General features: G+C 61.7%; 56 protein-coding genes, 1 other RNA gene and 1 pseudogene (1 of these 58 only partly in view). 21 read left to right on the top strand and 37 right to left on the bottom strand.

The features are described from left to right. The coding region (locus NF876_RS04515; protein WP_262267658.1) for an IS630 family transposase at window positions 1–773 on the top strand (773 nt) is incomplete at its 5' end. 100 nt (window positions 774–873) lie between these two features. Here the strand turns inward: NF876_RS04515 and NF876_RS04520 are convergent. From NF876_RS04520 to NF876_RS04580, 13 genes are all read right to left on the bottom strand, one after another. Then, window positions 874–1,260, bottom strand: a complete 387-nt coding sequence (locus tag NF876_RS04520; RefSeq protein WP_262267659.1) for an acyl-CoA thioesterase — start codon at window positions 1,258–1,260, stop codon at window positions 874–876. Window positions 1,261–1,270: 10 nt separating this feature from the next. Then, window positions 1,271–1,924, bottom strand: a complete 654-nt coding sequence (locus NF876_RS04525) for a TerC family protein (RefSeq protein WP_262267660.1) — start codon at window positions 1,922–1,924, stop codon at window positions 1,271–1,273. Between the two features lie 46 nt (window positions 1,925–1,970). After that, a complete protein-coding gene (locus tag NF876_RS04530; RefSeq protein ID WP_262267661.1) occupies window positions 1,971–2,921 on the bottom strand; it encodes an alpha/beta fold hydrolase in 951 nt (316 codons plus the stop codon). Beyond that, window positions 2,918–4,867: an acyl CoA:acetate/3-ketoacid CoA transferase gene (locus NF876_RS04535; protein ID WP_262267662.1), complete on the bottom strand. Its 1,950-nt coding sequence runs from the start codon at window positions 4,865–4,867 to the stop codon at window positions 2,918–2,920. Before NF876_RS04535 ends, NF876_RS04530 begins: the two co-directional genes overlap by 4 nt. Window positions 4,868–4,879: 12 nt before the next feature. Then, on the bottom strand, window positions 4,880–5,998 hold the full coding sequence (gene phaC, locus NF876_RS04540; protein WP_262267663.1) for a class III poly(R)-hydroxyalkanoic acid synthase subunit PhaC: 1,119 nt from the start codon (window positions 5,996–5,998) through the stop codon (window positions 4,880–4,882). Next, a complete protein-coding gene (locus tag NF876_RS04545; RefSeq protein WP_262267664.1) occupies window positions 5,995–6,909 on the bottom strand; it encodes a poly(R)-hydroxyalkanoic acid synthase subunit PhaE in 915 nt (304 codons plus the stop codon). The genes phaC and NF876_RS04545 overlap by 4 nt, the downstream gene beginning before the upstream one ends. 39 nt (window positions 6,910–6,948) lie before the next feature. Beyond that, window positions 6,949–8,130 (bottom strand): iron-containing alcohol dehydrogenase, encoded by a 1,182-nt coding sequence (locus NF876_RS04550; RefSeq protein ID WP_262267665.1) that lies wholly within the window; start codon window positions 8,128–8,130, stop codon window positions 6,949–6,951. 16 nt (window positions 8,131–8,146) lie between these two features. Continuing rightward, the gene (locus NF876_RS04555; protein WP_262267666.1) at window positions 8,147–9,805 is read right to left on the bottom strand and encodes an acetolactate synthase large subunit; all 1,659 of its coding nucleotides are present in this window, start codon (window positions 9,803–9,805) and stop codon (window positions 8,147–8,149) included. Between the two features lie 34 nt (window positions 9,806–9,839). Next, window positions 9,840–10,886: an isocitrate/isopropylmalate dehydrogenase family protein gene (locus NF876_RS04560; protein ID WP_262267667.1), complete on the bottom strand. Its 1,047-nt coding sequence runs from the start codon at window positions 10,884–10,886 to the stop codon at window positions 9,840–9,842. 124 nt (window positions 10,887–11,010) lie between these two features. Then, complete coding sequence (locus NF876_RS04565; RefSeq protein WP_262267668.1) at window positions 11,011–12,516, bottom strand: tripartite tricarboxylate transporter permease; 1,506 nt, start codon at window positions 12,514–12,516, stop codon at window positions 11,011–11,013. Then, window positions 12,516–13,184 (bottom strand): tripartite tricarboxylate transporter TctB family protein, encoded by a 669-nt coding sequence (locus tag NF876_RS04570; protein ID WP_262267669.1) that lies wholly within the window; start codon window positions 13,182–13,184, stop codon window positions 12,516–12,518. The genes NF876_RS04565 and NF876_RS04570 overlap by 1 nt, the downstream gene beginning before the upstream one ends. Window positions 13,185–13,709: 525 nt before the next feature. Further along, a complete protein-coding gene (locus tag NF876_RS04575; protein ID WP_262267670.1) occupies window positions 13,710–14,705 on the bottom strand; it encodes a Bug family tripartite tricarboxylate transporter substrate binding protein in 996 nt (331 codons plus the stop codon). Continuing rightward, window positions 14,698–15,828: a 4-oxalomesaconate tautomerase gene (locus tag NF876_RS04580; protein ID WP_262267796.1), complete on the bottom strand. Its 1,131-nt coding sequence runs from the start codon at window positions 15,826–15,828 to the stop codon at window positions 14,698–14,700. The genes NF876_RS04575 and NF876_RS04580 overlap by 8 nt, the downstream gene beginning before the upstream one ends. Before the next feature lie 98 nt (window positions 15,829–15,926). Here NF876_RS04580 and NF876_RS04585 point away from each other — a divergent pair, with 98 nt between their 5' ends. The 3 genes from NF876_RS04585 to NF876_RS04595 all read left to right on the top strand — a co-directional run bounded on the left by NF876_RS04585 (window position 15,927) and on the right by NF876_RS04595 (window position 19,840). Continuing rightward, entirely contained in the window at window positions 15,927–16,871 is a 945-nt protein-coding gene (locus NF876_RS04585) for a LysR family transcriptional regulator (RefSeq protein WP_262267671.1), read from the top strand. Between the two features lie 204 nt (window positions 16,872–17,075). Then, entirely contained in the window at window positions 17,076–18,134 is a 1,059-nt protein-coding gene (locus NF876_RS04590; RefSeq protein WP_262267797.1) for a serine hydrolase domain-containing protein, read from the top strand. Window positions 18,135–18,178: 44 nt separating this feature from the next. After that, complete coding sequence (locus NF876_RS04595) at window positions 18,179–19,840, top strand: tannase/feruloyl esterase family alpha/beta hydrolase (protein ID WP_262267672.1); 1,662 nt, start codon at window positions 18,179–18,181, stop codon at window positions 19,838–19,840. Window positions 19,841–20,189: 349 nt separating this feature from the next. Here the strand turns inward: NF876_RS04595 and NF876_RS04600 are convergent, their stop codons facing one another. The 7 genes from NF876_RS04600 to NF876_RS04630 are packed head-to-tail and all read right to left on the bottom strand — an operon-like array spanning window position 20,190 to window position 26,819. Next, window positions 20,190–21,242, bottom strand: coding sequence for an ABC transporter substrate-binding protein (locus NF876_RS04600; protein WP_262267673.1), 1,053 nt, complete (start codon window positions 21,240–21,242; stop codon window positions 20,190–20,192). Continuing rightward, window positions 21,239–22,414: an NAD(P)/FAD-dependent oxidoreductase gene (locus NF876_RS04605; RefSeq protein WP_262267674.1), complete on the bottom strand. Its 1,176-nt coding sequence runs from the start codon at window positions 22,412–22,414 to the stop codon at window positions 21,239–21,241. Before NF876_RS04605 ends, NF876_RS04600 begins: the two co-directional genes overlap by 4 nt. After that, window positions 22,411–23,787 carry an FAD/NAD(P)-dependent oxidoreductase gene (locus NF876_RS04610; RefSeq protein ID WP_262267675.1) on the bottom strand — a complete coding sequence of 459 codons (1,377 nt, stop codon included), beginning with the start codon at window positions 23,785–23,787 and terminating at the stop codon, window positions 22,411–22,413. The genes NF876_RS04605 and NF876_RS04610 overlap by 4 nt, the downstream gene beginning before the upstream one ends. After that, a complete protein-coding gene (locus NF876_RS04615; RefSeq protein ID WP_262267676.1) occupies window positions 23,784–24,074 on the bottom strand; it encodes a (2Fe-2S)-binding protein in 291 nt (96 codons plus the stop codon). The genes NF876_RS04610 and NF876_RS04615 overlap by 4 nt, the downstream gene beginning before the upstream one ends. Before the next feature lie 10 nt (window positions 24,075–24,084). After that, the gene (locus NF876_RS04620) at window positions 24,085–24,879 is read right to left on the bottom strand and encodes an ABC transporter permease (protein WP_262267677.1); all 795 of its coding nucleotides are present in this window, start codon (window positions 24,877–24,879) and stop codon (window positions 24,085–24,087) included. 4 nt (window positions 24,880–24,883) lie between these two features. Then, window positions 24,884–25,744: an ABC transporter permease gene (locus NF876_RS04625; protein ID WP_262267678.1), complete on the bottom strand. Its 861-nt coding sequence runs from the start codon at window positions 25,742–25,744 to the stop codon at window positions 24,884–24,886. 10 nt (window positions 25,745–25,754) lie between these two features. Next, on the bottom strand, window positions 25,755–26,819 hold the full coding sequence (locus tag NF876_RS04630; RefSeq protein ID WP_262267679.1) for an ABC transporter ATP-binding protein: 1,065 nt from the start codon (window positions 26,817–26,819) through the stop codon (window positions 25,755–25,757). A 179-nt stretch (window positions 26,820–26,998) separates the two neighbouring features. On the opposite strand from NF876_RS04630, the gene NF876_RS04635 reads away from it, so the two are divergent. Beyond that, entirely contained in the window at window positions 26,999–27,811 is an 813-nt protein-coding gene (locus NF876_RS04635; RefSeq protein ID WP_262267680.1) for an IclR family transcriptional regulator, read from the top strand. Window positions 27,812–28,168: 357 nt separating this feature from the next. Here NF876_RS04635 and NF876_RS04640 read toward each other — a convergent pair whose 3' ends face one another. From NF876_RS04640 to NF876_RS04670, 7 genes are all read right to left on the bottom strand, one after another. Beyond that, window positions 28,169–29,218 carry an ABC transporter ATP-binding protein gene (locus NF876_RS04640; protein WP_262267681.1) on the bottom strand — a complete coding sequence of 350 codons (1,050 nt, stop codon included), beginning with the start codon at window positions 29,216–29,218 and terminating at the stop codon, window positions 28,169–28,171. A 39-nt stretch (window positions 29,219–29,257) separates the two neighbouring features. After that, window positions 29,258–30,454 carry an ADP-ribosylglycohydrolase family protein gene (locus NF876_RS04645; protein ID WP_262267682.1) on the bottom strand — a complete coding sequence of 399 codons (1,197 nt, stop codon included), beginning with the start codon at window positions 30,452–30,454 and terminating at the stop codon, window positions 29,258–29,260. Then, window positions 30,451–31,872 carry an extracellular solute-binding protein gene (locus NF876_RS04650; RefSeq protein ID WP_262267683.1) on the bottom strand — a complete coding sequence of 474 codons (1,422 nt, stop codon included), beginning with the start codon at window positions 31,870–31,872 and terminating at the stop codon, window positions 30,451–30,453. The genes NF876_RS04645 and NF876_RS04650 overlap by 4 nt, the downstream gene beginning before the upstream one ends. A gap of 28 nt (window positions 31,873–31,900) precedes the next feature. Next, complete coding sequence (locus tag NF876_RS04655; protein ID WP_262267684.1) at window positions 31,901–32,599, bottom strand: carbohydrate ABC transporter permease; 699 nt, start codon at window positions 32,597–32,599, stop codon at window positions 31,901–31,903. Continuing rightward, complete coding sequence (locus NF876_RS04660; protein WP_262267685.1) at window positions 32,596–32,802, bottom strand: hypothetical protein; 207 nt, start codon at window positions 32,800–32,802, stop codon at window positions 32,596–32,598. The genes NF876_RS04655 and NF876_RS04660 overlap by 4 nt, the downstream gene beginning before the upstream one ends. Next, window positions 32,802–33,683: an ABC transporter permease gene (locus NF876_RS04665; RefSeq protein WP_262267686.1), complete on the bottom strand. Its 882-nt coding sequence runs from the start codon at window positions 33,681–33,683 to the stop codon at window positions 32,802–32,804. The genes NF876_RS04660 and NF876_RS04665 overlap by 1 nt, the downstream gene beginning before the upstream one ends. Before the next feature lie 84 nt (window positions 33,684–33,767). Continuing rightward, complete coding sequence (locus NF876_RS04670) at window positions 33,768–34,811, bottom strand: LacI family DNA-binding transcriptional regulator (RefSeq protein ID WP_262267798.1); 1,044 nt, start codon at window positions 34,809–34,811, stop codon at window positions 33,768–33,770. A gap of 139 nt (window positions 34,812–34,950) precedes the next feature. Here NF876_RS04670 and NF876_RS04675 point away from each other — a divergent pair, with 139 nt between their 5' ends. Next, window positions 34,951–35,853: a ribokinase gene (locus NF876_RS04675; protein WP_262267687.1), complete on the top strand. Its 903-nt coding sequence runs from the start codon at window positions 34,951–34,953 to the stop codon at window positions 35,851–35,853. 98 nt (window positions 35,854–35,951) lie between these two features. After that, the gene (locus NF876_RS04680; RefSeq protein ID WP_262267688.1) at window positions 35,952–36,806 is read left to right on the top strand and encodes a class I SAM-dependent methyltransferase; all 855 of its coding nucleotides are present in this window, start codon (window positions 35,952–35,954) and stop codon (window positions 36,804–36,806) included. 165 nt (window positions 36,807–36,971) lie between these two features. Here NF876_RS04680 and pcm read toward each other — a convergent pair. Then, window positions 36,972–37,467: pseudogene (pcm, locus tag NF876_RS43095) on the bottom strand (protein-L-isoaspartate O-methyltransferase); the annotation flags it as partial. Window positions 37,468–37,543: 76 nt separating this feature from the next. Between pcm and NF876_RS04695 the strand changes: the two are divergent. The 6 genes from NF876_RS04695 to NF876_RS04720 all read left to right on the top strand — a co-directional run bounded on the left by NF876_RS04695 (window position 37,544) and on the right by NF876_RS04720 (window position 43,385). Beyond that, the gene (locus NF876_RS04695) at window positions 37,544–37,654 is read left to right on the top strand and encodes a hypothetical protein (protein WP_262267799.1); all 111 of its coding nucleotides are present in this window, start codon (window positions 37,544–37,546) and stop codon (window positions 37,652–37,654) included. A gap of 498 nt (window positions 37,655–38,152) precedes the next feature. Then, a complete protein-coding gene (locus NF876_RS04700; RefSeq protein WP_262267691.1) occupies window positions 38,153–38,998 on the top strand; it encodes an ABC transporter substrate-binding protein in 846 nt (281 codons plus the stop codon). Next, on the top strand, window positions 38,995–39,579 hold the full coding sequence (locus tag NF876_RS04705) for an SCO family protein (protein ID WP_262267692.1): 585 nt from the start codon (window positions 38,995–38,997) through the stop codon (window positions 39,577–39,579). The genes NF876_RS04700 and NF876_RS04705 overlap by 4 nt, the downstream gene beginning before the upstream one ends. After that, on the top strand, window positions 39,545–41,059 hold the full coding sequence (locus NF876_RS04710; RefSeq protein WP_262267693.1) for a GAF domain-containing protein: 1,515 nt from the start codon (window positions 39,545–39,547) through the stop codon (window positions 41,057–41,059). Before NF876_RS04705 ends, NF876_RS04710 begins: the two co-directional genes overlap by 35 nt. A gap of 429 nt (window positions 41,060–41,488) precedes the next feature. Continuing rightward, on the top strand, window positions 41,489–42,811 hold the full coding sequence (gene ltrA, locus NF876_RS04715) for a group II intron reverse transcriptase/maturase (RefSeq protein WP_262267694.1): 1,323 nt from the start codon (window positions 41,489–41,491) through the stop codon (window positions 42,809–42,811). A 433-nt stretch (window positions 42,812–43,244) separates the two neighbouring features. Next, window positions 43,245–43,385, top strand: coding sequence for a hypothetical protein (locus tag NF876_RS04720; RefSeq protein ID WP_262267695.1), 141 nt, complete (start codon window positions 43,245–43,247; stop codon window positions 43,383–43,385). 1,022 nt (window positions 43,386–44,407) lie between these two features. On the opposite strand, the gene NF876_RS04725 is transcribed toward NF876_RS04720, so the two are convergent. Continuing rightward, window positions 44,408–44,968, bottom strand: coding sequence for a transglutaminase-like cysteine peptidase (locus NF876_RS04725; protein ID WP_262267696.1), 561 nt, complete (start codon window positions 44,966–44,968; stop codon window positions 44,408–44,410). 185 nt (window positions 44,969–45,153) lie between these two features. Between NF876_RS04725 and NF876_RS04730 the strand changes: the two genes are divergently transcribed. After that, window positions 45,154–45,717: a response regulator gene (locus NF876_RS04730; protein ID WP_262267697.1), complete on the top strand. Its 564-nt coding sequence runs from the start codon at window positions 45,154–45,156 to the stop codon at window positions 45,715–45,717. 277 nt (window positions 45,718–45,994) lie between these two features. Here the strand turns inward: NF876_RS04730 and NF876_RS04735 are convergent, their stop codons facing one another. Further along, window positions 45,995–47,164: a sensor histidine kinase gene (locus NF876_RS04735; protein ID WP_262267698.1), complete on the bottom strand. Its 1,170-nt coding sequence runs from the start codon at window positions 47,162–47,164 to the stop codon at window positions 45,995–45,997. Between the two features lie 234 nt (window positions 47,165–47,398). Between NF876_RS04735 and NF876_RS04740 the strand changes: the two genes are divergently transcribed. Next, a complete protein-coding gene (locus NF876_RS04740; protein ID WP_262267699.1) occupies window positions 47,399–47,806 on the top strand; it encodes a response regulator in 408 nt (135 codons plus the stop codon). Window positions 47,807–47,820: 14 nt separating this feature from the next. Here the strand turns inward: NF876_RS04740 and NF876_RS04745 are convergent, their stop codons facing one another. Beyond that, window positions 47,821–48,081 carry a DUF6894 family protein gene (locus NF876_RS04745; RefSeq protein WP_262267700.1) on the bottom strand — a complete coding sequence of 87 codons (261 nt, stop codon included), beginning with the start codon at window positions 48,079–48,081 and terminating at the stop codon, window positions 47,821–47,823. Window positions 48,082–48,523: 442 nt separating this feature from the next. Between NF876_RS04745 and NF876_RS04750 the strand changes: the two genes are divergently transcribed. Then, a complete protein-coding gene (locus NF876_RS04750) occupies window positions 48,524–49,270 on the top strand; it encodes a Crp/Fnr family transcriptional regulator (protein ID WP_262267701.1) in 747 nt (248 codons plus the stop codon). On the opposite strand, the gene NF876_RS04755 is transcribed toward NF876_RS04750, so the two are convergent. The 6 genes from NF876_RS04755 to NF876_RS04780 form a co-directional block, all read right to left on the bottom strand. Beyond that, window positions 49,255–49,392 carry a hypothetical protein gene (locus NF876_RS04755; RefSeq protein WP_262267702.1) on the bottom strand — a complete coding sequence of 46 codons (138 nt, stop codon included), beginning with the start codon at window positions 49,390–49,392 and terminating at the stop codon, window positions 49,255–49,257. The genes NF876_RS04750 and NF876_RS04755 overlap by 16 nt on opposite strands. Window positions 49,393–49,527: 135 nt before the next feature. Beyond that, on the bottom strand, window positions 49,528–49,674 hold the full coding sequence (locus NF876_RS04760) for a hypothetical protein (RefSeq protein ID WP_262267703.1): 147 nt from the start codon (window positions 49,672–49,674) through the stop codon (window positions 49,528–49,530). Between the two features lie 40 nt (window positions 49,675–49,714). Continuing rightward, the gene (locus NF876_RS04765) at window positions 49,715–50,020 is read right to left on the bottom strand and encodes a hypothetical protein (protein WP_262267704.1); all 306 of its coding nucleotides are present in this window, start codon (window positions 50,018–50,020) and stop codon (window positions 49,715–49,717) included. Between the two features lie 381 nt (window positions 50,021–50,401). Then, a complete protein-coding gene (locus NF876_RS04770; RefSeq protein ID WP_262267705.1) occupies window positions 50,402–50,602 on the bottom strand; it encodes a hypothetical protein in 201 nt (66 codons plus the stop codon). 156 nt (window positions 50,603–50,758) lie between these two features. Further along, window positions 50,759–50,968 (bottom strand): cold-shock protein, encoded by a 210-nt coding sequence (locus tag NF876_RS04775; RefSeq protein WP_262267706.1) that lies wholly within the window; start codon window positions 50,966–50,968, stop codon window positions 50,759–50,761. A gap of 531 nt (window positions 50,969–51,499) precedes the next feature. Beyond that, the gene (locus NF876_RS04780) at window positions 51,500–52,630 is read right to left on the bottom strand and encodes a sensor histidine kinase (protein ID WP_262267707.1); all 1,131 of its coding nucleotides are present in this window, start codon (window positions 52,628–52,630) and stop codon (window positions 51,500–51,502) included. A gap of 942 nt (window positions 52,631–53,572) precedes the next feature. Between NF876_RS04780 and NF876_RS04785 the strand changes: the two genes are divergently transcribed. From NF876_RS04785 to NF876_RS04805, 5 genes are all read left to right on the top strand, one after another. Then, window positions 53,573–53,797: a hypothetical protein gene (locus tag NF876_RS04785; RefSeq protein ID WP_262267708.1), complete on the top strand. Its 225-nt coding sequence runs from the start codon at window positions 53,573–53,575 to the stop codon at window positions 53,795–53,797. A gap of 71 nt (window positions 53,798–53,868) precedes the next feature. Further along, window positions 53,869–53,991, top strand: a complete 123-nt coding sequence (locus NF876_RS43100; RefSeq protein ID WP_315974425.1) for a hypothetical protein — start codon at window positions 53,869–53,871, stop codon at window positions 53,989–53,991. A 709-nt stretch (window positions 53,992–54,700) separates the two neighbouring features. Beyond that, window positions 54,701–55,273, top strand: a complete 573-nt coding sequence (locus NF876_RS04795) for a CarD family transcriptional regulator (protein ID WP_262267709.1) — start codon at window positions 54,701–54,703, stop codon at window positions 55,271–55,273. A 469-nt stretch (window positions 55,274–55,742) separates the two neighbouring features. Then, window positions 55,743–56,126: a transfer-messenger RNA gene (gene ssrA / locus NF876_RS04800) on the top strand. 76 nt (window positions 56,127–56,202) lie between these two features. After that, a protein-coding gene (locus tag NF876_RS04805) for a hypothetical protein (protein ID WP_262267710.1) crosses the window boundary here: on the top strand, window positions 56,203–56,640 show its 5' portion. The gene runs 312 nt beyond the window's last position; 438 of the gene's 750 nt are visible here — the first part of the coding sequence; the start codon lies at window positions 56,203–56,205; its stop codon lies off the right edge, out of view.

Here is a 56,640-nt window from a genome sequence, read left to right on the forward strand (position 1 = left end):
GGCGGCACACACCTGACGAACTCGGTCTGCCCTTTGCCCTGTGGAGCCGGGCAGCGGTGCGGATGCTGATCGAGCGGCAGTGTGGGGTCCGGCTGGCGGTGCGTACGATGAGCACCTACCTGGCGCGTTGGGGCTTCACGGCCCAAAAGCCGCTCCGCCGGGCCTACGAGCAGTCGCCAAAAGCCGTACGGCGCTGGCTGCGGCAGGACTATCCGGCCATCGTGGCGCAAGCCAGAGGGCAGAAGGGCACGATCTTCTGGGAGGATGAGACCGGCTTGCGCTCCGACGACGTGCGCGGCCGCAGCTTCGCCCCCAGAGGCCGGACGCCGGTGGTGCGCCCCAACCACAAGCGCGCGGGACTGGGGCTGATCTCGGCTGTGACCAACAAGGGCGAGCTGCGCTGGATGGTGCTCGATGGCGCGCTCAAGGCCCCGAGCCTGATCCGCTTTCTCGGGCGGCTCATTCAGGAGGCCCGCGGCAAGGTGTTTCTGATCTGGGACAACCTGCCGGTCCATCGGGCCCGGGCCGTGCAGGACTGGTTGACCGAGCACCAAGAGCAGATCGAGGTCTTCCACTTGCCCTCCTATAGCCCGGAGCTGAACCCGGACGAGGGGCTGAACGCGGACCTGAAGCACGCCGTGACGCACAAACCACCCGCCCGCAGCAAGCCCGCCCTCAAGCGCGCCGTCATCAGCCACATGCGCCGGCTCGCCAGGTCGCCCGGCCGAATCCGCAGCTACTTTGGGCATCCGTTATTCCGTTATGCCGCATAGTTCAAGTTCACCCAAACCGGATCAGTAAATGCAATTATCGGGCCTATTCATTCGATATAGGCATCAATTGATCGGCTCGGGGAGCCGGAAGCCCCACGACTCAACTGGGCGGCAGAGGACGCGGCCGGGAGCCACTGTCGATGGCCACGAACGTGAAGATGGCTTCGGTCACCTTGATCTGCTCGTCACCATCGCGGGAGCGGAGCCAGGCCTCGACCCGGAACTTCATCGACGTGCGGCCGGTGGAGATCAGGTCGGCACAGACCAAGACCTCGTCCCCGACATGGACCGGGGTGTGAGATACCATCCCGTCGACTGCAACGGTTGCGCAGCGTTCCCGGGCCGGCCGGGCAGTCGCGTTGCCGGCCGCCAAATCCATTTGCGCCATCAGCCAGCCGCCGAAGATATCGCCGGCTGGGTTGGTGTCCGACGGCACTGCGATCGTCCTGATGACCGCCTCGCGCACCTCGATCCTGTCGGTTTCCATGGCTGCTCGCTCACGACATCAACGGCCAGACTTCCAACGCGCCACGGTAGATCATCTCGAATGCTACGTAGAGGATGACGGCAAGACCCACGTAGGCGATCCAGTGGTGTTTCTGGAGCAGGCGGGCGATGAAGCTGGCGGCAACACCCATCAAGGCGATCGATAGGCCCAGGCCGAAGACAAGGATGACTGGATGCTCCTGCGCGGCGCCCGCCACCGCCAGCACGTTGTCGAGCGACATGGACACGTCGGCGACCACGATCTGCCAGGCCGCCTGGGCGAAGGTCTTGCGTGGGGCGTGCTCGGCGATTAGGCCGTCCTGGTCGAGGTCGCGATCCTCCAGCGCCTCCTCGGCCTCGAGGTCCTTCTCGGCATGTCCCGCACGCAGTTCTCGCCACATCTTCCAGCACACCCACAGCAGCAGGATGCCACCGGCGAGGAGCAGGCCGACGATCTGGAGAAGCTGGGTGGTGAGAAGCGCGAACACGATGCGTAGGACCGTGGCAGCGGCGATGCCGATCAGGATGGCCTTGTTGCGCTGCTCCTTGGGCAGGCCAGCCGCCGCCAGTCCGATCACGACGGCGTTGTCCCCGGCCAGCACCAGGTCGATCATGATCACCTGGAGGAAGGCCGACAGGGCCTCGGCGGTCAGCAGTTCTCCCATAACAATGCTCCGTTTTCCTTGGCTCGGGAGGAGCCACACTGTTGCATCAGGGCTGGGGTGTGGGGCCGGAAGGCCGCGTGTTCCGTTCGGGCATCAGGAACCCCACGACCGCCTCGATCTGGTCGCGTGGCATGAGTGTCGGAGCGTGTCCGCAGCCCGGCACATCATGCACGATGGCATTGCGATTTCGACGTGCCATCTCGTTGGACAGGTAGGACGGCAGGAAATCGGACTCGCGGCCGCGCACGACCAGGATGGGATGACCGATGGCATCCCAGTAGGCCCAGAGGTGGGCGCCCGGGTTAGCCGGTGCCCTGAGCGCCTGGAGGATCGCCGGATCACACAAGGTCAGGTAACGGTCCTGCTCCGGATCCCATCGGACGCTGTATTGGGTCAGGTGCCGCCAATGCTCGTCCGCGACATTGCCAAAGGGTGCAAGCACCTCGCGCAGGTATTGCTCTGCATCATCGAACGTATCGAACGTCTCCGGCATGTCGGCCACGTAACGGCCAATGCGATGAAGGGCGTTCGTCGGCACGACCGGGCCGATGTCGTTGATGACGAGGCGCCGGATGGGACTGTCGGGAAGGCCCGCCAGCACGATCCCGATCAGGCCGCCGAGGGAGGTCCCTACCCAATCGACGGTTCTCGCGCCGGTGCGGGCGATGAGGGCGTTCATGTCGGCGCAGTATTGCAGGACGGTGTAGTCGGCAGGATCCCGCAACCATGCGCTCCGTCCCCGGCCGGCCAGGTCCGGACAGACGACCCGTCGTCCCCGCGCTGCAAGCGCACTCGCCAGGTAATCGAAGTCGCGGCCCTGCCGCGTCAGGCCGTGGACGCAGATGACGACGTCATCGGTATCGGCAGGGCCCCATTCGACGTAGGCGATCTCGTGAAAGCCCGACTTCGACAGGCCTAAGATGTTACCAGTCCGGTCAGGCTCGCGACCCAAGTCTTCCGGCACTGCACCTGTCGGCTGCGCTTTCGCTCTCGTCATCGGTCCATCTCCGCTCGCAGGGCAATGGATGCCTGGGCCTCCCGCGGCGTCTCGAAGATGTGCGGCGCCACGTCCCGGCTGCTGAGAGCCTCGCCGAGCTTCAGGCGCATGAACGCGCTCGTGGTGTAGCGCGACACATGATTGTAGAAGCGGCTCTCGACGTCGGCCGCCATCGCGAACCAAGCGTCGTGGAGTTCGGGGGCGATCGAAATGGCATCGTAGCTGATGATCGCCGCCACCTTTCGACCGAACGGACCGACCCGGCTCACCACGGCTTCCCGCACGGTCTCAACGTCGTGCAGCGTCCGGACGCGGTAGCCGTCGAGGTCGATGAAGAGCACGCCAGCCTGCTCATCAAGGGAAAGCCGCTGCGACAAGGGGCGCTCGAGCAGGAGCTCGTCGAGACCCATCGGCTCGGCGCGGAAGAGGCGCGAGTCCATGAGCTTCGGCTCCCGGACCAGCGGTTCGAACGCCATGTGGGCGAGCACGTCCCTCTCGACGTCGATGCCGGGCGCGACCTCGATCAGCTCGAGCCCGTTCTCCCCGAGCCGGAACACGCAGCGCTCGGTGATGAACAGCACCGGCTGTCCGCTGTCAGCCGCGAACCGGCCGCTGAAGGTCACCTGCTCGACGGTGTCGAGGAATTTCGGGCTGCGGCCTTCCTGCACGATCGTCAGGTGCCCCTGTCCGACCTTGACCTTCAGGCCGCCCGCCGTGAAGGTGCCGACGAAGATCAGCTTCCGGGCATTCTGCGAGATGTTGATGAACCCACCGGCCCCGGCGAGGCGGTCGCCGAAGCGGCTGACATTGACGTTCCCGTGTCGGTCCGCCTGGGCGAGTCCCAGACAGGCGAGATCAAGTCCTCCGCCGTCATAGAAGTCGAACTGCTGGTTCTGGTCAATGATCGCGCCGGGGTTGATGGCCGCCCCGAAGTCGAGCCCGCCCTGCGGCAGCCCGCCGACGATGCCGGGCTCCGCCGTCAGCGTCACCAGATCGAGCAGCTTCTCCTCAGCGGCCACGGCTGCCACGCCCTCCGGCATACCGATGCCGAGATTGACCACGCCGCCGAGCGGCAGCTCGAACGCGCATCGCCGCGCGATCACTTTGCGCTCGTCGAGTGGTAGCGGTGCGACGCGGTCCACGGGCACGCGCATCTCGCCTGAGAAGGCCGGGTTGTAAACCGTCGCATAGGTCTGGGCATGGTGCTCCGGGGAGGCTACCACCACGCAGTCGACGAGCGAGCCCGGGATCTTCACGTGCCGTGGATTGAGGGACCCGGCAGCCGCGAGCCGCTCCACCTGCACGATCACCAGGCCCTTGGAGTTCTTGGCCGCCATGGCGATCGCCAGGTTGTCGAGGGTCAGCGCCTCCCGCTCCATGGTGATGTTGCCGTCCGGGTCGGCCGTCGTGCCGCGCAGGATCGCGACCTGGATCGGAAACGCCCTGTAGAACATCCACGGCTCGCCCGCGATCGACAGCAGCTCGACGAGATCCTCCGTCGTCCGCTCGTTGAGCTTGCCGCCGCCTTCCCTAGGGTCGACGAAGGTTTGCAGGCCCACCTTCGAGACCAGGCCCGCCTTGCGGCCGGCGATCTCGCGGAAGAGCTGCGAGATGCAGCCCAGTGGCAGGTTGTATCCCTCGATGGCGCCGTCCGTGATCATGCGCGAGATCTTCGGCACGAGGCCGAAATGCCCGCCGATCACGCGGCGCACGAGTCCTTCCCGGGCGAGCCGGTTCAGGCCCTTGTCGCGCCCGTCGCCGGGGGCGGCGGCGAACACCAGCGTGAGGTCACGGGGTGCGCTGGTCTCAATGAACCGCGCCTCGAGAGCCTCGATCACCGCATCCGGTGTTCCGACCCCGACGAAGCCCGAGGTCGCCACCGTATCGCCGGGCCGGATGACGGCGACCGCATCCTCGACCGGAACAACCTTGCTGCCGTAGGCCATGATCGTCCCCGTTCAATCCTGCTGATGATCCATGAGCCACTGCGCAATGCCAGGTCCCAACAAGCCTTGCGACTTGCCGCCGACGAAGACGCCCACATGCCCCCCGGGGAGCGGCAGCTCGGTGTAGTCGGACGTGCCGACCTTGCCGCCGAGTGCCCGTGATGTCGCCGGCGGGATGATGTGGTCGTCCTTGGCGTACACGTTCAGGACCGGACAAGTGATGTTCCCCAGGTCGACCCTGCGGCCGCCGAGTTCCAGCTCATTCTTCACGAGCTTGTTGTCCTGATAGAGATCCTTGAGCCACTGCTTGGCGGCCTCGCCGGGATGGTGCGGGCGGTCGGCGATCCACTTCTCCATGCGGAGGAAGTTCAGCAGCTTCTTCTCGTCGTCCACCACCTCGAGAAGGTCGAGGTTGTACTTCAGCATGGTGCGCATGGGCGTCATCATCGAGAAGATCGAGCCCATGAAGTCACCCGGTAGGGTGCCATGCGCCTCGATGAGACGGTCGATGTCCTCGGGTGCGAGGCTGCGGGTCCAGAGATTGATGAACCCATGCCCGAGGCGGTTCTCGACCGTATCGCCGTGGAAGTCGATGGGCGTGATCGTCAGCACCATGCTCTCGACCGTGTCCGGGTACAGGGCGGCATAGCAGGTGGTGAACACACCGCCCTCGCAGATGCCGAGCAGGTTGATCCGCTCAACGCCATGGCGCTCGCAGATTTCCCGCACGCACTCGGCCAAGTAGCCGTCGACGTAGTCGTCAATGGTCACCCAGCGGTCGGCGCGGGAGGGATTGCCCCAATCGACGACGTAAAGATCGACCCCCTCGTTGAGCAGATTGCGGACGAGCGAGCGATCCTCTTGGAGGTCCGCCATGGTGTAGCGCCCGATGAGACCGTAGACGATCAGGACGGGCGTCTTCACCTTCGTGTCGGCCACCGGCCGGTAGTGGTGGAGGGTTACCTTGTCCTGCCGCCAGATTTCATCCTTCGGTGTGGTGGCGATCGCCACGTCCTCGTTGCGCACATCCTGGAAGAGCTTGGCGCCGCGCGCGAGCTTCTCGCCCAAGGCGGCAACCTCGGCGGCCACCTGTTCCGGCTTGATGTCGACCGGGCTCATCGACTTGCTCATGAGCGTGAACCTTTCCGTTTGGATGCGGATGCAGTCTTCGTGGCGGACGAGGCTCGCCGTTGCGACGCCTTCGGTTCGGGCGGCCTCTCCTGCGCCTGCGACGGAGGCGCCGCGCGGGGAGTGGAGCGCTTCAGCGCACGCAGCTCGCGCCGCAGCTCAGTCACAGCCTTGTGGACGTCATCGAGTTCGGCCCGTGTCGGGTAGCCGTACATCTCGCTGTAGAACTCAGCCACCTTCCGCTGTGCGAGCCTGAGATCGGTCGAGGCCTTGAGCACCTCACGCTGCGTTTCCAGAAACGCTTCGGACCTTTGCGTCTCCAGCAGGATCTCGTTCGCTGTCTCGCCCCACAGTGTCAGGAACGCACGCATGGACTCGAGCGGAGGTTCACCCTTCTCGACGCGTTCGTTCAGCCGCTTGGCGAACGCGCCGGCCGCCCGGGTCCAGGCGTCGAGCATGACCTTGTTGTGCTCGAAGCTGCGCTGGCGCAGCCTGGCCCAAGCCCTGAACACCTCGGCGAACTGGCGCTCGACGTTCCACAGATCGGCGAGTCGCGGGCCCTCGGCCATGCGCTGAAGGGCCTCGTCGACCTCGTTCGTCGCCGACATCCAGCCGCGGGGATCGAAGATCTTGGCCAGCATGGCGGTGACGACCGGATCGGACTGCGCCGACCCATTGCCGGTTTGCAATCCCTTCGACAACGAGGATGAGAGTTCCTGCGCCCCCAACCAAGCCTGCTCGAACGAACGCCGTGCCTCCTCGAGGCCTGCGGTGTCCGGCCTGTAGCCGACACCGAAGGCCTTGCTGATCTCGTCAGCAGCTGCCTTGACCTCCGGCGGATAGGCGGAGGCCATCGCCTGGGCGCCCTTGCCCCAGAGGTCGGTCAGGGCCTGCATGCTCTCAAATGGGTTCATGGATCTCTTCCTTCTGAGTGCCTTCCGGTGGACCTGCCGTTATACCGTCGCCTGGCGCTGCTTGCCGTCGAGCGCCTCGCTGTAGATCGCGAACGCATCCGCGTAGGTCACCTCGCGCGGGTTATTGACGAGTAGGCGCGTCTGCTTCATCGCATCCTCCGCGAGCCGCGGCAGGTCGCTCTCACGCACCCCCACTTCAGCCAGCGATGCCGGCACCTTGCAGTCGCGGCAGATGGCGGCGAGGCCGTCCACGAAGCGCTTGGCAGCCTCATCGGTGGAGAGACCGTTGGCCCCGGGATCGATGATCGGCGCCAGTTCGGCGTAGAGCGACCCGGCGGCCGGCAGGTTGAAGCGCAGGACGCCCATGAGAACCAGTGCGTTCGACAGGCCATGCGGAACGTGGAAGATTGCCCCGATGGGATAGGCAAGCGCATGCACGGCCGCCACCGGTGCGTTGGCGAACGCCATGCCGGCCAACATCGACCCGAGCAGCATCTGCGAGCGTGCCTCGAGGTTTGCCCCATTGCGGCAGACCTCGCGGATGTTCTGCGACAAAAGGGCGAGCGCCTGCCTCGCAAGCTGGTCTGACATCGGGTTCTTCTTGTGCCGGCTGGTATAGGCCTCGATCGCATGCACCATGGCGTCGATGCCCGTGGCGGCCGTCACGTGGGACGGAAGGCCGACAGTCAGTTCGGGATCGAGGATCGCCCAGTTCGGCAGCAGCCGGGGTGACACCACACCCTTCTTCTCGGTCGTGGGCGTCGTCACGATGGCGATCGGCGTGACCTCGGAGCCTGTGCCCGCCGTCGTCGGGACGAGCAGGAGCGGCAGGCGCTCTCCCTTGGCCAGGCCGACGCCGTAGATGTCGTCGAGCTGGTCACCGGACTTGGCCAAGTAGGCCACGAGTTTGGCCGTATCGAGCGCAGAGCCGCCGCCGATGGACAGCACGAGGTCGATCCGCTCGTCACGGCACAGGGCGACGGCCCGCTCAATGACGTTGGACGGCGGGTCGGCGACCACGTCCTCGAATAGGACGAGGTCTCGGCCGGCCGCCTTGAGGGCATCCTCGGCGGCCCGGGTCAGGCCGGCGTCGCGCACGCCCCTGTCGGTCACGAGCAGGATCCTCTGTGCGCCAAACTCGGCGGCAAGCTCGGCGACCTTCTTCGAGGCTCCGCTCTCGAAGAGGATGTTCGACGGCACCTGGAAGGTGAACGGGTTCATATGGGGCGCCCTCCGATCAGGCCGGTTCGATTTCAGGGACGTGGCCGCGCAGCTCCTCGACGAGCACGCGCGTGTTCTCGGCATAGTCAACGGGAACGGCGACCACATGCACGCCGCCCTCGTTAAAGGCAGCCTCAAGGGTCGCCACGAGATCCTCGGTCGCGCCGATGCGCCATCCCTTGGCGCCATAGGCCTGCGCATACTGCACGAAGTCCGGGTTGCCGAAGGTCAAGCCGAAGTCGGGGAAGTCATCGACGGCCTGCTTCCAGCGGATCATGCCGTAGGCGGAATCATCCAGGATGAGCACGACCAGGTTGAGCTTGAGCCGGATGGCAGTCTCGAGCTCCTGCGAGTTCATCATGAAGCCGCCGTCGCCGCAGACCGCGAGAACGCGCCGCTCCGGATGCAGGATCGCCGCCATCATGGCCGATGGCAGCCCAGCCCCCATGGTGGCGAGTGCGTTGTCGAGGAGCAGCGTGTTCGCCACATGGGTGCGGTAGTTGCGGGCGAACCAGATTTTGTACATGCCGTTGTCGAGGCACACGATGCCGTCGTCGGGCATGACCTTGCGCACGTCGTGCACGATCCGCTGCGGCGTGACCGGGAAGCGGTCCTCGTCCGCGCGGTCGTTGATGCGTGCCAGGATCTCCAGCCGCAGGTTTAGGAGTTCGGGATCCGGATCGAGCTTGCCCCCGAGTCGATCCGCCAGCAACGCAAGGCTCGCGCCGATATCGCCGATCACTTCCGCATGCGGAAAGAACACCTGCTCGACGTTGGCCGAGGTGAAGCCGATGTGGATGACGCGCGGGCCCCCGTCGCCCATGATGAAGGGCGGCTTCTCGACCGTATCGTGCCCGATCGAGATGATCAGGTCGGCCTGATCGATCGCCCGGTGGACATAGTCCCGCTCCGACAGGGCGGCGGTGCCCATGTACAGGTTGGATCCGCCGGTGACGGCGCCCTTGCCCATCTGCGTGTTGAAGAACGGCAGGCGGGTGCGGCGCACGAAGCTGGACAGCGCCTCGACGAGACGGGGACGGTTGCCGCCGGCGCCGATCATGATGAGGGGCCGCTTGGCCGCCAGGATCATCTCGGCGGCGCGATCCAGTGCCGCCGGATGGGCGACCGGGCGTTCGATGGGATGGACCGCAATGATCGGGGCAGCGCTGGGATCGACTTCATCGGCCGCCACGTCCTCCGGCAATTCGATGTGCACCGGACCAGGCCGCTCCTCCATCGCGACCCGGAAGGCATCCCGCACGATGGTGGGAATGCTGGCGGCGCTCACGATCTGGCGCGTCATCTTGGTGAGCGGCTTCATCGAGGCGATGACGTCGACGATCTGGAACCGGGCCTGCCGGGCCGTCTTGATCGCCTTCTGGCCGGTGATCATGATCATCGGCATGGCGCCGAGATGCGCGTAGGCCGCGCCCGTCGAGAAGTTCAGGGCGCCCGGTCCCAGGGTCGAGATGCAGACGCCGGGGCGGCCCGTCAGCCGTCCATGAGTGGCCGCCATGAAGGCCGCTGCCTGCTCATGCCGCGTGAGCACGAGCTGGATGGAGGAAGCGCGAAGTGACTCGACGACGTCGAGGTTTTCCTCGCCGGGGATCCCGAAGATGCGATCGACACCCTCGTTCTCCAAGGCTGCAACCAGAAGATCCGAACCCTTGGTCATGGTAGATGACTTTCCTGTCTAGTGCTGTTCGTGATTAAGAGTCATTGTTCTCGAGCCGTGCGATGATGGCTGTGGTGAAGTCCCTGGTTGAGGCCGTGCCGCCCAGGTCGCGCGTCCGCACGTCGTCCTGGAGCGTCCTCAGCACGGCGGCACGGAGCCGGTTGGCCTGGTCCGGCAATGCGACATGATCCAGCATCAGGGCCGCGGCGAGCAGCATGGCAAGGGGATTGGCGATCCCCTGGCCTGCAATGTCGGGCGCCGATCCGTGAACGGCCTCGAAGATGGCTGCCGACTCTCCGATGTTGGCGCCCGGCGCCATTCCGAGCCCTCCGATCAGGCCCGCGATCAGGTCGGACAGGATGTCGCCGAACAGGTTCGTCGTGACGATCACGTCGAACTGCCACGGGTTCAGCACGAGCTGCATGGCGCAGGCATCGACGATGCGCTCGTCCATTTGCACACGCCCCTCGTACTCCCGCGCGATTTCCCGCCCGGCTTCCAGGAAGAGGCCCGTGAGTGCCTTCAGGACGTTGGCCTTGTGGACCACGGTGACCTTCTTGCGGCCGTGGCGAAGCGCGTATTCGAAGGCAAACCGTATGATGCGGCGGGCCTCGGACCGCGTGTTGACCCCGGAGGAGATGGCGACCGCCTGCGGGTCGTCGCCGACCGCGATATAGTGCTCGAAGCCGACATAGAGGCCCTCGAGGTTCTCGCGGACGAGCACGATGTCGATGTCCTCGTACCGGCCGCCCGCCAGCATGGTCTTGGCAGGGCGCAGGTTGGCGTAGAGCCCGAACTCTTCCCGCAGGCGCACGTTCACGGACCGGAAGCCGCCGCCGACCGGAGTCGTCAGGGGTCCCTTGAGCGCGAGCTTGGTGCGGCGGATGCTGTCGATGAGGGATGCGGGGAGGGGATCCCCCGCCTCCTTGATCGCGGCCATGCCTCCCTGCTGGCGGTCCCACTTGAATGGGGCGCCGAGGGCATCGAGGATGCCGACCACGGCCTCCGTAATTTCCGGACCGATTCCGTCACCCGGGATCAGGGTTGCAGGGATCGGGGCAGTGTTTCCAACGTCTGACATGTCTGCTTCCTGTACCAGGGATCCTGCTCTCGCCGGCATCGCTCCAGGGCGCATGCCATTGACCTGCGATCGGATCCTCCCGTGTTGAACTCCCAGCGCAAAGCCGGATGCTTGTCCTTCGAACTCAATCCTCGACAAAGACCTCGTCGCGACCCTTGCGGATTGACGGTAGCAAGGCGATCAGGAGGACGACTGCTGCCACGATGAGCAGACCAGCGCTCACCGGATGGTTGATGAAGGTTGCGATCTCACCACGGGAGATGATGAGGGCGCGCCTGAAGTTCTCCTCCATCAACTTGCCGAGCACGAAGCCGAGCAGCATCGGGGCGGGCTCGAACCCCAACTTGATCAGCGCGTAACCAACCAACCCAAAGAAGGCGATGAACATCACGTCGGTGGGCAGCGAATTGATCGAGTAGATGCCGATGGCGCAGAACATCAGGATCGCCGGGAACATCAGCCGATACGGCACCTTCAGAAGCCGCACCCACATGCCCACCAGCGGCAGGTTAATGATGAGCAGCATCAGGTTGCCGACCCACATGGAGGCGATCATGCCCCAGAACAGGGTCGGGTTCTTGGTCATCACCTGCGGGCCCGGGATGATGCCGTGGATGGTCATGGCGCCGACCATCAGGGCCATCACGGCGTTCGGCGGAATGCCCAGCGTCAGCAGCGGAATGAACGAGGTCTGCGCGCCGGCATTGTTGGCGCTCTCCGGCCCCGCCACGCCCTCGATGGCGCCGCGGCCGAAGCGGCGCGGATCCTTGGCGAGCTTCTTCTCGAGCGTGTAGGCCGCAAACGGTCCCAGCACTGCGCCGTTGCCCGGCAGGATGCCCAGGATGGCGCCAATGAAGGTACCGCGCAGCACCGGCTTGTAGGATTGCTTGAAGTCGTCCCTGTTCGGCAACAGGCGGCCGATGGCCTGGCGCACCACGTCGCGATGCTCGGTGTGGTCGAGGTTGCGCAGGATTTCGGCGATGCCGAAGACGCCCATGGCCAGCACGGCGAAGTCGATGCCGTCGGCCAGGAACGGCAGCCCGAAGGTCATGCGCTCTTCGCCGGTCTCAAGATCCGTGCCGACGGTGGAGAGCAGAACACCGACCAGGATCATGGCGATCGCCTTCAGGATCGAGCCGTGGGCGAGCACCACCGCGAAGACCAGACCCATGACCATGAGCGAGAAGTACTCGGTCGGGCCGAACAGGAGAGCCAAGCCGGTGAGGGGTTTGCCCAGCGCCGCGATGACGAGCGTCGCCACCGTGCCGGCGAAGAACGACCCGATGGCCGCGATGCCGAGCGCCACGCCGGCGCGGCCCTGGCGGGCCATCTGGTGGCCGTCGAGGGCGGTCACCACGGACGTCGCCTCGCCCGGGATGTTGACCAGGATCGCCGTGGTCGAGCCCCCATACTGGGCGCCGTAATAGATGCCTGCCAGCATGATGAGCGCGCCGACCGGATCGAGCCCGAAGGTGATCGGCAGCAGCATGGCGATGGTGGCGATCGGCCCGACGCCCGGCAGAACTCCGATCAACGTGCCGACGAGGCAGCCGAGGAAGGCGAGGCCCAGGTTCTGGAGGGACAAGGCCACCCCGAAACCAAGTGAGAGGTTGGAGAAGAAATCACCCATCAGATTCTCCCGCTGTGGTCGGCGACATCAACCGGCTTGGCGTGACGGCGAGGCGAAAGAAGGAGTACGAGCAGTCCGCCGCCGGCGAAGAGGGCTGCCGTCAGGCGCAGGATCTGCTTCTGCGACCACGATGCCGGGAAGAGATCGGCGAACGCCTGTGGGAAGATCGGGATCGGCAAGTTCAGCAGGTCCCCGAACAGGATCATGCAGAACGGCGTGAGCAGAAATGCCAGGATCAGGAGGTCGCGCAGGCGTGCCTCAGGGGTGGCATACCCCCCGATGATGATCGCGAGCGGCCCGGCGATGGCGAGGCCGAGGCCCGGCGTCGTGACCATGCCGAGCGGGAATGGCCGAATGGTGACGGCGAACGCGAGGATCGCGAGGATCACGAAGGCAGGGCCACGCAGGCTCCAGCGGTCCAGTCCCTGGCCGTCCGTCTTGAAGCCCATTCCGACGAGGGCAAGTCCGCACAGGCCAACGGCGATGGCCAGCCAACGCGGCAGAAGCGCGGGCCCCATGGCCTGCAACGTGCCCTGATCAAGGTCACTGGTCAGCCAAAGCGCCAGGGCCGCGAGCGCAACGAGCGTCAGTCCGGCAACAAGGGACTGTGGGGAGCGAACGGGTCCAGCACGTGCCGGGCGCAAGTCTCCTGAGATGGCTTCAGACATGTTTCACCTCCCTGGCGCACCACGTGGGCGCTGGTTGTCATTCTGTTGTTTGAGTGCCTGCTTTTGCAGGTCTTATGCATCACATCCCACACGGAGCCTTCGGCGGCTCGAGGGAGCGTATGGCTGGGAGCACCCGCTCCCGATGGCCGTCAGCGGCCGTTCATCTTGCCAGACGGTGGCGATCACAGCGACCAGCCGTCCGTGCTTGACGGCGTCCAGCCCGAACATCTCCCAGGCGATCGGATCGTCGAACCGCCCCGGGAGTTCGTAAGTGAGCCGATCCCCGCATCTTGGATGGGATCGGATCTTGTACAGGACTCGCGATGTCGGACTGGCCGAACGGCGCGAGACCTCGATGCAGGCGTAAACCGGGTCTGCCGCGTGCGTGACGCCGAGGACGCAGTCACTCTCGCTTTCAACGACGATGTCCGTCTGCATGGATTTCGTCTTCCGTCCGGCTTGCAGCACCACCCCTGGCGCTTCGGACCGAAGGCTTTGGGGGTGGTGCTGCTCTCGTGCCATCGATCAGTCGATGGAGATGTTTGCCTTCTTGACGATCTCGGCCCAGCGAGCGGACTCCGCCTTCATCATCGCGGCGAACTCCTCGGGACTGTTGCCGATCGGCTCCGCGCCCTCGGCCTCGAGCCGCTCCCGCACGACGCCCTTCGTGATGGTCTCGACCGTTGCCTTGCGGATCTTGTCGGCGATGTCCTTCGGCGTGCCCTTCGGGACGACGAACCCGTACCAAGCGGTGGCCTCGTAGGCCGGCCATCCGCTTTCCGCCACGGAGGGCACTTCCTGGAACTTCTTGGCCCGGGTCTTGGATGTAACCGCAAGGACCTTCACGTCACCGCTCTCGATGAGTCCGAGGATGGACGGCACGGTGGTCACCATGAAGTCCATGCGACCGCCGAGGAGGTCGTTCACGGCCGGCCCGGCGCCGCGGTAGGGCACATGGGTGGCCTGGAATTTCGCCTCCTGGGCGAGCAGGACGGTGGCCAGATGGCTTGCCGAACCGTTGCCCGCCGAACCGTAGGTCAACTTGCCGGGGTTCTTTTGGGCGTAATCGATCAGGTCCTTGATCGTCGCGTGCGACGAGGCCTTCGGCACTACGACGACCAGCGGCGCCGCCGTGATGAGCGTGAGGGGATCAAAGGCCGTCAGGGGATCGATCTTGACGTTCTTGAACAGGTGGGGATTGACCACCATCGGTCCCTGGTTGGCCATCAGGACGGTGTAGCCGTCGGGGTCGGCTTTCGCCGCCTGCTGGGTGGCGATGTTGCCTCCGGCGGAGCCGTTGTTCTCGACGACCAAGCTCTGGCCGAGCTTCTCGCCGACGCCCTGTGCCACAAGGCGCGCGATCGCGTCGGTCCCACCGCCAGCGGCATACGGCACGACGAGCTTCATCGGTCGCACAGGGAAGCTGTCCTGCGCGCTTGCCGTGCCAAAGGGGGTGGCGAGCGCCGTGGATGCCGCCAGGAGCGCGCAACAGAGCAGTCGGCGTGTGATGGTCTTAGGCATGGTTTCCTCCGTGTTGCATCCCTTCCAGAGGCGCCGCAACGGCGCTTGCTGGGACGATGACGTTGCCCTCGAAGATTCTGCGGGCGGTGCGGACAAGGCTTGCCCGCGAGACGTGACCGGAGGCGTCGAAGCTCAGGTCGATCTCGGTCCGGCCGCTTGGGTGCTCGAGGTTCACCAATGACGTGAGGCTGGGAGTAGCGAGGTCGTGCGCGACGCTGCCGGGCAGCCGGCAGGTTGCGGCGATGCACAGGGCGCCCGTGACGGCGTGGCCCTTGTGGCAGCGTTGCGCGTTCATGAAGTAGCGGGAGGTGATCGTTCCGCCGTGGCGGGCGGCGGACAGGATCCCGAGCTTCGGCACGACACTACCCGACACATCGCCGAGGCCCATGCGCAGCCCCGCCTCCCGCCGAATGGCCTCCAGGCGGTCCAGGAGGGGCAGATTGGCTTCGAGCTCGTCAGGTGCTTCATCGCCGCTGAGACCCAGGTCGGACGCCCGGAGGAGCACCATTGGCATGGCGTAGTCGACGAGCGTGACCGGCGTGTTCTCGATGAACTCGCGGACGTGCCCGGTCGGCAGGAATGCGCCGGTCTTGGAGCCAAGGGCGTCCAGGAAGGTCAGCTTGACCGGCGCCGCCGTGCCGGGCACGCCGTCGATGGCGGTCTCGCCCTCGTATTCCACGACCCCACCCGGGGTCTGGATCACAGCTTCCACCGTGGTCGAGGTGTTGCGGTTGAAGATCCGAACGGTGGTCTCGCCGATCTCGGCCGGAACCAGGCCAGCCTCGATTGCGAAAGGACCCACGGCGGACAGCATGTTGCCGCAGTTCGGGCTGACATCGACGAAGGCCCGGTCGATTGCAACCTGAGCGAAGAGGTAGTCGACGTCCGCCCCAGGCTGGGATGACCGGCTGACGATCGCGACCTTGCTGGTCATCGGGTTGCCGCCGCCGATGCCGTTGACCTGGAGCCCATGGGGGGAGCCCATGGCCGCGATCAGGAAACGGTCACGCTCGCTGGGATCACCGGGGAGGTCCGTCTCCAGGAAGAACGGCCCCCGCGAGGTCCCGCCCCGCATGAGCACACAGGGGACCCGCAGGGAGTTCTTGTTCGAGGTGGCGAGCATGGTGTGCACGGCGGCAGATCCATCGTTTGTATTGCCCGTGGACCATCTCAAATCTCGAAACTACTTTGAAATGCAAAGATCGGTGTTATTAATCCGGTATGAGCATCAATTTCGAATCACTTGATCTGCGTGCCTTTGTTGCAGTGGTGGACCTTGAGGGGTTTCACCGTGCAGCCGAGGCCCTGAACCTGTCTCAGCCGGCTCTCAGCCGCCGCATCCAGCGACTGGAAGCAGCCGTGGGAGCGGCGCTGCTGGAACGCACAACCCGGAGGGTGGCGCTAACCACCGTTGGGCGAGAGTTCCTGCCTCTCGTGCGGCGCATGCTCGACGAGTTCGACTCTTCGCTGTTCGCGATGCGCGATATCGGCCGGGAAAGGCGAGGACTGATTTCGCTGGCCTGCGTCCCGACGGCAGCCTTCTACTTCCTGCCTTCCGTCATTGCCCGTTTCAACGAGCAGTACCCAAACATCCGCTTCCGGATCCTCGACCTGTCCGCGAACGAAGGCCTCGAGAGCGTGGCGCGGGGCGAGGTCGAGTTCGGCATCAACCTTCTCGGGGCGTCTGATCCGGAACTGGTCTTTGAACCCCTGATCGAGGATCCCTTTGTCCTGGCGTGCCGACGGGACCACCCACTGGCGCAGCGAGACGCTCTGGCATGGTCGGATCTTGAGGGGCAACCGCTGGTTGCCGTGAGCCGGACCAGCGGCAATCGCATCCTGCTGGATGCTGCACTCGTGCATGCCGGGGTAAGCCTGAGTTGGTCGTACGAGGTGACCCACCTTTCGACATCACTCGGGTTGGTCGAGGCGGGGCTCGGCATCTCGGTCCTGCCTCAGCTCGCGACCCCCCAGGCCGAACATCCCATCATTGTGACGCGGTCGATCGGCAATCCGGAAGTATCGCGAACGATTGGCGTTGTCAGGCGGCGCGGCGGTCGTCTTGCCCCCGCAGCAGAACGTTTCCTCGAGATGCTTCTTGGTACCTGGAAAAGCTCGGCTGAGGCAGAACGCAGATCAGCACGCCTGTCCGTAGGAAGCGATTGACGGTGCAGCCACTTAATGCATGTCCCGCATTAATCGGTCCGATCTTTGCATTTATCCATGAGCGTTCTCGTTCATAGGCTGAGAGTAGCGAAAACATCGCCTCAGCCGTGAATAAGGGAAACGCTCATAATGACCGATAAAATCGTGCTAACCCGTCGGGCTATCACACGAGGGCTCGCACTCGGACTACCGGCTTTCAGCGTCTTGGCCGATGCCACAACAGCTCAGGCTCAGTCCCAGCCAGCAACATCTCCCGTATCTCCAGGCAAGGATTGGGAAAACGTATCACCGGAAATAGCAGGCTTTACGAGGGAGGGTCTCGCCGCAGTAGAACGCAGTCTTTATGCGCTTCCGACGACTTCGCTCATGGTTGTGACCTCGGGCAAGGTGGCGTACCGCTACGGTTTCACCGAGCAGGTGAGCTACCTAGCCTCTGCACGGAAGAGCGTTCTGTCCATGCTCTATGGGAAGTACGTGGCGAACGGCACGATCGACCTCGACCGCACGATCGCGGAACTCGGGATTGAAGAGGACAAGGGTCTTCTCCCGATTGAGAAGACAACGCGCGTTCGCGACCTCCTGATCAGCAGTTCCGGCGTCTATCACCCGGCTGGAAGTCCGGGTGGCGACGAGTCGACACCACCACGCGGTTCAAAGCAGCCGGGCGCCTACTTCCACTACAACAACTGGGACTTCAACGTCCTCGGCGCCATCTTCGAGAAGCTGACCGGCAATACCGTGTTTCAAGCATTGGGCGAGGATCTCGCAGCGCCACTCCAGATGCAGGACTTCGATCCGTCACGCCAGCGCATGATGGGCTACCAGAACCAGTCACGCTACCTAGCCTATCACCTCTTCCTGTCGGGACGGGACATGGCGCGCCTCGGTGTCCTCATGGCCAACAAAGGCCAGTGGAACGGGCAACAGATCATCCCCGCGGCCTGGGTCGCCGAGAGCACGCAACTACGCGTCAAGGCAGGCGACATGGCTGAGAAAGGGCCGCTTGGCTATAGCTATCTCTGGTGGATCCCGGAAAGCCGCACGGCTCCGGAATGGGCCGGCTCGTTCCTCGCGAACGGAAATTTTGGCCAGTTCATTCTGGTCCTGCCCGCGATCGATACTGTCATCGTCCACAGACGCGCCGTCACGGATGAATTCTCCGTTGCGCGTAACCTCGGGGAGACGAAGTTCGAGCCTCCGAAGGTGTCGGCCAGCGAGTTCCTCAAGGTCGCGGACCTCGTCGTCGCGGCACGCAAGAAATGACCCGAACAGGATCACCACCATCAGAGCAATGCAGGAGCAACAACGTGCCAACCAAGACCATCATTCGATGGACATCTGCCGCTGCTCTCGGGGCAGCATTCATCTGCGCCAACGCGGGGACGGCTTCGGCCGCCCCTGCGACAGCGGCGGCCAAGGAGTCCTGCGAACGCTTGGCGAGCCTCAGGATTGATGCTGGGATCATCAGCCTTCCGACATCAGGAGCGGAGATAACGGACGTGACCTTTATGGAGGCTGCACGCGCCGACAACCCGAACGGCGAGTTTTGCCAGGTGAGGGGGGCCATCAATCCTGTCGACCGCAACGCGCCGAAGATCCTGTGGCAAGTGAACCTTCCGACACACTGGAACCGGAAGGCCCTGCAAATGGGAGGTGGAGGCTACAACGGCAGCATCCCCGATACCCTTTCGAAGCCGACGCTCGGCCTGGACACCGTTCCGACACCGCTTGCTCAAGGCTACATCACCTTCGCCAGCGACTCGGGCCACCAGGCGCCGAACGCTGATGACGCTTCTTTCGGCATGAACGACGAGTCCATGCTGAACTATGGCTACATGCACATCAAGAAGACACTGGATGTCGCCCAGTACCTCGCGAAATCACGCTACGGGTCCACGCCGCGGCGTGTGTACTTTTCCGGCGGGTCGACCGGCGGTCGGGAAGGCCTCACTGCGGCGATGCGGTGGCCCGACGCCTATGATGGAATCCTCACCAACTATCCCACGGCCAGTTTCGTGGGCCTTCGGCTGTGGGGAGCCGCGTTGGCTCGCGCGGTCTATGACGACAATTCGGCCGGTTGGATTCCTCCGGGCCTTGTGAACAGGATTGCCGCGGATGCCGTTGCGGCCTGCGACGCGCTCGATGGCGCTGCCGATGGGCTGGTAAGCAATCCGGAAGCCTGCCGCGGCAGGTCCGATGCCTTCATCGAAGGCTTGAGGTGCAAGAACGGCGAGACGGGACATCCCGAGCATTGTCTCACCTCGGCGCAGATCGAGCGCACGATCAAGGTCTACCACAACGGCTACTCCCTGCCGTACAAGCTCGCCGACGGCATCGACGACTATCAAGGCTACAACAGTCTCGAGGGAATCACGATGCAACTCGGCTCGCAGCCGGCTTACCGCGAGCCGCCTGTGTCTGGTCCGAACGCGCACCACTCCAGCCGGGCCCACGAGTTCATGCAGAGCTTCGTTGCCCGCAGGGACGACTTCAGCCTGCTGAACTTCGACATCAGGAACCCTGGGCCGCTCAAGGACAGGATCGTACACCTGTCCGAGCAGATCGGGGCCACGAAATCGGACTGGGAAGCGTTCCGCGCACGGGGCGGGAAGATTATCTGGGTTCAAGGGAACGACGATCCCAGCGTAAGCCCCTATGTGAACGCGAACCTCTACAAGAGTGTCGTTGCCAAGATGGGCGAGGAAAAGGTGGACGGGTTCATGAGGTTCTATCTCATCCCCGGCCTGGCCCATGGCGGAGGCAAGTTTTCGCCGACCTGGGACAACCTGACTGCGCTGGACAACTGGGTTGAGAACGGGGTTCCCCCGACTGCCCCCATCGTTGTTGATGCGACTAAGACGGCGACCAAAGGGCGGACACGCCCACTCTGTGAGTATCCCACGTGGCCCAAGTACAAGGGCTCCGGGGACATCAACAGCGCATCTAGCTTTTCCTGCGCCTCGGAGTGAGAAAGGCGCCACAGGCAAAATGACGTCGATCGTGAACAGAGATCGAAACTCTGGGCTCGGGCTAAACACCTGACCCCGGAAGGTCTCCTTTTGGCACACCTGCGACCTCAGCCAGAGGGCAGCAATCCTTACGTAACCGGACGTTCCTAGAGGTCATCGGATTGGCAGAGGATGACCCAAAGCCGACTTTGGATGCATGACTTAAATCGCTGCGGAAAGCAGGAGTTCGGGCACTGCCTATCTGGCTCGCCGCAGGTCTCAGTTGCGCTCTGGCGTTCTTTAATGCTCCAAGAGGCATAAGAGGGCCAAAGGCGGGCGCTTGATGCGTCCGCCTTGTCCGAAAATCGTGTCAACGTTCGATGGTCTTGTTCCAGCGGCTGTTCCATTCAGGCCGCTTCTCGTTGATTGTATCCCAATCGAGTGTGACGGCAGTCTTCATGTACTCGTGGAACTTCTTGAGTTTGGCCTCTGCTTCAGGCGTGGCGGCTTTGGCTTTCACGTTCGAAGGAACGATGTTGCCGTATTGGAGTGCCTTGCTCTGGGCTTCCGGCGACAGGAGATATGCAGCAAGCTTCTGAGCCAGTTCCGGCTCGGTGTTGTTCGCGATGACACACTCGGTCACCATCAATACGACGGAGCCTTCCTTAGGCTGAGCATATTCCACTGGGATGTTCTTTTCCTGGTGAGCCGCCACGGCCGTGGGCGTTAATGGGAAGATCGCGGCTTCTCCAGTCTGAACCATCTCGGAAATCTTCGCCGAGCTGGGAATATACTCGATCACGTTCGGGCCGATCGTGTCCTTGAACTTGGAAAATCCCGGCTCAACATTCTTCTCATCGCCGCCCTGGATCCGGTTGAACATCAGGAAGGCATGCAGGCCAAAGGACGAGGCCGCAGCGGATTGGAACACAACCTTCCCCTTGTACTTTGGATCGGCAAGATCCGTCCAGGAGGTCGGCGGGGCCCAGCCCTTTTCTTCAAACATCTTCTTGTTGTAGGCGAGACCCGTCATGCCAAGGTCTATGCCGACGGCCATGTCGTTCTTCAGTCGGGCTCCCGGAGCGAGATCGGCCAGAGCCGGCGTATCCTTGATCTTCTCGCAGAGGCCAGCGCCAATGGCGCGCACCATGACGCCGTCGTCGAGAAACATCACGTGCATCTGAGGATTGCCTTTGGCCGCCGTGGCCTTGGCGAGAATATCGGACGACGTACCCGGCACGACGACGACCTTCACATCGTTCGCCTTCTCGAAATCCGGAAAGACATGCTGCGTGTAGGTTTTCTCGAAGTTGCCGCCATTCATGCCGACATAGAGCGTCTTGGTCTGCGCCTGGGCCGCGCTGGCGGCGGTCATGGCAAGGGCAGCGAAGGCCGCGGTCTGTAGGAACTTAGACTTGGTCATCTCAAGGTTTCCCTCTTTTGGGGCTCGGGGACGGTACCCACAGGGGAGCCCTGGTCCATGCGGGCAAATCGGTCGATAGCAAAAGCGTCAATCGGCGTTGGGCTTTCACCGTCACGGATGAGTTCGGCCAGGACTTCGCCGACACCTGGTGCGATCTGGAACCCGGCGCCTGAGAAGCCGAAGGCGTGAACAAGATTTGGCGTTGTCCGGCTGAAGCCGATGACAGGACTCCGATCCGCCATCTCGCCTTCCGTGCCGCTCCAGAAGCGGATGGCATAGGCATTGCGCAGGCCCGGGAACAGAGCTGCCGCGCGGTTCATGATGGTGACGGCACCGGTGTCTGTGGGGCGCGAGAAGTCCGGATCCGCCGTCGGCTCGCCGCGCATACCGCCGACGATGCAGTTGCCGCGCTCTACCTGGCGCGCATAGATGCCGCCGCCTTCGGCGCCGATGTTCACGTTCATGAACACGTCCAGCGGTTCGGTGACGATCATGCTCGGGTAGATGCGCTTGAGGGGTACCGGTTCCCCAAAGGCCTCGGCGAAGGTGCCCGCCCAAGCCCCGGCGCTGTTGACGACGAACCGCGCCTTGATCTCTGTCCCTGTCTTCGTCGACAGATGGAAGCCCTCAGACACCTTCTCGACATGGGACACGGGGGTATGCTCGAGAACCTCCGCTCCGGCCCGGCGGGCCGCAAAAGCGAAGGCTGCGGAAACAAGGCGCGGATTGGCGTGTCCGTCCCCAGAGCAGAGCGAGGCTCCCGCGACACTTCCTGCGATCCAGGGAAACCGCTCCCGGAGCTGGTTGTGGCCGATCAGCTCGAGGTCTAGACCCAACTCCGCAACGCGTGCGGCATAGGTTTCGAGGGATACCATTTCGGCTTCCGTCCGGGCTACCTTGAGGTGGCCCGAGCGCACAAATTCGCCATCGATGCCGATGAGTTCCTTCAGGCGCGGCCAAATGGCATGGGCGCGCTGGGACAGGGCAATCTGCTCAGGAGGGCGCCCCTGTCGCCGCACGCCGCCGTAATTGACGCCGCTTGCCTGCGCGCCGCAGAAGCCCTTGTCGAGGAGAACGACGGAAAAGCCCATCCGCCGAAGGGCGAGCGCAGCGGAGCTTCCGACGAGTCCGCCACCGATGATCGCGACGTCCTTGAGAATGGTCCGGCTCATGCCGCTTCTCCATCTGCCATAATCTCGAGAGGGAGGGGCTTGATGGGCGGCTGTGCACGCAGTCGGCCGGCAGCCTCCAGCGGTTGGCCGTGAGTGGCTGCCAGGATCTCCGCCGCGGCGGCTGCGCACATTCGTCCCTGGCACCGTCCCATGCCGATACGGGTCAGAGCCTTGAGACGATTGAGTTCGTGCACGCCCTGATCGTGCGCAGCAGCACGCGCGTGGCCGACGGAAATTTCCTCGCAGCGACAGAGAAGAACATCGTCAGTGACACTGCTCGCCCATGTATCGGGGAAGGGGAATGCAGCCTCGAGAACGTCGCGGAACCGTTGGATCGCGGCAAGTTTGCGTTCCAGCACCGCGATCCGCGCGGGATCAACGGAACGGCCTACATCCTCGAGGAGGGCGAAACCCACCCGCTCTCCTGCGAGCTCGGCAGCGTCGGCCCCGGAAATCCCGGCCCCATCGCCTGCGATATAAAGACCGGGTACACTGGTGCGCCCTGCCATGTCGCGTTCAGGGCGCCATGCACGATCCCGCTCGTCGAAAACGAAGCGGCACCCTGCGAGATCCGCAAGCTGTGTCTCGGGGCGCAGGGCAAAGCCGTATCCTACGGCATTGCAGGCAAGGCGATGTTCTTTTCCTCGCTCACGCCACACAATGCTCTCGACCTGGGTCTCGCCCTCGATCCGATCCGGTTCGACGCCGAAATGCACTGGGACGCCGCGTGCCATGAGTTCCGCCGCATAGCGGAATCCGCGCATCACCACGCCCGGCTGAGACAGCAGACCGCGCAGGAGATGAAGCTTCGCCGAGAAGGGCGCCGTGTCGAGCACGGCGGCAACCTGGGCGCCAGCTTTCATGTATTGCCAGGCGACAAGATAGAGCAGGGGGCCCGAGCCGAGGAAGACGACCTGCTCGCCGATGGCGCAGCCTTGCGACTTCAGCGCAATCTGCGCACCGCCAAGGGTGAAGACACCCGGGATGGTCCAACCTCGAAAGGGGAGGACGCGATCGGTGGCGCCTGTGGCGAGAATCAGGTGACTGAAGTCGAGACGGCGGGTCCGGCCGCCGACCGCCACATCAGCGGTCTTGTCTCGCACGTTCCACACCAGAGCCTGCGGAAGATAATCGATGCGGTCCCTGAGGCGGGCGAAGGTTTCGTGCAGCGCCGTCGCCTTCCCGGCCTCTGATCCGTAGAGGTCGCGTGGCGTGCGCTCATCGGGCACGAGCCTCTGGCGATAGATTTGTCCGCCACCGGACACTGCCTCGTCGACGACGACCGGCCTGAGGCCCGCGCTCACCAGGGCCTGGGCGGCCCGGATGCCGGCCGGGCCGGCGCCGATGATCAGGGGTCGAAGGGCGTCGCTCACGATCTCGGCTCCGTCATGGTTTGAAGATTCATCCCCGGCTCGAGAACCGTGCTGCAGGCGCGGATGCGCTTGCCGTCGCTTGTCAGGACCCAGCAGTCCTGGCATGCGCCCATCTGGCAGAAGCCGGCCCGTGGGGCACCTGAGAAGTCGCTGAGGCGCAGCCGATCGGTCCTGGTGAGAATGGCGGTCAGAACCGTGTCGCCCGCAACGCCGAAGCAGGCTTCACCGTTCAGCGTAAAGGCAATCGGGGGAAGCTTGTGGCGGGCAAGGCGCTTGAGAAGAGCCATATCGTTTTCCTCAGCGCTGCCCGACGAGGATGCGGTCGAGTCCGAAGGCACGATCCAGCACCAGCATGGCGATGGCCGTGATGGCGATCATCAGGGCCGAGACGGCCGCCATCATCGGGTCGATGGACTCCGTCGCGTACATGTACATGCGGACTGGCAGCGTGACGGTTGCGGGCGAGGTGACGAAGATCGACATCGTCAGCTCGTCGAAGCTGTTGATGAAGGCAAGCAGCCAGCCGCCTGTGATCCCGGGCAGGATCATGGGGGCAGTGATGCGGCGAAACGCGGTCCATTCCCCGGCGCCAAGCGTCCGTGCGGCCTGCTCGGCACTGCGGTCGAGCCCGGATAAGGCAGCGAGCACGAGACGGAGCACATAGGGCGTCACGACGATGATGTGTGTGGCGACAAGCCAGGCAAAGCTGCCCGTGGCGCCGATGAGTGCGAACAGACGCAGAAAGGCGACACCGAGCACCAGATGGGGGATGATCAGCGGTGACAGGAACAGGGCATTCAGGAAGTCCCGGCCCGGAAACGTGTAGCGACTGATGGCGAGTCCCGCAGGTACGGCGAACATGACAGCCAACGTTGCGGAGAGGGTCGCCAGCCAGATGCTGTTCCAGAAGGACGCCACGAAATCCGGATGAGCGAAGACAGCCGTGAACCAGCGCAGGGACAGACCGGTCGTCGGCAGGCTCAATGTGTTCTCGGGCGTGAACGCGACAAGGCAGATGATGACGAGCGGTGCCAGGACGAAAGTCAGGACGAGAATGTGAAAGATGAGAGCGATGGGGCCGTTCTTCTGCATGGTGTCACCCGAGGGTCCGGCGTGCACGCGCCTCGACCATGCGGTTGTAGGCCAGCATGATGCAGAGGTTTGCGACAAGCACGATGATCGCGATGGTGGCTCCGAGGGGCCAGTTCAGCTCCTGCAGGTACTCGTCATAGACCAGTGTCGCCGCCATCTTCAGGCGGCGACCGCCAAGCAGAGCCGGAACGGCGAAGGCGCTGGCCGATAGCCCAAAGACGATGAGGCTGCCGGACAGCATGCCCAGCGTCACCTGCGGCATGACCACCCGGCGAAGAGCCGTGAAGTGTGAGGCGCCGAGCGTCCAGGCCGCCGCCTCGACCATCGGATCGAGCTTCTGCAGGGCCGTCCACACCGGAATGACCATGAACGGCAGCATGACGTGGACGAGAGCAATGACGATGGCGGTCTCGGTGTAGAGGATCCTGACCGGCGGGAATCCGAGAAGCTGCAGTGCTTGATTTACGAGGCCCTGCGCGCCGAGCAGCATGCTCCAGCCGAACGTGCGGACCACCACGGAAACAAGCAACGGGCCGATGATGACGAGAAGGAAAACCGAGCGCCACGGATCGCTCATGCGCGACAGGATGTAGGCTTCCGGAACCCCGATCGCGGCACAGATGACCGTCGTCAGCGCCGCGATCCGTAGGGTTCTCCAGAAAATCTCGAGGTAATACCCGTCGGTGACGACGGTGACGTAGTGGGACAGGGTGAATGTGTTCTGGATGCCGGCGGAATGATCGTAGGCGTGAAACGATAGGATCACGGTCAGAGTCAGCGGCAGCAGCACGAGGCCGGCAAAGAACAGGGCTCCGGGGCCGGCAAGCAGCCATGGGGCGGAAGGGGTGCGGGAATGTGGAGTCATCTTGCCCCTCTCAAGCCGCTGCGGCGGTGCCAGCGATGACGCGCAAGTTGGCGGGCGACCAGTCGAGGCTCACCGCAGAGCCTTCCGCAGGCGGCTCGCCGCCTTGGTTGGGAGCGGAGACTGTCATGGCCCCAAGCAGGGTCTCGACCGTGAAGAGCCACTGGCTGCCGAGGAAAAAGCGGCTTGAGACGCGTCCGTCGAGGCGGCCCGCACCAGCCTCGCGCAGCAGGATCTTCTCCGGGCGGATCGACAGCGTGACCGGCGCGCCGGCAGCGATCTCTGGAGCGGAGGCCTCCAGCAGGACGCCTCCGATGTCCACGGCGCCGGATGCGCCATCGCAGCGCCAGGTGCCGGCCAGAAGATTGGTTTTCCCGACGAAGGACGAGATAAAGGCGTTCGAGGGTTGTTCGTAGAGGCGGTAGGGCGCGTCGACCTGCGTCATCTGTCCGCCTTCCATCACGACCACACGGTCGCTGATGGAGAGCGCTTCGGCCTGATCATGCGTTACCATGATCGTCGTCGTGCCGACCTTGCGCTGGATGCGACGCAATTCGAACTGCATCTCCTCCCGCAGTTTGGCGTCAAGATTGGAGAGGGGCTCGTCCAACAAAAGTACAGGCGGCGCGATGACGAGCGCGCGGGCGATTGCGACACGCTGCCTCTGGCCGCCTGAGAGCTGACGCGGATAGCGGTCGGCAAAGGAGGAGAGTTGGACCAGCGAGAGCGCTTCGCGTACGCGCTCCGTGCGTTCAGCCGACGGCACGCGCCGCATCTCGAGGCCGAAGGCAACGTTCTGCGCAACCGTCATATGAGGAAAGAGGGCATAGCTCTGGAAGACAACGCCCAAACCGCGGCGATTGGGTTTCTCGCGAGTGATGTCGCGACCGTCGAGCGAGATTCGCCCATAGGTCGGCTCGACCAACCCGGCGATCATCTGCAAAGTCGTCGTTTTTCCGCAGCCCGATGGGCCAAGAAGCGAAACGAATTCGCCCTTCTCGATTGTGAGATTGACATCGCGCACGGCCGTGAACGTACCGAATTCCTTCGAAACCCCTTCGAGTGCCAGGAACGCCATACAATTCCTCCAATCCCTGCAGCGCTTCAGGTCGCAGCCTGAGTGAGCGTGGTGCCTGGACCCAGATCACGGACAGGATGCGAGACCAAGTCAATGGATCAATTCCAGCTTATGAAATTTTTTTGACATTCCTTTCAGATGCTGAAATAAATGGCCTGGAATAATGAGACAAATTACGAATGTCTGAAGATACATTATCCGGGATTAGGAGAGCCCTTGGAATCCTTAAGATTCTTGGGAGCGAAAATACTCAAGGCATGCGCCTCACCGACATCGCCGCTGCAAGCGGGGTCAGTCAGCCTACCGCCCATAGAGCTCTGAAGGCCTTGATGGCAGAGGGGTTCGTCGAGCAGTCCGAAGCCAGCCGAAGGTACCAACTGGCCCTCGACTTCTTCGTGCTCGCAGCGCGGGCTGCGCATGCAGGTGGGCTGCGTAGTACGGCACGGCCAGCTCTTCTACGCCTGTCCTCAACACTGAGCGATAGCGTCTTCCTTCTTGTCCGTAGCGGTTTTGATGCGTTGTGCCTAGACCGTGTGGAGGGGCCATTCCCGATCAGGACCTTTACGGGTGACATAGGCGGGAAGGTACCGCTCGGAATTGGGCAGGGCAGTCTCGCTATTTTATCCCATCTGCCAGAGGATGAGCGGGAGGCGATTATACGCTTCAACGTTCCGCGCCTCCTCGACCGGGGCAGCTTCGACGAGGTGGGGCTGCGGATGCAGATCGAGAATGTCCGCAAGAAGGGATTTGCCAGCCTCAATACGGGCCTCATTCCCGGAATGGCTGGGGTCGGCGTTCCAATCCTGGATACGGAAGGGCGAGCTGTCGCCGCTTTGAGCATCGGGACCTTGTCGGAACGATTGGAGGGAGAACGTCTGCCGCTGGTGGTCGAATTGCTGCAGAAGGAAGCGAATGGAATTGGTCGACAACTCAATCCGTTCGACCCAACCCTGCGCTACCCCGCGCGAAGCCTTGGAGCAGGGTCTGCATGATCATCCCAGAGAACTAACTCTCGTCTTAGCTATCAAAGGACCGCTCCTGGCACTCCTGAGACGTAGGCCCCTGGTCCGCTTCGGCAGGCATGAACTGACCTTCGTTGAGCTGCCGGAATGTGAAACATTGACCCACTGCGGACCTTGGATGCCGTCCTTCCACCCGGTATACGGTAGCAAAAGCCACCAGATCGCTCTGTCAGATCACGGGATGAGGTCCACCCCCGAAATCGCGGCGACGAAAGGCACTGCGAACAACAGCACCTTAGGCTTAATGTTGAAACACGAAAACACGTCTTCAATTCTCATCGCTTGCTCCCCCTTGGGCCGCAAGTCCAATGCTCGACAGGTTTGCTCCTATCTAACGCGCGCTCCACTTGCCCTGTCGAATAACAATACTTTGTTAGCGTCGATCTCAAGCTTTACCCTCGCCCCTACTGACACCAGTGGGCCGCCTTGCACGATGATATGGATGTCCTGCGCCCCGACCTTCACGACGATCTCCTGATCCTCGCCGGTTGGCTCGACAAGGGTTACAACGGCATCGACGCCCTGGTTTCCGAGACGGATGTGTTGTGGGCGGATCCCGTAGGTGATTTGTGAGCCTTGGGGCATCGCTTTCGGCAGCGGGAGCGAGATACCATCGCTCGTAATGCCATGGCCTCCGTGGGTCTCGACATGAAGTAGATTGATTTCGGGTGTACCGATGAATCCAGCGACGAAAACATTGGCGGGATCATTATACAATTCCAACGGTGGCCCAAATTGCTCGATCTTGCCGCCGTTGAGGACGACGATCTTGTCTGCCATGGTCATGGCTTCCGTCTGGTCGTGAGTGACGTAAACGGTGGTCTTGCCAAGTCGCTGGTGGAGCTTCTTGATCTCGCTACGCATCTTCACGCGCAGCTTGGCGTCAAGGTTCGACAATGGCTCGTCGAACAGAAAGGCTCTTGGATCGCGGACGATAGCCCGTCCCATGGCGACGCGTTGACGTTGTCCCCCTGAGAGCTCCCGCGGGTAGCGATCCAACAGCTTTTCAAGTCCGAGAATCTGGGCGGCATTCTCAACCCTGGCACGGATCTCAGGCTTGGGCGCACCGGCAAGCTTCAGCGAGAAGCTCATGTTCTCGGCGACTTTCATGTGCGGGTAGAGAGCATAGCTCTGGAACACCATGGCGATGTCCCGCTCCTTGGCGCGCATGTCATTAACGACCTTGCCGCCGATCCTGATCTCGCCGGCGCTGATATCTTCCAGCCCCGCGATCATCCGCAACAGTGTCGACTTTCCACAGCCCGAGGGGCCGACGAGAACGACAAATTCCCCATCACCCATCTCAAGCGAGATATCCGACAGCACCGGCACGTTTCCATAGCTCTTGCCGACATTCCTCAATTCAATTTCCGACACTTCAGCCTCCCTGACGCAGTCTTTTATCTCTCGGCGCCTTCACGCTACTTCGCTGACGAGGGAGCCAGCGAGGCTCCTCCGCATCGCGGCGGTTGCCTGTTCCGATCTCCAATCGGCCTGCTGTATCTCGATGACGGTATCGCAGAAGGCATCGGCGGCCGCGAAGAGATCCAGTTTGTTGGCTGCGTCGAGAAGGCTGGCATCATCGCGGTCGATGATCGTCTCGCCGTGCATGGCCCCAAGGATCGCTCCGGCCATGACGCCAATCGAGTCCGTGTCACGCCCAGAGTTTATGCCATCCTGGATCGTCTTGTAGAAATCGCCGTCATTGACGACAGCAAAGCCGAGCGCTAGAGGCAGTTCCTCAATCGCATTGACGCGCGACGGTCGGTAGGCTTCGCTCGGCACACCAGCCTTCTTGATCGAGTGAACGACATCGTCGCCCATTGGCGAGTATTTAGCGATGATCGAATGAAACGTCTCGACGACCCGAGCGTGCTCGGCGCCCTTCAGCCCGTGTGCCGCCTCGACGATGTCCTCGATCGCCTTCTTCGTGCCATCCTTGGCGAGCGCGAGCGCCTCGTCAACGATCCTATCGACCGTGGTGCCAGGCACGAAGGCTGCAGCGACCGCCGCAGCCAGAACCCCGGCGGCCTCAAGCCCAAAGCTCTGTTGATGACCTGAAGCGAAACCAATAGCCTCGTCATACGCGGCCTTCGGGTTGCAGGCATTCACCACGCCGATCGGTGCGATATACATCGCCGCGCCGCAGTTCACCATGTTCCCGATCCCACCTTCGCGCGGATCGCAGTTGGTGAGCTGATGGCGCTGGAATATCCATTTCTCCGGATAAAAAAGTCGTTCGATCAGCATGGCCTCTCGTTGCAGTTCCGGGACCCAGCGAGGCGTCCAGGCGATCTCCCGAACCATTCCTTCTGCCATATCCCAAGCATCGAGGTGCCGCCTGACGTCGTTATAGACGGACATCAGGCATAGGGTCATCAGTGTGTCGTCGGTGACAATGCCGCCGCCCCTTACTCGCCAGTTGCGAGCAATGCCGCTCTCCGACATCTTGTGCCATTCGGTTTTCAGGGAGGTCACGCGACCATAGCGTTGACGAATCTGTTCCGCCGAGAGTTTCTCGACCGATGCTCCGAGGGCGTCGCCGTAGGCGACGCCAAAGAGAACCGCACGAATTCGCCCCTTGAGAGAGAGTGCAGCGACATCATTCTTCATTTCAGTACCGTCCTTGCATATTCGGTCAACCGGTTGCCCCCGACGGCCTTCCACTCACTGACAAATTGGTCCCACTGGTCCATCTTTGCCTGCCCGGAAATGAACTTGTACGTCCACGCCCGGTAGACGTTCTGGACGGAATCCAGATCGGTGGCGTATTCGGCGGGCCAGATGAACGCGTTGTCCGGCTTGTAGCTCTGCGAAACGTTCGTCAGGAATTGCTTGCTTGCGTCGCTCATCAGGCCGTCCGGTGCCTTCCAGTTCGCCGCTGCGATGAAACGGGCATACCAAGTGGACATCTTGGCCGTCGGCTTGATGGCATTGCCATCCTTGGTGTACTGCTCGCCCTCGAAGCCGAGGCGCTCGATCGCCTGTCCCTCAGGGCTGGCGACGAAGTCGAGGAATTTGATGACCTCTGCCTTGTGCTTGGATGTCGTGGAGATTGCGAAGCCGCGTGATTCCTTGGAAACGTCGACGGCGGCTAGGCCCTTGCCACCAGGACCTTGGGGTGGTGGCAGCAAGGTGAGCGTCGGGTTTGCGTCAGGATTGGCTTGCCGCATCTTCCCGCCGTAAACATCGACATTCTCAGCCGATGACGAAAAGACCACGCCGACGCGGCCGGAATAGAACTTGTCTTCCTTGGTGTCCCACTTCGTTGTGATGTATTCCGGATCGAGCAAACCCTGCTCGCGAAGCGAGGAGTAAAAGGCAATCTTTGCCTTTTCCTGTGCAGAGACCTTGGAGGAAATCCATTTACCACTCCCATCCTTGACCCATGTTGCGCTGACGCCGAAGGCCTGGTTGAAGACGGAATCGACCTCATCCATGTTGCCCGGCGCGGTCAAGCCATAGGTGTGGTCGCTGCCGACACCGCCGAAATTCCCGGATTTGATCGCCTTGCACAGGGTTACATAATCGTCGACGGTTTTCGGTTCCGACAGGCCCGTCTTGCTCAACCAGTCGCTCCGCATCACGGGCTGCGACACACGCGGCGGAAACACGTAGAGCAGATAAGGATAGTTCTGCAGGCGCGCGGTATTGTGCGGGTAAAGCGCGTCTTTCAGGTAAGTCGTTTTAGGCAGCCAGTCGTTCCAGCTTTCCAGAATGCCCTGCTCGGACATCGTGGCATCGCCGCCCTGGAAGTAAATGAGGTCGGGAATGTCGCCGGAAAGCAGCATGGCACTGAGCTTGTCGGCATAGCCTGACGCCGGCAAGTTGACGATTTCGATCTTGAGATCGGTGCCCTTTGCCTTCAGTGCCTGCTCGTACATGTGCATGAGCTTGACGTCATCAGGATTGGTGTTGAGCAAATCCTTTGAGACGACGCGGATGGTCACCGGCTCAGCCCAGGCAGGCATCATGGTTCCGGCAAGCAGCGCGATGGCGCTGACGGTCCTTATCGCAGACTTCATAAGCATGGGTTTTCCTCCTTGTATAGTTGGTTATTCAACCCTTCAGCGCACCGCTCATGGTGCCTTTGGTGAAGAATTTCAGGATGAGCGGATAGACCGCCAGGATTGGAACGATCGTCAGCAAGATCATGCCCGCGCTGAGCGCTCGGATGTTGATCTGGCTAGCGCCGGTGTAGTTGACCGAGTTCTCCAGCCCAACCATGGCAATCTTGTCGCCTTCGACGACGAACTGTCTCAACACCACCTGAAGCGGCCATTTTGACTGGTCGTTCAGGTAGATCATCGGCCGGAAGAAGTCGTTCCAATGGAAGACGAAGTAGAAGAGCGCGATCGTCGCCAAAGCTGATTTCGAGACAGGCAGCGCGATATGCCAGAAGATCTGGAAGGCGTTGGCGCCATCGAGCTCGGCGGCTTCCAAAACTTCGCTCGGAACTTCTTCGAAAAAGCGGATCAGGATGATCAGATACCAGGCGTTGACCACCTTGAACAGGATGACCGACCAGTAACTGTCGATGAGCCCGAGCCGCTTGTTGAGGAAATAGTCCGGGATCATGCCGGGATCGAAGACAATCGTGACAAGCACGAGCACCAGGATGGTACGGCGTCCCGGCAGGCCAGGACGCGACAGGGCCCAGGCCATCAGGGCCGTGAAGAATACACCAAGCACCGTGCTCGTAAGGGTGATGAAGATCGAGTTCGCGATACCGCGTTGAACCGCCGGATTGGTGATCAACAGCCACCAGACGTCGAAGAAAATCCGTTCGGAACGATCGTCAGGCCGCTCATGCGGGCGACTCTCGAAGGATCCGACAGGGAGACCGCCAGAAGGTTTAACAGCGGCTGCACCATCAGGACCACGAGGATCATCAAGGTCGAAAGAATGACCGCATATTCGAGCCGCTCCAGCGGCGTCCGGCGCATTTTGTCTGTGATCATCACCAGACCCCCTTGCCTGTCAGTTTTTTGGAAAGATGATGAGCGCCGCTAATCAGCAGCATCCCAAGGATCGCCTTGAAAAGGCCGGCCGCGGTTGCAAGCGAATACTGCCCGGTTTGAAGGCCGATCCGGTAAACATAGGTGTCGATGATATCGATCTTGCTTCGGACAATATCGTTGGTGAAGTTGATGACTTGGTTGAGGTCGGCATTAAGGGCCATGCCCGCGTTCAGAATGAACAGCGTGGCAATCGTTGGTATGATACCCGGGATCGTTACATAGAGGATCTTCTGCCAGCGGTTGGCGCCGTCCATCTCGGCTGCCTGGTACAGCTCCTGGTCGATCGCGATGATGGCTGCAAGATAGAGCAGGCTGTCCCACCCGGCCGAGCGCCAGATTTCCGAGAACACCAACACCCAGCGGATGGTGCCGGTTTCGGTCATGAAGGAGACCGGCCCCATCCCGAAGAAGCCAATCACTTCATTGACCGCACCTGTGCTTGGCGACAGCACAGCGATGAACACGCCGGCGATCACTACCCAGGATAGAAAGTGCGGAAGATAGATGGCGGATTGGATAAACTTGCGCGTGCGGCTACCACGAACTTCGTTGAGGAGCAGCGCGACGACGATCGGAACGGGAAAAACGAAGACGATCTTCATCGTCGAAATGATCAGCGTGTTGGCGAGAACCTGCCAGAAGATCGCCGACGAGAACAGCAGCTCGAAATGCTTCAGGCCCACCCAAATATTCGGCGGGATAATACGCAACTGTTGAAAGGCAATCTTCGCTTCCCAGATCGGCATGTAGTGAAAAATGAAGAAGAAGATCAACGCCGGAGCCATCATCACGTAATACGGCCACCAGTCGCGGAGACGCATTCTGGTTTGGGTTCGCGCTTTGGGAACGTTCCCAAATTTTGCGCCGATAGAGGGCGAAATAACGTTTCCGCTCATTGCAGTTATTTACCTCCCTGCGGCCAATCTTACGGCGCGTGCGCCCGACAGATTCGCCAATGATCCACGCTCGACAAGTCGGCATGGTACATAAACTCGGCCGTGCTCCGGGCGCCCAGCCATCTCATCAAACAGACAAGTTATTGCTGTCGAGCCGATCTTGCGGCCATCTTTTTCGATTGTGGTCAGAGCTGGCCAGGAAAAAGCACCTGACGGTATGCCGTCAAAGCCGAGGATCGACACATCCTCCGGGCAGCACAGTCCGACATCTCGGACAGCCAGAATAGCCCCGAGCGCCATAAGATCGTTGGCGCAGAACACCGCAAGGTGCCGCCCTTTCGGCGTGGCCTCCAGCAAACGGGCCATCGCCAGCCTGCCGCCTTCAACCGTGTAGTCGCCATCTTCCCCTCGCAGCACGGAAGGATCTACATCTCGTTCAACGCAATGATCATGGACGGCCCGCAGAAATCGCGCACGCGCCAAGCGAGACTTCGGACCCAGGATTAATGCGGGCTCAACATGTCCGTTGGCCACAAGAACATCCATCCCAAGATGCACGCCTTGGGCGATATCCGACCCGACACTGGAGGTGTCAGGAAACCGCTCAGCGCTGGAGCCAATCAACACGAAGGGCAATCCAAACCGGTCCAGACCATCCAAATTGTCGGCGACAGGATTGATGATCGCACCGTCAACCCGCGCCTGCCGTAGCGCCCGAAGGTGCACAGCTTCTTTGCCGGCATCCCAGTCAGACGAGAAGATCAGCAACGACATACCATTTTTCGCCGCCTGGTCCTGTGCACCGCGCGCTACATCGGCCCAGAACGGATTCGTTATGTCTGGAATGACAAGGCCGAGAAGCCCGCTTCGACCGGAGCGCATCCCCACCGCAAGATGGTTGCGCTCATAGCCTGTCGCCGCGACGGCTGCGTTGACGCGTTCAGCGGCCTCGTCGGAGATGTTGGAGGCCCCGGCAAGCACGCGAGCAACGGTGCTCTTCGAGACACCCGCCTTTTGTGCGACATCGACGATCGTCGCCCTGCGACTCATCACCTTCTTCAAAGGTCACTCCTCCCATCAACGGACGAACACATTCGCGGTTGACGTGGGAACGTTACCACGCCAATACGAGGATAGCAACGTGCTCTGCAGAACTTTTCAGAGCTTAGGTATATATTGCAGGGAGGGCGGAATGATCACAGTTATAGGCTCGATCAACATCGATCTAGTTGCCAAAGCGCAGCGGCTGCCAAGACCAGGTGAGACTGTGGCCGGCCGTGACTTCACTACGAACGCAGGCGGGAAAGGTGCCAATCAGGCACTTGCCGCACGACGTGCCGGCGCAGATGTTAAGCTTGTTGGAGCCGTCGGCAAGGACGCCTTTGCAGATGCAGCTTTAGTTTCGCTTATCGAGGAGAACGTATGTCTTTCGGACGTCAAAAGGGTTGATGAAGCCACGGGAACAGCCCTTATCAGTGTGTGCGATGATGGCGAAAACTCCATAATTATTATTCCTGGTGCAAATGGTGCTCTAACGATCGCAGATGCCGAGGAGGCGGTCGCCGCGATGGAGAGCGGCGACATATTGATGCTGCAGTTGGAAGTGCCTGCAGACGTCGTTGAAGGAGCACTCAAAGTAGCTCGCTCAAAGCAGATTAGAACCGTGCTGAACATCGCCCCGCTGGTTCCGTCTGCACCGGAACTCGCCCTGCTGGCCGATATTGTTGTTGCAAACGAGACGGAGTTTCACCTCTTGGCTGGTGAGAGCAAGGTCTTGCCGGGAGAGTACGAGCAAATCCTTCGACGGACGCATCGGAGATCGCAACAAACTTTCATTGTTACTCTTGGTAAGGATGGCGCAATTGCGATCGACAAAGGAAATGTCTATCGGGTTAGTGGCTTAACAGTTACGGTAATTGACACTGTCGGGGCGGGAGATACGTTTTGCGGCTATCTCGCCGCCGGTCTCGCTGCGAGCCTACCCTTTCCACAAGCGCTTCGGCGTGCAGCAGTTGCTGGATCACTGGCATGCATGAAACCTGGCGCCCAACCAGCCATCCCATTTTTGCTTGAAGTCCAACGATACCCCTTTTGACCGCTGAAGACGGCAAATGCGTTGTTACATCCCCTTGTCGTGCTTCGGCAGCCGAATTTGCATCACGGGGCCGAGCAATTCGGAGAGCATAGGGAATCGTGGGGCAACAAGGTTGCTCGCAGTCTTGGCTCTCATTGTACTGCCGCGGGTCGGGATTGATCGTCGCCTCTCAAGGGGGTCTCTCACCGGCGTGCCCCACATATCCTTATGCTCCCCATCCTGCTGCCGAGGCGATCGCCGCTCGCCTCGCTTACGACCTCACTCGCTTCGAAGCCGATCGGGAGATGCTGCGCGGCCTGGTCGAGCGTAGCCTGGTCTTGGACCGGCTCCTGCGTGCCTTCCTCAACCATCATCCCGACGCTCACGTGCTCAGCCTCGGGTCCGGCCTGTCGACCCAGTTCGAGCGGGTTGATAACGGCCGGCTGCACTGGGTGGATGTCGATCTCCCCGAGGTTGCGGAGTTGCGACGCTCCCTCTTCCCGCCCCACTCGCGTAGGCAGCTAGTGAGCGCCTCGGTCACCGCGGCAGGCTGGACCTCCATCGTGGGAGATCTGCATGGCCCGACTTTTGTGGTCGCCGAAGGTCTCTTGATGTATCTCGAGCCTGCGCAGGTTTTTCGATTGGCGCGAGACCTCGCCGAGGTGCAACGGGGTGGCCCAGCCGAGTTGGCCTACGACTACTACTGTGCCCAGATGGTCGGGCAGGCGTGGCTGAGCGCGTCCCTGCGTCAGCTCGGTGCAGAGTTCAAATGGGGGCTAACATGTCCGGAGGACCTGTCGCTCGAGGAGCCGCGCTGGGATGTGATTAGCACCTACCCGGTGATGGAGCGGCTGGGTTGGCCGTACGATAATTTCTGGTCGTGGTATCGCTTGTTCACAGGCGTCCGTCCCTATGGCATTGCCCATTTGCGGCTCTTCGACGGCGCTTCAGTGGCATGCGACGCGGGGGCTTGAAGGAATGTTTCGTGGTAACCCGGGCAGCGGCCGACGACAATCTGACCTACGTGTGCCCATTTACGCCCATCTGTCCCGACGCAATCCCCCCTGCGCTGCCCGAATTCGGAATCGACGCGGCCATCTACTCGCGGATCAGAGCTCCGGCCGGCCCACGATGCCCTCTCAGATCACTGTTTCCAAGATGCCGAACCGCACCGGAATCACCGTTCGCGCCCTGATCTGTCCGTCGTCTGCTTTGTCGATGACGGTAAGGTGTTGGACCTCCTCTGGGCCAAGGGGCAGGACCATACGACCTCCCGGAGCGAGTTGCTCCAGCAAGGCTGGCGGCGGCACCTCGGCCGCGGCTGTAACCAGGATCTTGTCAAGGGGGGCATGCTCAAGCCAGCCACGGGTGCCGTCGCCCACCCGGACGGCAACGTTATCGCGGCCAAGTTGCGACAAACGTGCCTCCGCATGGCTCGCGAACTCCTCCACCATTCTCGACGGTCCAGACCTTGCGGGCAAGTTCGGCCAGAACGGCAGCCTGATAGCCCAAGCCGGTGCCAACCTCGAGCACAGCCTCATGAGGCTGTGGATCGAGCAGGTCGGTCATGAAGGCGCAGATGAAGGGCTGAGACACAGTCTTGTCGAAACCAATTGGCAGAGGCGTGTCGTGGTAGTGTTCCTGTCGCGCACCGGTGACGGTGCCGCTCGCGGCCAAGCTGTTGCGGGTCACGCCCAAGGCCGTCGACCTGGTGCTGGCCCCGCTCCGCGGAGCCCTGCCCAGGGAACTCACCGGCCGCACCTGCTATTGCGCCCGGGGCATCGTGGAAGCCTCCCCAATTGCATCTCATCCCGGACTTTAGATCCATCTTGACCGATTCCAAGCTTTTAGTCCGGGGCGACATTGCAGCGGCTGGAGATTGGCTGGCCCATAGTGAATTCAGTCTGGAAGGCTTGGCGATAGAGGCGTAAAATTGCCTCCAGGCAGGGATGGCGCGGTCTATGTCCGCAAGCCAGACAATGCCAGGATTGTGCCGTTACAGGAACTGGAGCGGCAACGTTCTCGCCTCATTGGGCGCATGGACGGGGAATGCCAAGAGGAAATACGCGAGGACGGTGCGCTAATCGACAATTGGTCCTGATCATTCCTCCAAACGGGAAGACAGGCCTCATTCGATATCAAGTGGAGGAGACGCTCCATGCACAGCACTTCGACCCGCCGCCATGTCCTCGCCGGCCTCACGACAGCCGGGCTAGCCGCCCTGCTCGATACCCGGAGAGCCTCCTCCGAGGAGACACCACTCGAAACGACCACCGTTCGCTTCTCCAAATCTCCCGGGATCTGCAACGCGCCGCAGTTTGTGGCAGAAGACCTGCTCCGCGCCGATGGTTTTTCCGACTTCCGTTACGTAGATGCAGTGGCCGGTCTGACCGCCACAGCGATGCTGGCCCGCAGCGAAGTGGACTTTGTTGTTGAGTTCGGTACCGCTCTGGCTCTGCAGATCGATCAAGGGGCGCCCCTCAAGATCCTCACCGGCGTGCATGTCGGGTGCTACGAACTTTTTGCACATGAGGGCATCAACAGTGTCCTCGACCTGAAAGGCAAGACTGTCGGCGCCGGACAGAATCTGGGATCCGACCCGCATGTCTTCGTGACAGCAATGGCGGCCCATGTCGGGCTCGATCCGCTCAAGGACATCAACTGGGTGACGAGCGACGTCAATCCGATTGAGCTGTTCACGCAGGGCAGGATCGACGCCTTTGTGGCTTTTCCGCCAGAGCCGCAGGAGCTCCGCGCTCGCAAGATTGGCCATGTCATCGTCAACAGCATTCTGGACCGCCCGTGGTCCCAATACTATTGCTGCATGCTGGCCACCAATGCGTCTTATTTGGAGAAGCATCCGGCGGCTACCAAACGGGTCGTGCGTGCTGTCCTCAAGGCCACTGATCTCTGCGTCTCGAATCCCGAGCAGGTGGCTACGCTCTTGGTGAATGGCGGCTATACCAAGCGGTACGATCCCGCCCTTCAAGCCCTCAAGGAAATCTCCTACGCCAAATGGCGTGATTACGACCCAGAGGATACGATCCGGTTCTACTCCCTGCGCCTGCATGAGGCCGGCATGATCAAGTCGAGTCCGCAGAAGATCATCGCCAGCGGCACAGACTGGCACTTCCTCAACGAGATCAGGCGCGAGTTGAAAACATGAGAAAGCGGTCTCTTTATCTCTTCTTGCTCGGCCTTCTCTCCTGGCCGGTGCATGCCCATGACGCACCGCGCAACCAGCGCCTTCCAATCATTCGGACAGCACCGGACTTTACCCTGACGTCACAGGACGGCCATCGCGTGTCGCTTCACGACTTCCGTGGCAAGGCGGTCGCGGTCACCTTCATCTTTGCGTCCTGCACGGACACCTGTCCGCTGCTGACCGACAACATGGTGCGCGTGCAGGACAAGCTCGGATCCACATTCGGGTCCGGGATCGCCTTCCTGTCGATCACCGTCGATCCCGAGCGCGATACGCCCGAAGCACTGAAGCAATATGCGCAGAACTTCGGCGCCGACTTGAAAGGCTGGGCCTTTCTGACCGGTGATCCCGGCGCTATCCGTGAGGTCGAGCGAAAGTACGGCGTCTTCGCGAAGAAGACTCCGTCCGGCGATGTCGACCACACCTTCCTGACGTCACTTATCGACCCGAAAGGAAATCTGCGCGTGCAGTATCTCGGCGTCCGGTTCGACCTGGAGGAGTTCCGCGGTGATCTTCTCAAGCTCCTCGACGAGGCCGAATAACATCAGGAACTGGCTGGTCGGCTGGGTCGCCCGGGTACCGGCGCGCGTTCAGACCAAGCTTTTGGCCGCGTTTCTCTCCATCGTTGGGCTCCTCATCGTGCTCGGGGCGGTAGGCCTGCAGGTATTGAGCGGGGTCAACGAGCAAACCGATGTGCTGATCCGCCAGCAGCGCAAGATCGCGGCCTATCACCAGGTTCAGCACGATACCACCAGCCAGCTCTACAGCATCTCGACGGCGCTTCTGCTGCAGGACGACCGAATGCTCGATGCCGCGCTCCGTCAGCTCAGGCAGTTCGGCTATGACCTTGATCGCATGGAATTCATTGCCCGGGACGAGGCTGAACTCCTTGCTCAAGTCCGCCAGGACTATGACCGCCTCACCGCTGAGGTGACACGGGTCGTAGACCTCATCCGCACCGGCCAGACGACTGAAGCGCGGACAACGCAAGTGGCGCAGATCATGCCGCTGGCGGACCACCTGGAACGGCTGACGAACCAGCTCGTCAACATTGCCGAGGCCGACATGGTGGACGCGATCGAGACGACCGAGAGGGCCTACGCCACCTCCCGGATCGTTGTGATCTCGTTTGCCGTCAGCAGTATCCTGTTGGCGCTCGGTCTTGGATACATCATCTCATGGTCGCTGATCGAGCCGGTCAAGGAAATTGAGACCCATCTCAGCCAGATCGCAGCCGGCGACTTTGCCCAGAAGGTCACGATCACCAATCGTGATGAGCTCGGCGTGCTCGCTCAGAACGTCAATCGGACATCCGAGCAGCTCGGGCAGCTTTACCGGCAGATTGAGGCCCGTACGCACGAGCTCACCGAGGCACTGACCTACCAGACCGCCACTGGTGAGGTGCTCAAGGCCATCAGTCGCTCGACGCTTCACCTTCAGCCTGTGCTCGACACGTTACTGGAGACCGCCGCCCGGTTGTGTCGGGCCAACCGTGCTCTCCTGTTCCGCTTGGACAATGGCCGTTACCGGCTCAGGGCCTCGTACTGCTTCTCCGATGAGTTCAAGCGGTTCCTCGAGAACAACCCCATCAGTCCGGATGCGATCGGGACCATTGTCGGGCGCACCACCAAGGAGCGTCGCGTGCTTCACTATGAGGATGTCGCGACGGATGACCGGTACAGGTGGAAGGAAGCCCAGGCCTTCGGAGGCTTCCGCACCGTGCTCGGCGTGCCCCTGTTGCGAGACGGGGAACCGATCGGCGCGATCGTTCTCTCTCGTCCCCATGTCGAACCCTTCACCGAGAAGCAGATCGATCTAATTACAGTCTTTGCTGATCAGGCGGTGATTGCCATTGAGAACGCACGCCTCGTCCGAGAGCTGAAGGAGCAGTCAGCAGCACTGGCCGCCTCGGTCGAGGAGCTCAAGGCTCTGGCTGAGATCGGTCAGTCCGTCAGTGGCAGTGCGCCCCGAAGGCGCGGATCACCAGTGGAGGAGGATTCCACCCAGAGAGTTGTCGATTGATCTGGTAGCTGACGAGCGGTTCGGCCGGGCAACCGGACGGGCCGGAGCCTCGTGACAAAGGTCGCTGTAAGGCGGCTGAGCAATCCGATGGGCCGTAACGTGAGTGAAGCCTGAGCAGGCCTCGAAAGTGACAATGCGGATGCCGACCCTCCTGCCATTTGGGGAAGGCCGCGCGAGCGGGGAAGCAATCGACACATGCACCCGCTCGATCCGCCGGGGTAGTGGGCACGGCACGTCGGAAGGGTGATGCGGGTAATCGGGGGAGACCCGTCCTGTGCGAGGGTAGCGGCCTCAACGGTGGTGTCAGACGCCGGCCAAGGCGGGAGTCGGACAGGGTCATACGAGCGTTGAAGCTGGGTAACGCCGGCGGAGCAAAGGACCCTGACTTCTGGTGCGCTTTCGAAGCTGGGGAGGTGAGGGTGATTGACGATGAGTCTAGGAACACCTGAGAAGATCCGGATCCTTCAGAGAAAGCTCTATTGCAAGGCGAAGGCGCAGCCTGCCTTCCGCTTCTATGGGCTCTACGACAAGATCTATCGTGATGACATTCTCCGTCACGCCTATGGGTTGGCCCGCGCCAATGCGGGGGCTCCAGGGGTGGACGGGATGAGTTTCGAGCAGATCGAGACGCAAGGCCTGGAAGTCTGGCTGGCGGGGTTGCGCGAGGAACTGGTCTTGAAGACGTACCGGCCCGATCCGGTGCGGCGGGTGACGATCCCGAAGCCGGATGGCGGCGAGCGAGCGCTCGGCATTCCGACCATCCGGGATCGGGTCGTGCAAACCGCCGCAAAGCTCGTGCTGGAGCCGATCTTCGAGGCCGACTTCGAGGACAATGCCTACGGCTATCGCCCCGCTCGCGGGGCGGTGGATGCGGTCAAGGAAGTGCACCGGCTGATCTGCCGGGGCTACACCGATGTGGTTGATGCTGACCTGTCCCGCTACTTCGATACGATCCCACACCGCGAACTCCTGCAATCGGTGGCGCGGCGGATCGCAGATGGTTCCGTGCTGCGGCTGATCAGGCTGTGGCTGAAGGCACCGATCGAGGAGCGGGATGCCGATGGAACCCGGCGCATGAGCGGGGGCAAGAGCAGTTCGCGGGGTACGCCCCAGGGTGGCGTCGCGAGCCCGCTGCTCGCCAACATCTACATGAACCGGTTCCTGAAGCATTGGCGGCTGACCGGACGCGGTGAAGCATTCCGAGCCCATGTGGTCTCGTATGCCGACGACTTCGTCATTCTCAGCCGCGGTCGTGCGGCCGAGGCACTGACGTGGACGAAGGCCGTGATGACAAGGCTTGGGCTGAGCCTCAACGAGGCCAAGACCTCGCTGAAGGATGCCCGCCAGGAGCGCTTCGACTTCCTCGGCTACTCGTTCGGGCCTCACTATTACAAGGCGAACGGCCGACGGTATCTGGGCGCGAGCCCGTCCAAGAAGAGCGTGCAACGGCTCAAGACGAAGGTCGCCAACCTGCTGACGCCCGGCCACACTGGACCATGGGAAGAAGTGCGCGACACGCTGAACAGGTCCCTGTGCGGCTGGTCGAACTACTTCGCCTATGGAACATCTCGTCCGGCCTTTCGCGGGATGGACCAGTACGTCACTGAGCGCGTGCGTGCCTTCCTCGCCCGACGGCATAAGGTGCATGGGCGCGGCACCCGACAGTTCACCTACGACGTGATCCATGGTGAACGCGGTGTGCTGGCTCTGGAACGCTTGCCCCGACCTGCCTCGCCGTGGGCCTTGCGATGAAGCTGGTCGGAGAGCCGGATGCGGTAGCGCCGCACGTCCGGTTCGATGAGCGGGGATGGGAAACGGGGCGTTGCCGCATGGTCCAAGCTACCGCGCCCATCCTCGACTCTACCTTCTCGGAAGGTGACCGATGGTCTGCTCTGGCAAGGAACAGCGGAAGTTCCGTGCGGGCATGGGATCGTCAGCGCGTGACCCAGGGCGGACTTTTCACCCAAACCGGGTGATTGGTTCAGGCGGCTTGTAGAACCTCCACCAAAGTGCGAGCGAAGCTCCCGCTTGCCTGTAGAATTGCCCGTTCTGCCCTTGGCTGTTCAAGAAGCCAAGGGCCCAGGCAAGTTTCTATGTCGGCCTGTGGATCGGAAGGACGCACAGGCCGGATTATCAGGCCGACGGCAGGAGCCGATGATCAGCGCCTTCCACCATTGCCCCCGCCATGACCGCCCCCATTGTCATTTCCGCCACCATTGCCATTGCCGCCTCGACCGCCCCCGGCACCCGCGTTGCCGCTGCCACCACCGGGATTGGAGGGATCGGTGCCCTTCACGTCGGTACTGGTGTTGTCGGCAGGCTCTGATCCGTTGCCGAGGCCGTTGTTGTTGCCCGGCCCCTGACCGTTTCCGTTCCCCGGTCCGTTGCCATTGCCCGGCCCGGCACCATTGGCGTTGCCGCCGGATCCTGCCGACCCGCGGCTGCCATTGCCGCTCGAGCCTCCGATGCCGCCGCTGCTGCCGGCCGGGCTGCTGCCACCAGCCGAGCTCCCGCCGATGGAAGCGCCAGCCGATGCATCTCCTGGAGCGGCTCCGGCGAGGCCTCCGGCTGCGGATCGTCCGGCTGCACTACCGGAACCCGAGTTCCCGACTGCGCCTGCCATGACGCTGCCGGAGGAGGTCGCACTCCTGCCCGTCGCGGAACCAGCAATTGCAGGAGAACCCGCCGCGGATCGCGCTGACGTGCCGACTGCGACGGAACTCGTGCCAGAGCCGAAGAGCCGATCCAGGAACGATGTTCCGGGCGCCCCAATGGATCCGGTCGTCTCAGCTCTGGTGCCCTGGTCGACCGCACGTCGTGCCTGCGGACGGATTGCGCAGCGGCAGACTTCCTGGCCCTGGACGATGCGGAGGTGGCAGTTGCCGTACATGGATGCATTGGCAACGGCAGGCTGGCACTGTTGGCCTGACCTGGGCATCTGGGCCTGAACGGAGGCTGACGTGGCAACAAACAGGGTCATCGCGGACAAAGCGAGAGCGTGCGAACGCTTCATGGTTCACCTTACAAGAGAGTACTAATGGAGGCTGATCGCAGAAGAGCGGCTCAGGTTGCTAGATGACGCCTAACTCCGGACATGGTTCCGGCACATTCCTGGAAATTTTTTCAGACGATATGTGGATATGCCTGCGCCAATTAACGGGTATTCAATCTTTATACCTGCCCGCACCTCGGCTTTAGCCTGTCTTGCGAGCGCAAACTAAAGAAAAGCCCCTGATAGTCTTCAGCTATCAGGGGCAAGCAATACTCGACGGGACGCTGATTTGGCCCAAACGGTGCAACGATCCTATAGCCAACTCAGTTCCACGGCTTACCTGGAGAGGGAGCGGGTCAGCCGCGCGGCCGGCGAAACCCGGCCTGCGCTACGGGCAGGCTACGGGCGACGGGAAGATCCACCGTCGGCTCGCTGGTTCTTGCGCCCGAAGCCGAAACCCACCCGCGACCCGTCTGCCGTGAGAGGAACGTGTGGCCTGTTTGGGCGGGCGGCAGGATGGATGAGGTCAGGTTGTCCAGGACGTACTCGCCACTGGCCGTTGTCACGACAAGTACCGCATGCGGCTCGCCGGACGAGGTCGTGCCGACCGAGATCGACAGCGCCGAGGTCGGCCAGCCGCGCTGCAAGAGCAGTTTGCGCTTCAGCAGTGCGAAATCCTCACAGTCGCCCCGGCCACTCGTTGGAAGTGTCCAGACGTCCTCGCGTCCGTACTGGTCCATGTCGGACACTTCGACAATGGTGCTGTTCACATGGCTGTTGATCTGCCGCAGCTCCGACATCCGCTCCGGCGTGAGGGTTACGTGCGCAGCAGGCTTAGCCGAGACCGGAGCGGAATAAAGCGCCGTTGCCAAAGTGAGCACAAGGCCGCCAGCCAGGCAGCGAGAGATCGACATCATACGAATGCCCCCCGAACGAATTTGGTCCAAGTCGCCATCTGCGGCACTCGACCCGGTTGTTTTGTTAGGAGCGCATTAACTATGAGTTTAAGCCTAGAATGAGGCGGCTTAAGCCAAGCGCAACCGCCATCGATCGGCTCCTGCATTGGAGCGCGATGCTCCGAGAAGGAACCAAAGCGTGGCCGATGCGTTTCGTCTCGCCATTCTTTCGTTCTGTTCGTCCTGTGTCGCATTTGTTTCTCGGAACCGTATTGCGGGTCGAGGACGAGCCGCTGGTGCGGTTGGTAACGGCTGACCTGCCGATCGAAGCCGACTTCCGTGTTGCCGAAGCGGCCAACGCCGACGAGGCCCTCACCCTCCTGAGCGCCGGGGTTGATGTCGACGTCGTGTTCTCGGACGTCGAAATGCCGCCGGGCCTTAACGGCTACGCGCTCGCCCGCCAGGTTTACGAGCAATGGCTCAGCACCGAAATCCTGATCACCTCGGGACGGGAATGGCCGAGGGGAGGAGATCTGCCGCCTGGGGGCGCGATTCTGGCCAAGCCCTGCCCGAGCGAAACCCCGGTGTCCTATGTGCGATCCGCCGCAGAGCGTACTCAGGCTGCCAGAGCAGGGCGTTCGGCCGAACAGAGGTCGATCGGGGGGATGGCACGGTTGTGCCATTTCCCAAGGCCGGCTAACGCGAGAAAGGCCAACACAGCATCCCACAGGTCCCCTCACGCTGCCCAGGCGAGGGCTAGCGTCTTGTGAAGTGAATTTCTTTTCCGGTTCATCTGGACCCAAGCGGAGCTGCAAGCACTTTGAGTCGGTGGCGGTTCTCGCCCTGGGCGTGGCCATCTGCCGTGCGGCGGCCGAAGCATGGACTCGGCCGACGAAATGTCCGGACGTGGCACGGGGCGGAGGAAAGCCGAACTTCCGTCGTCATAGGGTAAGCTGACCTTCATACGGCCAAGCCCAAAGGCTCAGTTTGACCCAAAGCAGCCCTTCCACCATGTTCAAGGAGCGAACCAGCCCACTGGACCGAACATCACAGCGGCAAAGGGAACCTGACGCAGGTACGCGTGCCCTTCTCGACCGGCTTCCGCTCCACCTGCCCATCGAGCTGATTGGCAAAGGCGTCGATGAGCTGAAGGCCGAGCCCACCCTTGCGGGGCGGTCCCATCCCGCGTCCATTGTCCTCGACCGCAAGGTAGGCCTCACCGAGCTCGGACCGTGTCGTGAAGCTGACCCGGATCGTGCCGCCGTCTTCATCAAACGCGTACTTGAGCGAGTTGGTCACCAATTCGTTGACGATCAGCCCGGCTGCCACGGCTCGATCCAGGGGAAGCAGCGCTCCGCGCCCTGCCTCGACATCGATGGTCACCGTCTCCCGTTGCGGGTCGATGTTGGCGCATAAGGCCCGCAGGTAATCGCCGAACTCCACGTTGCTGATGCCAGCCTCGAACGAGAGCTGGTCCTGAGCCAGGGCGATGGCATGCACCCGGTCCATGACGCTCACGAAGCGGTCCCGGTCCTCCTGCGTCGAGGCGTGCCGCCGTTGCAGCGCCAGGAAGGAGATGATCGTCTGAAGGTTGTTCTTCACCCGGTGCTGGAACTCGCGCAGGACCACCTCGGCAAAGGACTTCTCCCGCGCATACCCTGCGGCCGCCTCCGCCGCCTTGGTCTCGGTATCCAGCCGCAACAGGGCCACGCCCAGGATGTTGGCCATGATGGTCAGGAAGGTCACGTCGCCCTCGTCAAAGGTCCGTGGCTCCTCAGCATCCACTTCCAGCACGCCCCAGATGCGACCATCGATCCGCACCGGCACGTTCACGAGCGAGACGATGCCATGCTCGCGCAGGCTCGGGTGCATGCGGAACTCAGGATCGTTCGGCAGGTCCTCGACAGTCACTGGAGCGGCTGTCTGCATGCATCGTCCGGCGACAGAGGCATTGTCGAGGGCGAAGGTCGTCTGACCCACCACGCCAGGTTTCCAGCCCACCCCGGCCACCATCAGCAGGTCGCCATGGTCTGGACGGTAGCACAGCACCTTCACATGCCTGATATGGGTGACCCGCGAGACCTGGGCCGTGACGTAGTGCAACAGCTTCTCACGCGGCAGAACTTCGGAGGCAATCCGGCCGAAGGCGGCGAGCGCACGCTGGTACTCGTGCATGCGCTTAAGTTCAGGGCTGGGACTGTCGCTCCTTCTCGGCATCATGCCTCCTGCTCAGATCCCCATCGGGGTTGTCTTACTGCAAGGCTGGAAAAGCCCAGCGGCTGCGCTTGGTTCCAAGAGGCGTGATAGCCAGCGTGACAGCAATCGGCTCCTGATCTCAGAAAGAGGCAATGGCAAAGTTGTCTCAGCACCAACTCTCAAGGGTCGACCCCGGCTGATCCACGCCTATCTAGGAGGCATTGTTTGAGATCTTGACCTTAGGAACAAAGACCGTTGCTCCCTCTTTCATCGGGCATGCCTGGCCCGAACCCTTACCCGCGTGCTCTCATTCTGGTTGTCGAAGACGAGGCGCTCGTGCGAATGACCCTCGTCGATGTGCTGGAGGATGCCGGCTTCAAGGTGATCGAGGCCGCCCATGCCGATGAGGCGCTCCGGGTTCTGAGTGCCGTCTCGGGTATCCACGCCGTGGTCACCGACGTAGAGATGCCGCGTGGGAGCATCAACGGCTTCGAGCTGGCCCGGAGGGTCCGTTCGGAGCGCGAGGACATCGGGATCCTGATCGCGTCCGGTCGTGCCGCGCCCAAGTCAGGGGACCTGCCGGAGGGAGCCCTGTTCCTCAGCAAGCCCGTCCATCCCGAGACGCTCGTGCGACTGCTCAAGACGCTCCTGACCTCGGGGTAGACATGCTGGGAAGATTACCTCTGCGGACGGTCTGCCCTCACGGAAGGGTATTCCACGATCAGGGAGAGTGCAGCTCGGAGCACCACGTGTCCCGCCTCGTCCCTGACGCTGACGATGAACGTGCGTTCGTCACCATCGGGCAGCTCGTCCTGGGCCATCAGTGGCAGTTCCTCCTGAGCAACGGCCTTAGCCGCCTCAAGGTTTTCCAGCTCCTGCCCCACGTCGTCGGGGACGAGGACATCCCCGTCGTACGTGTCGAAGAAATAGCGAGGCACAGGCACTCCAAGGCTTGGGATCGTAGCCGTCAACGCTTGGCTTCGCGCCTTGTTCGCTGTTCCAACGTAGGGACCACGCATGTGGTTGGGGCTCCGGTGGGGAAGCTGCATGCTGGACCTTGCGCTCCTCTTCCTCCGCCAACATTCCGAGATGCTTGGCCTCATTCACATTGATCTGTAGGGCTCTTTATCGGAGATGCGCCTCGTCCTTTCCTGGGTTTCGAAATAAAGCTGAAGCGTCGATTTCTGCTGGAAGAACAAAGATGAACTCAGACTTGTCGACTAACACGATATCAACACAATGTTTTTCCGCAAAAAGTAACCTAGATCAGAGGCGGACACTGATTTATGTGCTACAAGACGATCATTATCAGCAAGCGATCCTAGGCGCTGATACCTGAGAGATACGTGTGCTCCCGCCTGCAAACAGGAGGAGCTCCCCATGCACGCTTCTTTCCATCCCGATTACAATCCGATGATCCGCAAGCTGGAGAGCATCTTCACGCTCACGGATGACGAGCGGCAGGCGCTTGAGACCCTGCCGATGCAGCCTGCCACGCTCAAAGACCATCAGGACATCGTGCGCGAAGGCGACCGTCCCTCCCGTTCCTGTCTGATCCTGAGCGGCTTCACCGCTACCTACAAAGTCACCACAGTCGGCAAGCGCCAGATTGTGTCCTTCGGCATTGCCGGTGACATTCCCGATTTGCAGAGCCTGCACCTGAAGGTTCTGGACGTTAGCATCGCCACTCTTACCCAGTGCCGGGTGGGGTTCATCAAACATGAAGACCTGCGGGACATCTGCACCCGCCATCCGCGCATCGCTGCTGCCTTCTGGCGCGAGACCCTGATCGAGGGGGCCATCTTCCGGGAATGGGTGACCAATGTCGGCCGCCGCGAGGCCTACAATCGTCTGGCCCATGTGCTGTGCGAGATGCTGGTGCGCCTCAGGGCGGTGGGCCTGGTCGAGGGTCATGCCTGTGACCTGCCCATCACTCAGGGTGAGTTCGCGGATGCGCTCGGCATCACTCCGGTCCACGTCAACCGGGTGCTTCAGCAGATGCGGGCCGAGGGTCTGATCGAACTGAAGGGCGACCGGCTGAACATTCCTGACTGGGAGAAGTTGAAGCAGGTGGGCGAGTTTGACCCCAACTACCTGCATCTGGAGAGCGATCAGGCCGCCGCATGACCCCCCTTCAGCCCATCCGCGTGGCGACGGGATTTGACGAAGACGGTATGATGGTCCTCGTTGAGGAGCAGCGGCTGTTGGCGGTTTTGGATGGTCGTGATGTCGGTGACCACCATGAGCATGCGGATGCCCTCCACTGCAGCGACGAACGGGCCGCCGTCGCGCCGAAGGCACCCACCCGCTCTTCGGCTCGTTCTTGAAGGATGTCAGCGGGTGTTGGATCAAGCCTCAGTGGCTTCGTTCCCGTCGTGGCCCAGCTACGATGCGCGCTTGCCGCCGGATGGTTTAGGCGGGGTGCTGCCCTTGCCTTGGGTCACGACGGGAGAGACCGGGATTGGGTTCTTGGGTTTGTCCTGCTTCGGCTTCTTTGCCTCGCGGTTGCCGCGCTTTTCGCCTCTGGCCATAGGGTATCTCCATTGTCAGTTGGGTTCTGGAAAATTCGTCTCAGTCGTGGGGTGACTTGTCGAGCAGATGATCGAAGTCGGCCAGAACCCGGTCGATCAGCCTGCGCCGACGCAGGTCGGCGGCGTCCAAGTTCTGCGCGAGCAGACCCAGCAGATAGCGCGCCTTCTCGACAGCCTCCGGCCAGTCGGTGGCGGGTGCGGCCGCAAGCAGATCTTCGAGTTCCGCTTGTCTTGCGTGAAGTGCTGCCTGGTCGGCCTCGACCTCGGAGCGCAGACGTCGAAGGTCGGTGGCTTTCTGGGCTGCCATGCCGCGATGGGCATCAAGATTGGTTGGTTGATCGACCATGGTGCGCCTCCTGGGGGTGAGAGGCAGAAGCGTTGCGAGCGATGTGTCCTCATCCATGCATTCACCTCTGTATTGATGATCGTCAGGTTCGCTCCGCGAGCAACCGCGCCAGTGTCTTGGCTTGCTGAGCACTCCCGCCGATCGGCTCGGGCGTCACGCTATGCCACGCGTGTGCTCGAAGAGCCCAACCCACATCCGAGAGACTACCAAGCGGCTCGTGTGGCCACGCAGGCTCACCTGTTGGCGTGAGGATCATGAACTGTCGGGACGCCTTCCGGCCGACCCGAGCAACGTACAAGGCCTCATCGCCCTGTCGAAGCACGGCGACAGGATCGTAGATCTGCGATCCGTGAAAGAAGGCGTCTGCGCTGGTCAAATGATTCACGCCTGCGCCGTAATCTCGCTCTCGCGCACAGCACGCTCGCCGAAGCCGGACGACTTGATGCGATAGGAGACCTCGCCAGTCTGATCGGCCGGCATGAGGCGGGTCACCTCGTAGATGCCGCTTGTCGTTGCGCGCTTGTCGGAGAAATTCGGATGGGTGATGCGGACGAGCTGACGAAGTTTATACTTGTGAGACATTCATTGCTCCTGGAGCCCGACGGCTGTCAGGCAGGGCAGGGATGGGCGGACAACCGCTGCCGGGTGATTGCGAGCGCAAACAATAAAGCCGCCCCACAAGGGAGCGGCTTCAGGACCGAGCGGCACAGGCCTATGTCCTGAGCCGATCATCACCAGTTACGCTGTTTCGATGTTGTTGACGGCAATCTTGCCGGAGCGACGGTCCTCGGCTGTGTCGAAGGAGACCTTCTGACCTTCGACCAGGCCGCGCATGCCAGCGCGCTCAAGGGCGGTGGCATGAACGAAGACGTCCTTGCTGCCATCGTTCGGCTGGATGAAGCCGAAGCCCTTCGTATCGTTGTAGAATTTTACTGTGCCCGTAATCATTGGTGTAACCTTTCGCGATTGCTGTGGATGCACGTGAGGGAAGGCGCGCCAAAGAGCGGCCTCAACTCAGTTCGTCGATGTAATGGTAAGAAAGTCCGAACGTGCGCCTGACAGTGTCAAAAGCGAAACGACCCGATTGTCCGGCCAAAATCCGATAAAAACTATATAGACTCTTTATTAGTTGATAACAAGTGCTGTGTGTCTTCCTACATGATTTAGATGAATCTTGTCTGCTTTCGACGAATTTCAAAGACAGAATTGTGCGTAGCAGGGCAGGGGCTGCTTCAGTATTGATCAGGCCCATCCGATGCACATTCACCCGCTGCCGGACGTCTAAGAGGCTGGGCGATCGTCAACGGTTTGCGGCGGGTGCTAGCGCATCGTGCGGAAAAGTGGACCCGGTTTTCGCTTGCGCGGCCCGCTGGGTCCGCTCCGAACGATGCGCCATTTAAGGAATTGAGCATCGGATCGATCCCAAAAGTGGGTCCACTTTTGGGGTCGATCCGATGCTCTAAGGGTGGGCGCGACTGTCTATTGGACTGAGGCAGACATGCGACATGGAAGCGGTACCCTTAGGTGCGCTCGCAGTCCTTCCGGTTCGTAGGAGACCATGGCGTGCGCACCGATCTGATTGCTCAGCACACGTTCCAGGAGCTGGGAGCCAAAGCCCCTCCGGGTCGGCGGGCCGATAGCCGGACCGTTTCGCTCAACCCACTCGATGGTGAGTTCGGGATGGTCCGGCTCGTCCATAAGCGTCCATGAGACCGCCACGGACCCGCCCAGGACAGACAGGGCACCATGTTTGACCGCGTTCGTCGTCAGTTCATGAATGGCCATTCCCAATGGAATGGCGGTGGCCGACGGCAGATCAACGGCAGGACCGTCGAGGAGCACCCGGCCCGGGGAGCCGTCATCGTAGGGCTCGAGCTCATGGCACAGAAGGTTTCGGAGGGAGATGGCCTGCCACTCGTCTTCTGCGAGGCTCGAATGAGTTCGGGCCAATGCCATGATCCTGCCCGTGAACGCCTGCTGGAACTCCTCAATCGTCGTTGAGGCACGCGCGGTCGAGCCCATGATGGCCTGAACGGTCGCCAGCATGTTCTTGACCCGATGATGCAGCTCGCGAACCAGCAGCGCCTGCTGATCCTCCGCGCGCTTTCTGTCGGTAATGTCCACCAGCATGTTCACCGCACCGACCAGCGTGCCTGATGCATCGTGCAGTGGGGTTGGGAACGGGATGAACGGGACCCGGATGCCATCCGGGCGCTCGGCAATGGCTTCGGCACCCCTGATCGCACGGTTCTCCTTGAGGGCAACCGCCATCGGACACTGATCGTGTGGCAGAGGCGTTCCGTCTGGCCAGAACAGCCGCCAGGACCCGCACCACTCGCTCTTGCCGAGTTCGGGCCGACAGCCCCATAACTCAGCGGCAGCTTCGTTGTAGAAGGTGATGCGCCCGGCTGCGTCCGTTGTGTACACCGCCGCCGGCAGGGCATCGAGCAGTTGGCGGAAGCGGCGGTCGCGTGTGCGATCCCGAAGCCGAGCCTCGCCCGGACTGTTGCTCTTACGAGCCGATTCACCACGTGATCCGGTTGAGTGCTCGTCAAGGACCCGGCTGAATTCCGACTCAAGGAGTGTAAGATGGAGATCCTGGTTTGACATGGAAGCCCCTGGCATCAGCCGGGGCCTCACCGGGCGGCTGAACAACTGCTGTTAACAAACTGGCGCTGGGAAAGTTCCGGGTTCCCGACCTGTCACGGTTCTGGAGGCCAGGCAAACCATGAAGCTCATTGGATGAGATCTAGTCCTCGGCACTCGCAGCGCCGGAACTGAGTGGGGCATGGGTGTACTCTGTTGATCCAACGCTGTGGTTGATCATCCAAAGGCAAAGTCCAAGACTTATAACGAAGGCACTCCAGTTCAGTGTTCCTGTAAGCCAGCCGGCTGACGTTTCCTGAGTTTCTGGCGCCTTCTTGGGAGTTGGAGGCATATCGACAGGCATGGCAGTCCTTTGCGCAACGATCTCAAGGACGGTCTGGCGGCCAAGATTAGGACAAAGGTGACTTTGTCGGACCCAGAGGCGGCGTGCAGGAGCCAATCATCCTCTCGTTATGCCAGAGTTGCACGCGGCTCGTGTGGGCAAGACTGCACGCCCACTCACGAGCTTGCATTTCGTTATCCCAAACCAAGGTTTCGATGGTGGCGAGGCCGGTCGACGGGTCTACGATGACAGCTTGATAGGGCTGACTTGATCTCGATGATTTGTTCATAACACACCTCAGAGCCTACGGCACTTCGAGGTGCGGGAGTGCGCCCAAAAGGACAGCGGTCGACTGAGGAGCCGCTGATCTATTCTATATGGTGGGCTACTCGCGCTTTGAAAGGGCCACGGCTGCAAAAGAATCCTAAAGCATCGGACCCAAAAGTGGACTTGCACTTTTGGGATCCATCCGATGCTCTAGGTGGCCGCTTGCAAAAAGCGTTCGACCTTAATCGCAAAAGCAGCGGTCACTCTTAAGTGACTGGTTAGCGGCGCAATAACCAAATCTTGTTTGGCAGGCGTGTGCTACGCTCCAACAATCAAATTCTCTGCGGAGGCGACCGATGCGCGTTCTGATGGCCCTTTTCATGTTGGTTCCTGCTCTTGCCCCTCAGGTTGCTCAGGCGCAGGCAGCTAAGGAAGAGTCGAAGGCAACGACCGAAAGAGTCTATAACTCAGAAGAAAGCGCGGCAATGGCTGCCGCTGTCCGCAAAAAGGCCGAAGCCGCAGAGCGTGCGAGGGATGCCCGGCTGAGAAGAGCTACAAGGGGCATCTGCATCGGCTGCTGAGCGGCCCCCAACTTCTTCGACGAAGAAAGCATGGCAAGCCTAATGATGAGTGTTGTCTACGATAACCTGCCATGATCGCCGATCAGCCCGCACTTGTTGTCGCCGCTGTGTTCTCGGGAGCGGCCCTCTCCATCGACATGGCCGAGCAGCCGGCCCGTCTCGGGCTTGACGATCGATCCCTGCTCGCCGAGTGAAAGTACTCCTAAAAGCGTGGACTGACCATGCAGGCACCGTTGGCCGTTGTAGGACTCCTGCCCGGTCTCGCGGCTTGGTGGCCGACCGGCCACATCGGATGGCTGCTGGGCGCGCTCATCATGATAGCCAACTGGCCTTTGATGTACTTGGCCATCATGCCTGCAAACTACTGGCTCATGGCGACTGATCCGGCAGCGGCTGGTCCCGAGGGCCGAACCATGATCCAGCGGTCGGGCCCGCTCCACCCGATGCGAACAGTTGTTGGCCTTGCAGCCTGTATTGCGTTCCTGTTGGCGTCGCTCGTCTGAACAGGACGTCGTAGGGCGAACCTTGATCTTACAGCGGGGCGTTCGATGAACAGCCTTCTACAAAACTGGTGCATAGAACCGGAATGTCTCTTCCTGGCACATTTTGCGAAGTAGGCCGGATGTCTGCTGACGAAGGGGACAACAGACATTCCCGAGGTGTTCGCAATGTCCTCGGATCACCGAGAGCCGATGATCCGCCCGATTCCGGGGTGTAGTGCGCACTCTATCCAGACGCTGCTGGATCTACCGAATGGAGCGTAGCCGTTCCATGGGAACCGCGTAAGATGCTTCGAGTTCTGCAAACCTGGGGTGCATTGACGCGACGGTCGCGAGCCCGGCATCTACGACACAGGCTCTTTCGACTGAAGCCTCGCCTCTGCCTAACGGAGATCATGTCTGAATGACCAAGAAGAACAATGCCCTTTCCTTCGAGATCGGTGAAACGGTTGTGTACCCGGCCCATGGTGTGGGTGTGATCACTGCGATTGAGGAGCAGGAGATTGCCGGGTTCAAGCTCGAGCTCTTTGTGATCACCTTCGATAAGGATCGCCTCACCCTTCGGGTTCCCCTGGCAAAAGCCAAGAGCAGCGGCCTGAGGAAGCTCTCGGACCATGCGGTGGTGAAGCAGGCACTCGACCTCCTGAGCGGAAAGGCAATGGCCAAGCGCGGCGTGTGGAGCCGGCGCTCCAACGAGCTTCAGGAGCGTATCGGGACTGGGCAATTGACAGCTATTGCTGAAGTTCTGCGGGATCTCAACCGCGGCTCAGAGCAGCAGGAGGCTTCCTACAGCGAGCAGCAGATCTTCGAAGGTGCCCTGGACTTCATGATCAGGGAGGTGGCAGCATCCAGCCAGCTGACCCAGACCGAGGCTCGCAAGTTGATCGAACAGAGCTTGGCCAAAGCTCCTCACCTCAACAAGGCTAAGAGCCTGGCCGAAGAACCGGAGGGGCCCGATGATGAAGCGGCTGCATAGGGAACGACCCTTCCCGTGGAACGAGAGGCCGGTTAACGTTGAGTGCTGCTCCATCTTAGCTCAAGGCATTATTGGTATCATCGTGCTTCTACGGTAGCGTTGCCCCATCGATCTATTGGTAAATCGGAATACTCGGAGCGGGTGCATGGTAGCGCGAACTGCCCGTTTAAAGGATTTCACATCCGACGGGTATCCGGGCTGTGGGCTGCCGGTGCAGGGTCTGGCAGAGGATCATGTCGGCACATACATCCTTCCATTCCCGTGTGAGCGCATGAACGGGGAGTGGCGGAATGGGACGACCGGGGAGGCAGTCCAGGCCAGCATCATCGCATGGCGTGAGTTTGGGGTGAAGAGCAGAGAGCCACGACGTTGCTAAGCATCCCTTGCTTCTTCGACAGACGCGATTGTAGATCTTGTGCCTAAAGCATCGGACCCAAAAGTGGACTTGCACTTTTGGGATCCATCCGATGCTCTAGCAATCAGGTTGGCAAACCCCTATATCGGATATGTCAGGTTCGCCTGACTATGATCGTAGAGGCAGAGTGGAATAGGCGTTTAGGACGCGGGTTCGATTCCCGCCGCCTCCACCACAAGCACACCGGCCGCCCAAGTGCCGCAAGACGGATTTTGGGCGACTGGCCTTCCTTGAGGGCGGGCCGCTGCCCCGGTGTGTTTGTGATGGGGGCGACATGGGTTCGACTGGGCGCAATAAAGGCTAGGTTGCGATTAGGCTGAGCTACGGCCTTGATAGTGCACATTCATAAATGCCAACGACAACGTTGACATGGGTGCAGTGCGCCTCGCGGCGTAACCATCCGGGGCTCGGGACAGCCTAGCAACAGAAACGGCACCTTCGGGTGCCGTTCCCATTTCTAGCCCTTGGATTTCTCGGCCTCCATTGAGCCCCATAACAGAGAGACGAAGAACAGATGTCGGAGATTCAGGTTGGCGGCTACATCCGCGTTTCCAAGGGAACCATGGTCTTCCCGACCGGCGACGGCGTCGAGGCGCCAGCCACGCGCGATCAGGTCGTGAAGGTCACCGATATCTTCGACGTGGACGTGAAGAGCGACAACTTCTACCTGCTCCTGCCGGACGAGATGCGGTTGCGATACTTCGAGGCCAGTGGTGGCAAACGTCCCATCGACCAGGATATCCTGGAATTCACCGATCGGCTGACGCGTGGCGACTATCGGGCCGTGATGTGGTCAGGCAAATGGGCATTGATCGCCAATGTTCAGCCTGCGGAGGCTCCCGCCAACGCAAAAACGGCCCGGAAACCGGAGAAAACGGTGAAGCCAGGCAAGACGCCGCTCACCAAGCAACAGCAGATGGTGATCGGGTCGGTCTGGCGCTTCGTCCAGGAC

Source organism: Microvirga yunnanensis (assembly GCF_025460875.1).

Excerpts from the sequence above, each read along its gene's own strand:
- NF876_RS04520 (WP_262267659.1), bottom strand. The coding sequence starts at position 1,260 with ATGGAAACCGACAGGATCGAGGTGCGCGAGGCGGTCATCAGGACGATC.
- NF876_RS04525 (WP_262267660.1), bottom strand. The coding sequence starts at position 1,924 with ATGGGAGAACTGCTGACCGCCGAGGCCCTGTCGGCCTTCCTCCAGGTG.
- NF876_RS04530 (WP_262267661.1), bottom strand. The coding sequence starts at position 2,921 with ATGACGAGAGCGAAAGCGCAGCCGACAGGTGCAGTGCCGGAAGACTTG.
- NF876_RS04535 (WP_262267662.1), bottom strand. The coding sequence starts at position 4,867 with ATGGCCTACGGCAGCAAGGTTGTTCCGGTCGAGGATGCGGTCGCCGTC.
- phaC (WP_262267663.1), bottom strand. The coding sequence starts at position 5,998 with ATGAGCAAGTCGATGAGCCCGGTCGACATCAAGCCGGAACAGGTGGCC.
- NF876_RS04545 (WP_262267664.1), bottom strand. The coding sequence starts at position 6,909 with ATGAACCCATTTGAGAGCATGCAGGCCCTGACCGACCTCTGGGGCAAG.
- NF876_RS04550 (WP_262267665.1), bottom strand. The coding sequence starts at position 8,130 with ATGAACCCGTTCACCTTCCAGGTGCCGTCGAACATCCTCTTCGAGAGC.
- NF876_RS04555 (WP_262267666.1), bottom strand. The coding sequence starts at position 9,805 with ATGACCAAGGGTTCGGATCTTCTGGTTGCAGCCTTGGAGAACGAGGGT.
- NF876_RS04560 (WP_262267667.1), bottom strand. The coding sequence starts at position 10,886 with ATGTCAGACGTTGGAAACACTGCCCCGATCCCTGCAACCCTGATCCCG.
- NF876_RS04565 (WP_262267668.1), bottom strand. The coding sequence starts at position 12,516 with ATGGGTGATTTCTTCTCCAACCTCTCACTTGGTTTCGGGGTGGCCTTG.
- NF876_RS04570 (WP_262267669.1), bottom strand. The coding sequence starts at position 13,184 with ATGTCTGAAGCCATCTCAGGAGACTTGCGCCCGGCACGTGCTGGACCC.
- NF876_RS04575 (WP_262267670.1), bottom strand. The coding sequence starts at position 14,705 with ATGCCTAAGACCATCACACGCCGACTGCTCTGTTGCGCGCTCCTGGCG.
- NF876_RS04580 (WP_262267796.1), bottom strand. The coding sequence starts at position 15,828 with ATGCTCGCCACCTCGAACAAGAACTCCCTGCGGGTCCCCTGTGTGCTC.
- NF876_RS04585 (WP_262267671.1), top strand. The coding sequence starts at position 15,927 with ATGAGCATCAATTTCGAATCACTTGATCTGCGTGCCTTTGTTGCAGTG.
- NF876_RS04600 (WP_262267673.1), bottom strand. The coding sequence starts at position 21,242 with ATGACCAAGTCTAAGTTCCTACAGACCGCGGCCTTCGCTGCCCTTGCC.
- NF876_RS04605 (WP_262267674.1), bottom strand. The coding sequence starts at position 22,414 with ATGAGCCGGACCATTCTCAAGGACGTCGCGATCATCGGTGGCGGACTC.
- NF876_RS04615 (WP_262267676.1), bottom strand. The coding sequence starts at position 24,074 with ATGGCTCTTCTCAAGCGCCTTGCCCGCCACAAGCTTCCCCCGATTGCC.
- NF876_RS04620 (WP_262267677.1), bottom strand. The coding sequence starts at position 24,879 with ATGCAGAAGAACGGCCCCATCGCTCTCATCTTTCACATTCTCGTCCTG.
- NF876_RS04625 (WP_262267678.1), bottom strand. The coding sequence starts at position 25,744 with ATGACTCCACATTCCCGCACCCCTTCCGCCCCATGGCTGCTTGCCGGC.
- NF876_RS04630 (WP_262267679.1), bottom strand. The coding sequence starts at position 26,819 with ATGGCGTTCCTGGCACTCGAAGGGGTTTCGAAGGAATTCGGTACGTTC.
- NF876_RS04635 (WP_262267680.1), top strand. The coding sequence starts at position 26,999 with ATGTCTGAAGATACATTATCCGGGATTAGGAGAGCCCTTGGAATCCTT.
- NF876_RS04645 (WP_262267682.1), bottom strand. The coding sequence starts at position 30,454 with ATGAAGAATGATGTCGCTGCACTCTCTCTCAAGGGGCGAATTCGTGCG.
- NF876_RS04650 (WP_262267683.1), bottom strand. The coding sequence starts at position 31,872 with ATGCTTATGAAGTCTGCGATAAGGACCGTCAGCGCCATCGCGCTGCTT.
- NF876_RS04660 (WP_262267685.1), bottom strand. The coding sequence starts at position 32,802 with ATGATCACAGACAAAATGCGCCGGACGCCGCTGGAGCGGCTCGAATAT.
- NF876_RS04665 (WP_262267686.1), bottom strand. The coding sequence starts at position 33,683 with ATGCGTCTCCGCGACTGGTGGCCGTATTACGTGATGATGGCTCCGGCG.
- NF876_RS04675 (WP_262267687.1), top strand. The coding sequence starts at position 34,951 with ATGATCACAGTTATAGGCTCGATCAACATCGATCTAGTTGCCAAAGCG.
- NF876_RS04705 (WP_262267692.1), top strand. The coding sequence starts at position 38,995 with ATGAGAAAGCGGTCTCTTTATCTCTTCTTGCTCGGCCTTCTCTCCTGG.
- ltrA (WP_262267694.1), top strand. The coding sequence starts at position 41,489 with ATGAGTCTAGGAACACCTGAGAAGATCCGGATCCTTCAGAGAAAGCTC.
- NF876_RS04720 (WP_262267695.1), top strand. The coding sequence starts at position 43,245 with ATGACCGCCCCCATTGTCATTTCCGCCACCATTGCCATTGCCGCCTCG.
- NF876_RS04725 (WP_262267696.1), bottom strand. The coding sequence starts at position 44,968 with ATGATGTCGATCTCTCGCTGCCTGGCTGGCGGCCTTGTGCTCACTTTG.
- NF876_RS04730 (WP_262267697.1), top strand. The coding sequence starts at position 45,154 with ATGCGTTTCGTCTCGCCATTCTTTCGTTCTGTTCGTCCTGTGTCGCAT.
- NF876_RS04735 (WP_262267698.1), bottom strand. The coding sequence starts at position 47,164 with ATGCCGAGAAGGAGCGACAGTCCCAGCCCTGAACTTAAGCGCATGCAC.
- NF876_RS04750 (WP_262267701.1), top strand. The coding sequence starts at position 48,524 with ATGCACGCTTCTTTCCATCCCGATTACAATCCGATGATCCGCAAGCTG.
- NF876_RS04755 (WP_262267702.1), bottom strand. The coding sequence starts at position 49,392 with ATGCTCATGGTGGTCACCGACATCACGACCATCCAAAACCGCCAACAG.
- NF876_RS04760 (WP_262267703.1), bottom strand. The coding sequence starts at position 49,674 with ATGGCCAGAGGCGAAAAGCGCGGCAACCGCGAGGCAAAGAAGCCGAAG.
- NF876_RS04765 (WP_262267704.1), bottom strand. The coding sequence starts at position 50,020 with ATGGTCGATCAACCAACCAATCTTGATGCCCATCGCGGCATGGCAGCC.
- NF876_RS04770 (WP_262267705.1), bottom strand. The coding sequence starts at position 50,602 with ATGTCTCACAAGTATAAACTTCGTCAGCTCGTCCGCATCACCCATCCG.
- NF876_RS04775 (WP_262267706.1), bottom strand. The coding sequence starts at position 50,968 with ATGATTACGGGCACAGTAAAATTCTACAACGATACGAAGGGCTTCGGC.
- NF876_RS04780 (WP_262267707.1), bottom strand. The coding sequence starts at position 52,630 with ATGTCAAACCAGGATCTCCATCTTACACTCCTTGAGTCGGAATTCAGC.
- NF876_RS04785 (WP_262267708.1), top strand. The coding sequence starts at position 53,573 with ATGCGCGTTCTGATGGCCCTTTTCATGTTGGTTCCTGCTCTTGCCCCT.
- NF876_RS43100 (WP_315974425.1), top strand. The coding sequence starts at position 53,869 with ATGATCGCCGATCAGCCCGCACTTGTTGTCGCCGCTGTGTTCTCGGGA.
- NF876_RS04795 (WP_262267709.1), top strand. The coding sequence starts at position 54,701 with ATGACCAAGAAGAACAATGCCCTTTCCTTCGAGATCGGTGAAACGGTT.